Consider the following 57,359-nt stretch of genomic DNA (forward strand, 5'->3'; position numbering starts at 1 on the left):
CGGGCGGATCGAGACCTGGTGATCGGCTCTAACGCCACTCGGAACCCCGTTCGGCCGTTGGCCGTTCGTCCGCTGGACGTTCCGCCGGTGGCTGAAATCGACGTGAACGCAAGCTACTTGGTTCCGGTTTGTAATTTTCCACGTACGGATCGATATGAGTTTCCACGATGCAGGACTGTCGATCGCGATCGCGCTCACTATCGTCAAGACGCTCATCCTGCTCGTGGGCGGTGTCATCACCTTCTTCGCGTACAAGGCCTACAAGCGGACCCACCAGCGCGCGCTCGGATTACTCGCCGCTGGCTTCGGTCTCGTCACGCTGGGTCTCGTCCTCGCCGGATTACTCTATGAAATCCTCGGCGTCTCGTTGACCATGGGGATTCTCCTCGAGAGCACACTCATGCTCGTGGGCTTTCTCGTCATCGCGTACTCGCTGTACGCGTCGTAGCTGGCTCGAACTGAGAGAACTAAGGGGTTTGCGCACGCGAGTTGTCGGTTGTGAGCGACGACGAACAGCCGCGGACGAGGAGCACTGCCGAACCCGACCACCTTCGATCCGGTGACGGTCGGTTTTCGATTCGACGATCGATCCTCGAGGACGAGTCGCCGGGACGCGCACTCGACGTTGCGACCGGAACCGGACGAAACGCGCTGGCACTCGCAGCCGCCGGCTGGACCGTCGACGCACTCGATATCTCGCGAGCGCAACTGGATCGAGCGCGCACTAACGTGGCTGAGCGGTCGATGTCGGGTACCGTCCACTGGATTCTAGCCGACGTGGACAGCTACTGTTTCCGACCGCGTACGTACGATCTGATCACGATACGGTTTTTCGACGCTCGAGATCGACTTCCAGCGGTGCTCGAGGCGCTCGCCCCCGGCGGCGTCCTCTGGTACGAACACTATCTCACGGCACCCGACGTCGAGTCCGGACCGGGAGCGCAGTATCGGTTCGACTCGAACGAACTGCTGGCGGCATGTTCGTCGCTGTCGGTCGTGTACTACGCCGAGTATCGAGCGGACGGGCAACCCCGGGTGACGTTGATCGCGCGCAACGAGACGGACGCGCCCCGGCGTCGACCCTCGGCGAGGGCGGGCCAGATCCGGTGAGCCGGGTGGTCGAACGAGTTCGCTTCGGACGCCACCTGATCCCGGTTCACTCGGTGAGTGATCGGAGATTTGCCAGAAGCGCGCTCGTTGAGGGTGTTACGGCAGGTCGAGAGAGTAATGTATTTCCACACCTTGCCGAATGGTAGGAATACGCGTGGATAGACGAGTTCTGCTGGTAACTGCGCTTGCACTTTGTGGGATTATTGCCCTTTCTCTTGTGGCCCCGACACTTCCGACTGCGGAATCGGTCATCGAAGACGAAGAAATCGAACCGCCCGATTTGGACGAGGACGACGAAGAGCTGCTCGAGGAACACGGTGGCGACGAGCCCCCACAGGGTGAAAGCGTGTTCCCGGTCGAGTGGTTCCTCGTCGGTGCCGCCCTCGTGAGCCTGCTCGCGCTCGCGCGCTTGGGCATGCAGTATCCCGGGCAGACCGGTGCGATAGTGGTCGGCGGTATCGCGATCGTCGCAGTCCTCGGCGGGCTCCTCTGGCTGACGTCCCAGAGCGGTGCCCTCGAGTCGGACCCAATCGATGTCCCAGCATCGTTCCCGGTTCTCGTTGCGGCGGTTTCGATCGTTGCCGGGCTCCTCGGCGCGTTTTTCCTCACCGATCGATCCGGCGACGGCGGGGATCCAGCCGACCCCGTCACGCCGTCAGCCGAACCGGACGAACTCCCGTCAGTTGACGCGTCACCCTCCGATTCGAGGATGACCCACCCCAATACGGTCACGGCGTCCGAGAACGAAATCTACCGGGCGTGGCTGTCGGTGGTCGATTCGCTCGAGGCGAACGAAGACGCGAATACGGGTACGGATACGGATACGGATACGGATACGAACACGGACACGGACACGATGACGCCTGGCGAGATACGAGACGCTGCCCTCGAGTGCGGCTACGACCCCGAAACCGTCGACGAACTCACTCGCCTGTTCGAGGATACCCGCTACGGTGCTCGAGGGCCGACGGCGGAGCGAGAACAGACGGCGAGAACCCTTGCACGGCGACTCTCACTCGAAGACGACGGTGAGGGCGACATCGAGGTCGATGGCGAGGACAGTGGTAAGATCGACGAGGATAGCACGACCCAATCGACGAGCGACGACACGACGGCGGTGAATGCCGATGAGTAGGGACGTTCGCCTCGTCGTGTTGGCAGCCGCGTTCGTCACGCTCACGGTCGGCGGCGTCGTGTTCGTCGCGTCAGGCACCGTCGTCGCGTTGCTTCCGTTCGAGGCGATCGTCCTATTGGAAGCGTTTCAACTCGTACTCGGGCTCGCGCTCTTCGCGTTCGTGATCCAACTCTGCCGGATCGCGTACGCTCGTCTCGACACTCCGGTCACTGACACGCCCACACTCGATCGAGAACGCTCGTTCGAGCATACCGTCCCGGGCGACGACCTCTCCCGGTCGATCGACTCGATCGAGAGCCGCTCGGATCCGGCCTACGACGCACTGCGAACGCGCGTTCGCCGCCGTGCTGTCTCCCTCCTCAGTACCGGAGAGTACGACACCGAGGCGCAGGCCACTCGAGCGCTCGACGACGGATCGTGGACCGACGATACGGTCGCGGCGGACGTCCTCCGGCCTGGAACCGACCGGCCCGACCACCCGATCCGAACGCGACTCCTCGAGTTATTCGGGATGTCCGGCAGAGTCGTGCGATCCGAACTCCGCCGGACGATGGGTGCGATCGCACGCATCGACTCGGCGGGCGACTCCCGGCCCGTCGACCGAAGCGGACGACGCGTCGGCTCACCCGGTGACGAATCCGGCGATGGTCGCGATCCACTCGACTCCGAGGACGCCAGTTTCGTCCCGTCTCCCGACTCGAGCGTGATTCGACGCGAAACACGTCACTGGCACGGCGTGAGCGCCGTTGCCTTGCTCGGGATCGTCGTCGGTTTCGCCTACGAGCAGCCGTCGGTGTTGTTGCTGGCGGCTGTTGGGCTCGGCTTCGCGGCGTACGCCCACCTCGAGACGGAACCGAATCTCGAGGTGAGCGTCGAGCGATTCGTGAGCGAGCGTCGACCGGATCCCGGCGACACCGTCGAGGTGACGATCCGCGTCGAGAACGACGGAACGGACTCCCTTCGAGACGTGCGAATCGTCGACGGTGTCCCGCCCACGCTCGCGGTCGACTCCGGCACGCCTCGCCGGGCGACGTCGCTCTCACCGGGCGAGTCGGTGTCGTGGACCTACGACGTCACTGCCCGCCGGGGCTCTCACGAGTTCGAACCGACGCAGGTACTCGTCAGAAACGTCAACGGTTCCGTCGAATCCGAGGTGGCCGTCTCCGCGGAGACGACGCTTTCGTGTCTGCCGTCGATGACACCGATGACCGGCTCGTCGTTCGGTCACGTGCACACCGCACACCGCGCGGGCTCCGTGGCCACTGCCGACCCGGGCCCCGGCCTCGAGTTCCACTCCGTCAGGGAGTATCGAAGCGGTGATCCACCCTCGCGCGTCGACTGGAACCGATACGCCCGGACGCAGTCGCTCTCGACGGTCTCCTATCGGGCTGAGCGCTCGCAGACCGACGTGATCGCCATCGACGCCAGGCGGGACGCGTACGTTTCGCCAGACGCTTCGACGACAGACTCGGCCGTCGATCGCTCCGTCGAGGCGGCGGCGACGCTCTTCGCCACGCTCGAGGACGCGGGCCACGACGTCGGCCTCACGGCGATCGCACCCGACCCGTGCTGGCTCGCACCCGGAACCGGTGGCGACCACCTCGAGCGTGCGCGACTCGTGCTCGGAACGCACGATTCCCTCTCGCCGACGCCGCCGACGTCCGACGATCACTCACTCGAGCAGTTCGAACGACTCTCGCCTGGACGGACGCACGTGACGCTGTTCACGCCGCTCTGTGACGATGAGATCGTCTCGGCGCTCCGAACGCTTCGCTCGGGGGGCTTTTCGATTACGGTCCTCGCGATCGATCCCGCCGTCGCTGACGACCCGGAAGGCTCGTTCGCTCGTCTGGAGCGACTCGAGCGAATCCGCTCTCTCAGGGCGATCGGCGTTCGGGTCGTCGACTGGGTCTGGGACGACTCGTTCGAGCGCACGGTGGTGGGAGAGCGATGACTGGTGCAACCGAACTGGATCGGTCACCGGCGACGCTGAGTGCCTGGATCGCTGTCTGGTGTGGCGTCTTCGCCTGGAGCGTGACCGTCCCCTACACGATTCACGGTGGCGCTATCGGTGTACTCGGCCTCATCTTCGTGACGATCTCGCTCTGGCAGGGCGAGCGACTGCTCCTCTCGACTGGCTCGAGCGGTCTCCTCCTCGCAATCGTGCTCGCTGCCGGCGACGGGGCCCCGCCGCTCCTCGTGCTCGTCGGAACCACGGCGACGATACTCGCGTGGGACATCGGCCAGCACGCCATTAGTCTCGGAAACCAACTCGGTTCCGAGGCGGAAACGACGCGCGCAGAGGTAGCGCACATCGCCTCGAGCGTCCTCGTCGGTTCGGGTATCGTCACCGTCGCGTCCGTCGCCTCGACCCTGCCGACGCGGACGCAGCCGCTCATTTCGATCGTGTTCCTCCTGCTCGCCGCGGGACTGCTGGCGATCGCATTCGGGCCGCGGGACCTCCTGTCGATCGAGATTCCCGAGTGAGGACGTCGGCTATCGGTAGAAACGAACACAACTGATTTTTACACGGACTGTCCTCTCTACGTATGGACGTTACGCGAGCGAACGAGGAGTGTGCGGCCGCTTTCGAGACGATCGAGGATGCGATTATCTGTGATCGGTCCGTCCTCGAGACCATCCTCGTCGGCGTCCTCGGACGCGGACACGTCCTTCTGGAGGACGTGCCGGGGACCGGGAAAACGCTCACCGCACAGAGTCTCGCGACCGCACTCGGCCTCTCGTTTTCGCGAATTCAGTTCACCCCCGATTTGCTGCCGTCGGACGTCACCGGCACGCACGTCTACGACGAGCGCGAGCAGACGTTCGAGTTCCGCGAGGGCCCCATCTTCGCGAACATCGTCCTCGCGGACGAGATCAACCGCGCCCCGCCGAAGACCCAGTCGGCGCTGCTCGAGGCCATGGAGGAAGGACAGGTCACCGTCGACGGCGAGACGCGCCAGCTCCCGTCGCCGTTTTTCGTCATCGCGACGCAAAATCCGGTCGAGCAAGACGGGACGTTCCCGCTTCCGGAGGCTCAACTCGACCGATTCCTCGTCAAAACGTCGATCGGCTATCCGGACGAGGATGGCGAGGTCGAACTGCTTCGCCGACGCGGTGATCGTCTGGCGTCGACCCCCGACGTCGAATCCATCGTCGACGCCGAGGACGTCGACGCGCTCCGGCAGGTCGCCGAATCGGTTCGCGTCGACGACGACCTCCTCGAGTACATCGTGGCCGTCACTCGGGAGACGCGAACCCGACGCGACGTCGAGGTGGGGGTCTCCCCGCGTGGCACCCAGCGCCTCTACGAGGCGACTCGAGCCTACGCGGCCCTCTCCGGTCGGGAATATGTGACGCCCGACGACGTCAAGCGGATGGCTCGGCCGGTGTTGGCTCACCGCCTCGTGTTGACCCCCGAGGCGTCCATCGACGCCGTCGACAAGGCGGCCGTGATCGAGACGATTCTCGAGAACGTTCCCGTGCCGACCGTAGAGTAGTCACATCGGTTCTTACTGCTTTAGCGGCCAGTTTCGGTCACGTTCGTGAACTCACTCGAGAGTGCAAACACTACTTGAGGCAAGTGAAGACGCGAGAAGAGCCTAGGCCGGAATTTGAATCCGGGCTCTCGTCCTTACCAAGGACGCGCTTTACCGCTAAGCTACCCAGGCACGCATACGGTTGTTGTCTCGAGTCGTCTTTATGGGTTTCGATTCGCCACCGGGCGTGGGTCGGTCTGACTCGCCGACGGAGCCACAGACGCTTCAGGGATCGGTCGCCGAAGTCGCGCGGTGGTCCTCGGGTGAGCGCTCTGAGGGAGGCGTCTCGAGGTCGGCGAGGCAGACCGCGGCTGGTGGGAAGGGAATCTCGATACCGTCTGCGAGTGACTCGACGCTCGAGCGCAGTCGGGCGGTTGGCGTTTCCCCGACAGCACCGGCACCGGTGCGGACGGCGAGTTCGAGAATGTCGCGTTCGAGATTGGCGTCGACCGTGCTCGAGTCGACGGTTTTCGGTGCCTGCTCGCGACGCTGAGATTGGTCGCGACCGAACGCCTGTACCGTTTTGACGGCCGTTTCGGCGGCGTTCGTCCGTGCGAGCAGGTAGAATCCGCGGGCGACAAGGATGTCTGCGGCGAGAATCTCGAGATCGCCGCGGTGGGCGTCGTCGGTCCGAGCGTCGTCGTCGTCCTCGTGGTCGTTCCATGGCTCTTCGTGGGCGAGCGAGCGCGTGAGACGCAGCCCTTCGTAGATGAGTTGCACCCCCGCGGCGCGATTTCTGATACCGTCGGTGTCTACGATATCCTCGGCGAACTCGAGGGAGGAGTCGACGTCGCGATCGGTGGGTGGCATCGGCTGGCTGGTGGCGTCGAGGTGGCTGTGTCCGTCGGGTGCTGTCGCAGCGGCGCTCTCGATCGTGAGGACGCCGGGGACCATCGACGCCTCCTCGAGCGTGGTCTCGATGTACTCGCGTAACGCGGGTGGCTCCACGTCCGAGACGGCCTCGAAGGCACCACGCCGACAATTGTCGGCCGTTTCCATCAGCAGAAGGTAACGACGGCGGAGCCAAAGACCTTTGGAAACGTCCGGTAGACTTGGGACATGATCGAAGTCGAGGACGGCGCCACCCCGTCTATCCGAACGGTGACGATCGACCGTCCTGCCGCCCGAAACGCCCTGACCGTCGAGGCCCTCGAGGGGCTGGAGACGGCCATCGGGAACGCCGTCGAACCGGTCGTCTACCTCCGTGGTGCCGGTCCGGCGTTCTGTGCCGGCGCAGACCTCGCCACCGTCGGCGATCTCGAGGGGGATTCCGAACGCGCGGCCGAGTTCGCACGCCTGGGACAGCGCGTGGCGAGAGCGATCGAAGACTCGCCGGCCGTCGTCGTGGCTGGGATCGACGGCCCTGCACGCGGTGGCGGCCTCGAACTCGCGCTCGCGTGTGACGTCCGTGTCGGAACGCCCGAGTCGACCTACGGCGAACCCGGCGTCACGTTCGGGCTCTTCGGCGCGTGGGGCGGGACGGTCCGCCTTCCGCGCGTAATCGGGGAGGGCCACGCCCTCGAGTTCGCGCTTTCCGGACGCACGGTGGACGCCGAGGAAGCCCTGCGGATGGGTCTGATCTCGCGACTCGAGGACGACCCCCGTGCGGTCGCTGAGGAAATCGCCGTCAATGCGGACGACGCACTCACCGCGTTGAAGCGTCGCATTCGTGACGACCGCGAGCGCGCGACGCAGGAACGACTCGAGGCCGAGGCGTTTGGAACGCTCGTCGAGAACCACGCCGACGATATCGATTCGGTTCTCGAGTAACGTCCGCTGGGAGCGCATTTCCATCGCGTCCACACCTTTTTCGTCACCCCAACGAAACGACAGGGCATGCCAGACGCAGCGTTTCTGCCCGGCGACCGGGTCGACCTCCGACCGATTGAGGAGGACGACCTCGAGTTCCTCCACCAGATCAACGATCCCCGAATCTGGCGAGCGATCGGTGCCTCGAGACCGGTTAACCGCACACAGGAACAGGACTTCTTCGAGAACGTCGTCTGTGGTGACGACACGGTCAATCTCCTGGTCGTCGCCGAGTCGACGCCGGTGGGAACGATTAGCTTCAACTCGATCGAGTGGGAGGCCCAACGCGCTGAAATCGGCTACTGGATCGCACCCGACCACCACGAGCAGGGCTACGGTAGCGCCGCGACGGAGCGTCTCGTTGCCTACGGGTTCGACCAGCTCGGCTTACACAAAGTCGACGCCCGCGTCTTCGCCTTCAACGAGGCCTCGAAGCGACTCCTCGAGTCGGTCGGCTTCACAAAAGAGGGCGTCCACCGCGACGAAGTATTCGTCGACGGCGAGTACCACGACACCTACTGGTACGGCCTGCTCGAAGACGAGTGGCGTTCGCGAGACGAGTGAGCGAGGCCGATTCGGACTTCGGCAGAATTAGTTCAGCGGTTCCGGCCCGGGTGGAACTTGTCGTTTGTGCGCGCTTCGCTCGTACATCTCACGGACCTCCTCGACGGTCTCTTCCTCGACCTCGAGTTCGCGGCTGGTCGCGGCGACCGAGAGGGGGCCATCGATGTGCGTCGCGAGGATCGAATCGAGCGTGTCGTAGCTGATGCCCAGTTCGTCCTCGTCGGTCTGATCGGCCCACAACTCGGCCGTCGGTGTCTTCTCGGCGAGGTCATCGGGAACGCCGACGTAGCGTGCGAGCTGGCGAACCTGTGCCTTGTAGAGGTTCGCGATCGGGTGGCAGTCGACGGCACCGTCGCCGTATTTCGTGAAGTAGCCCACGGCGGCCTCGCTTCGGTTTCCGGTGCCCAACACCAGCCGTCCCTCGTGATTCGCGACGAGGTAGTTCAACACGGCGCGAACGCGCGCTCGAGCGTTGCCGACGGCCTCGTGGTCGCCCTCGGCTTCGGGGTAGGCCGCGAGCAGCGAGTCGACGATCGGCTCGATTTCGATCACGTCGTAACTCATCTCGAGGTCTTGTGCGACTCGTTCGGCGTCGCTCATGTTCTCGCCGCTGCTGACGGTCGCCGGGAGGACGAGTCCGTGGACGTTCTCTGCGCCGAGCGCATCGACGGCGAGGTACGCCGTGATGGTGCTATCAATTCCCCCCGACAACCCGAGAACCACTTCCTCGACACCGGCAGCGTCGACTTGCTCGCGAATGAACGCCGTAATGTGGTCGCGTCGTTGCGCCAGTTCCGCCTCCGAAAAGCGAAGGTCGATCATGGGCTTGGATACGAGTGGCTCGTCCTAATAGCCTCGCTTCACCGGCAAAAAGTGGACACGTGTCACATCGGAACACGTTCGAGTAGGCCAAAACGAGAGAAACGTGACTCTGCTAGCTACTCGTGGATTCCCATCGCTTCGATCTGCTCTTGATACCGGTTGCGAATCGTCACTTCGGTCACCTGCGAGACGGCCGCGACCTCGCGCTGGGTCTTCTTCTCGTTACAGAGCAACGACGACGCGTAGATGGCCGCGGCGGCGTAGCCCGTCGGCGACTTCCCCGAGAGCAGTCCCTTCTCGGTCGTCGTATCGATAATCTCGTTCGCTTTCGCCTGTACCTCCTCGGACAACTCGAGTTCGGAGCAAAAGCGCGGGACGTACTTTTTGGGGTTCACCGGTTCCATCTCGAGGCCGAGTTCCTGGGCGACGTAGCGATAGGTCCGGCCGATTTCCTTTCGGTCGACTCGGGAGACGGCGGACACTTCCTCGAGCGAGCGCGGGATGCCTTCCATGCGACAGGCGGCGTAGAGGGTGCTGGTCGCGACGCCTTCGATCGAGCGCCCGCGGATGAGGTCTTCGTCGAGCGCGCGTCGGTACATGACGCAGGCGACCTCGCGAACGGATCGTGGGATCGCCAGCGAGGACGCCATTCGGTCGGTTTCGGAGAGGGCGAACTGCAGATTTCGCTCGCCAGCGTCTTTGGTTCGGATGCGCTCTTGCCACTTGCGCAGCCGGCGCATCTGGCTGCGCTTGTCCGAACTGAGCGAGCGCCCGTAGGCGTCCTGGTTCTTCCAGTCGATCGAGGTCGTCAGGCCCTTGTCGTGCATCGTCTGCGTCGTCGGTGCGCCGACGCGGGACTTGTTCTGGCGCTCGGAGTGATTGAACGCACGCCACTCTGGCCCGCGGTCGATGTTCGCGCTCTCGACGATGAGGCCACACTGATCACACACCAGTTCGCCCTGATCCTCACTTTTGACGAGCGTCCCCTCAGAACACTCATCACATACCCGCCGCTGCTCTCCTTCCTGGGTCTGTTCGTTAGTCTCAGAATTACGTTGGCGCTGGCGGGTAGAACGTGCCATTTACTGTAGGTATCGTGGTGCAGGACCTTAAGGCCTCGCCGAAATCGCGTTTATACACAAATACTGATACTGTGTCAGGGACCACCGGCCGATCCCCCTCGTTCCACCGAAAATTGCAATTTCGACGCGTCTCGATGCACAATTCGCGATTCGACTCACTCAGATGTAGCCAAACAGCGTTCCGCCGAGTACGAGGACCCACATCACGCTGCCGGCGATTACCAGATCGTTGAACCTGGTTTCTCGAGTCGCGCGTTTGGCCGCACCGGCGGCGATCAAGCCGAGTGCGATCACGACGAGCACCCGCTGGAAGACGACGTCGATCGGAATAGAGTCGATACCGAGCAGGCCGTAATCGAGCCAGATCGCGACGACGAGCGATCCCGACGCGGCGATGGCGGCGTCTAACCGACGCGTCAGCGTCCCCGCGATCAGGTAGGTCGCGACGGGAATCCCGATGGCGATGAACGGGTACAACATCGCCGCGATCATGTGTGGCGTCAGGAACTCGAGGTTGCGCTCGAGTGCGATCCCACCCAGTCGAACCCCGAGGAACAGGGCGAGGATGGTGAACACCAAGATGAGGTGTCCGCCCTCGAGACGATCGTAGGCGGCGGCGATGCGACGCCGGTCGACGTCGGTCAACCGCTCGTCGATAGACTCCGGCGTGTGCTCGGAGACGCGTTCTGGGGACGTCTCGTTCTCGCGTTCGAGCCCGGTCGATCGGGTGCGCTTGGCTGCTGCGACGCCGAGTCCCGCGGGGGCGACGACCATTCCGGCGAGGTCGACGACGGTCGCCCAGCCATTCGAGTCCGAGGACTGGTTATTCCCGAGGTAAATTCGCTGGACGTCCTCTTCGGTGTTGATCTGGGGCAGATCCATGAAGTCCCGTTCGACCTTCGATTGGGCGGCTTCGACGCCGTCGACGCGGTGTCTGAGCGTGAACCAGTCGAAGTGCTCCGTGTGCGCCTGCATGGTGACCCACTCGTCGTCCTGGTTCGGACTCTCGTAGAGTCGGATGTGATAGCGCTGGCCGTAGTAATCGCCTTCCTCGAGTTGGCCGGACTCTTCGGTCCAGTAGCCCGACTCGTCGGGACCTGGGTCGACCCAGGCGTACCGAGTCGTTCCGTCGGCGTCGCCCCACTGAACGCCCGTCGCGTGGCGGTCGTGGTCCTCGATATAGGATTGCTCCTGTAGGCCCGTCTCGTTGTCCTCGTCTTGTTCCTCTAGTTCTTCGATCTCTTCCCACTCACCATCGCCCTGTTCTGTCATCGCGGTGATGATCTCTTCCGTCTCACCGCGGACGATTACGTTGAGCGGACTCCGCTCTTGAAACTCCTCTTCCGGACTGAGGTACTTCCAGAACTCGCTCTGGGAGTCTTCCATCGTCACCAGTTCGGGGGTCTCCTCCGTCTCGTCGGAATCGATGTCGTCGGTGGAGGGCGAAAACAAGAGTGAGGGGCCACCGACGAAGAGCACGGCGAAGACGAGTAACACGGCGGCGATGACCAGCGATCGACGCATTCTATAGAGTATATCGAGTGACTGTATATCAATCTACGGTGATGGTGAGAGAGTGGTTCTTGGCCCAACAGGTCGTTCCCATCGCGTGGGTTTTTGCCGACGGAGCGGGTACTCGCGGGCAATGGAGGTCGCCGTCGGTCTCGTCGCTCAACGCGACAACGAACGCGCACAAGCCCTCGCGAGGGAGATCAAAACGACGCTCGAGGAGGTCCAATCCGCGTCCGTCGACATCGTTGTCGACGAACTCACTGGTGAGGCAATCGACGCCGCCGGCGTCTCCGTCGACCGGATGCACGACCGAGACTTCGTCGTCAGTATCGGCGGCGACGGCACGTTGTTGTTCGTCGCCCGCGAAGTCGGCCCGACACCGATTCTGGGCGTCAATCTTGGCGAAGTCGGCTTCCTCAACGCCGTCTCACCGGCGGACGCCGTCGACGCCGTTACCGACCTCGTGACAGCGACCACAGAAGCCGACTCACTCGAGGGGCGGACGCTGTCTCGCCTCACTGCAACCGAGGCCAATGGCGACTGGGAACTCGAGCCGGCGCTCAACGAAATCGTCATCCACGGCCCCCGTCGAGGACACGGCGGCGGGGCGACGATCGACGTTCGCGTCGACGGCCGTCGCTACGTCGAGAGCCACGCCGACGGCGTGCTCGTAGCGACGCCGACGGGTTCGACCGCGTACAATTTGAGCGAGGGCGGCCCCATCGTCCAGCCCTCGACGGACGCGCTCGTCGTCACACAGATGGCCGCGGCGGACGCGATGCCGCCGCTGGTCGTCGATCCCGGAACACCCCTCGAGTTCACCGTCTCGGGGGCGGATACGGCCTCCGTGATCAGCGACGGACGGAATCGTCAGCGACTCGAGCCACCGGTGACCGTCACCGTCTCGCTCGCGGACGACCCGATCACGCTCGTCGGCCCGCAGGGATCGTTCGTCGACGGTCTCGAGAAACTCGAGTGATCGCTCACCGACTCGCGTCACCCGCTCCCGCGCCCGCGAACAGTTTCTCGAGGCGTGCCGGCGGAACCGCGCCGCGTGCGAGTCGGCCGTCGGCGACGAACGCCGGGACGCCGGAGATTCCCCGACGCCGCGACGCGTCGAACTCCTCCTCGAGTTCCGTTCGGAGTTCGTCGTCCGCGAGCGCGTCTCGAATATCGTCGGACGGCACGTCGACGCCCTCGGCGATATCGACCAGTACGTCCGGGTCGCCGATGTCGCGTTCGTCGATCCAGAGCGCCTCGTAGACGGCGTCGTCGAAGGCGGCCCACTGCGCGGGGTATTCTCGTTTTACGTACCACGACGCCTGTTGGGCTGGGAGCGAATCGACTTCGATTGCGAGTTCCTGTGTCATCTCGACGCCGTACTCCTCCTGAAGGCGACGCACGTTCCGTTTCGCCTGCTCGAAGTACTCCTCGTCTTTGCCGTCGTCGACGCCGTGGTCGATCGACCCGTCGGGAGTTCGTTTCCCGCGGCGAAGGTCGAACGGTCGCCAGTCGACCTCGAGTGGCTCCTCGCGGCTCTCTCGGTATCGCTCGAGTGAGCGCGTTCCCAGATAGCAAAACGGGCAGACGTAATCGGCGTAGAGGACGAGCCGATCGGCTGAGTCGGACATACCACACCGTAGGAACGTGCGCCTGAAAAGTCGATGGCAACCGGAGAGCGACTCACCAGGGGCGATTTCCAAGCCCGATTCGGACGCCGCCAGCGTCCGAATCACAACGTGCTAATGTCACCGCGTCCCACGACGACGCATGAAGTTCACGCCAGGGCCGACGACGATTCCGCCCGCAGTCAGAGACGCGATGGCCGAGCCACAACCGAACCCGAATATCGATCCGGCGTTCGCCGAGCGATACGACGCAGTCTGCCGAAAACTCGAGACCGTCTACGACACGTCCCACGACGTGGTCGTTCCCGGCGGCGAGGGGATCCTCGGCCTCGAGTCAGCAATCGCCTCGCTGATCGAACCCGGCGACCGCGTCCTCTGCATTTCGAACGGCCTCTACGGTGACGGTTTCGCGGACTTCGTCGACTCCTACGATGGCCAGGCTGAACTGGTCTCCGCACCGTACGACGAGGGCTACGATCTCGGGGCGATCGAGACGACGCTCGAGGACGCCGACGCTGCCGGCGAGCCGTTCACCGTCGCGACGATGGTCCACTGCGAGACGCCGACGGGAACGCTCAACGACATGGGACCCGTGCTGGATTTGCTCGAGGAACACGACGTGCTCAGCGTCGTCGACGCCGTCTCGTCGCTCGGCGGCACGCCGGTCCCGACCGATCGAATCGACGTCTGTCTCGGGGCCTCCCAGAAGTGTTTCAGCGCACCCTCGGGACTGACGACTGCAGCGGTCAGCGACCGGGCGTGGGAGCAGATGGCGGCCCGCGATCCCTCCTCGCGCTACACTAACCTCCTGCTCTGGCGGGACGTCTCCGACGGATTCCCCTACACGCACCTCACCGCGAACGTGAGCGCGCTCGACGCGGCCCTCGATCTGGTCCTCGAGGAGGGCCTCGAGGCCGTTTACGACCGTCACGAGGAGGCCGCCGCCCGGTGTCGAGCGCGCGGCGACGCGCTCGGCCTCGAGTTGTATCCCGACCCCGAGCGCGCATCGCCCACCGTGACGGCGTTTCACCTGCCGGGCGAAGCGACGCGCGTACAACAGCAGGTCGCCGACGAGGCCGGAATCGTGCTCGCGACGGGGCTCGGCGAGTTAGCCGACGACATCCTTCGACTTGGCCACATGGGATACAACGCCGACACGGAGAAAGTCGACCGCGCGATGGACGCCGTCGAAGCCGCGCTCGAGTAAGCTGCGAGAAGCGAGGGCACCAATCCGTCGTTTGCACACCGCTCGGGGGCCGCGTGAGCGACAGAACAGCCCGACTCCGCCTCGCCTATTCTGTCTCCGCGTCTCCGCCCGCAGTTGCGCTCGCGCCGTCGCTTCCTCCGTCGTTCGTCCCCGTGACGGCCGGTAGATTCGGATCTCGGTACGGGTTCCGACCGTAGGCTGGCAGCTCATCCTCGAGTTGGGACTTGAGGACGCGTCGGAGCCGATTCAGATTCGTCGTCTCGAGGCCGTACTCCGCGGCAAGCCGTTTGAACGTCTCTTCGTCAGTGATATCGTGTGCCCGGTACTGGCCGAACAGTTCGTCCATCCGATCGGCCGACAGCGACTGCGCGTCGATGTCGTCGAGGCCGAAGTACCGTTTTCGATCCTCGTCGACGACGTGACGGATCACGACGAGTGCGACCTTCGGAATCGCTCGTTGGCTCCCGAACTCGGTCAGATCGATCTCGTCCATGACGCCGAGTGCGAGGTCGCGTTGCCACGGCGTCACCTCGAGTGCGTTGCACAACGCCTGCGTCGTTCGCAGTCGATCGAGTCTGTGGGCGCGCTCGCTGTAGCCCGGGGTCGCCCCGTGTTGTTCGTCGTGGAGGCGACGGATGCGTTCGGAGAGGTCCGAGTCGGGGGTTTCCGCACGGCCGATGACCGTCGCACTCGGCGTGACGACGCCCCACTGGCGGACCGTCGAATCACGTTGGACGTCCGCGCGAGACAACGCGCCGGACCCGGGACGGGTCTCGAGGCGGCGCTTTTCGGCGAACTCACGCTGTGGGTCGTCACCGACGGCTCGTGGCTGATCGACGCCCGAACCGAGGTCGGCCCCGTCGTCTCTCATTACCTCTCGCTCGGACAGGCAGACAGAAAAAGGCTCGCTCGATGGTGCGAATCTCTCTCACAGAGCGACCCTCACTCGAGCGATACCGGTAGCTGCTCGAGTTCGATACCGTCGGCGAAAAGCTCCTCGTAGCTTCACCTTGTGACCAGAAGCACTTAAAGAACAGACGACTCGCCAGTCGTCTCGATGTAATCGTCGACGAATTCGTCCAGTCGCTCGCGTTCGGGGCCGTCTCGAGCGTGCACGGCCGGATCGATCTCTCCGGAGGGGTGTGCGAAGTTCCGTCCAACGGTGTCACCGATCGTCACGTCCCCGTCACCCGCTCGCTTTCGCTCGAGTAGCCCTCGGGCGCGTTCGATTCGCTCGTCGGTGAAGACGGTGGGTGCCTGCTCGGTGAGGAACGTCTCGAACTCGAGGGCGGGCAACTCGTGATCGCCTCGTTCGCCGGTTGCCTCGAGATACCGGGCGGCCATCGCGGCCCGGCAGATCAGTAGGTTTCGTTTGACCGTCGGTCTGGTCTGCGTTTCGCTGAATCGCTCGTCGTCGGCCGAAACGGTCGTCGTTCCGTCGTCGGTCTCGACGACGTACGCGTCGCCGTCCGCGTTCACTTCGACGATCGGAAAGAGGGTATCGTCGGACCGCACCAGGTGGTGTGAAATGTACTTGCGGTAGTTGTTGGTCGCAATTCCCCGCCACGCGTGATAGAGGGCCATCGGGTTGTACGTCCGTTCGACGTACGCGGCGAGGTCCGCCGGATCGTACTCCTCGCGGTAGCGAATCGGACTTCTGAGGAAGTCGATCGCGCCGTCGTTCGACTCGGCGAGCAACCGCGCGAACGTTCGGACGTCCCAGCCCTGGAGGTCGATCTCCGCATCCCGTTGTCCCTGCGGTTCGCTCTCTGCGTCCCGTCGACCGTTTCCGATTTCGTCCCCTCGCGCGTGGATCGTCGACGGGGGCTCCTCGAGGTGGGCGTACCGACGCAAATCTCTCGCCGCGTAGACGAAGCCCACGTCGTAGTCGCTCGCCGAACTCGCTCCGCCCCACGCGTGACTGCCGCGTGCGACCGCCAGCGAAATTTCGATGTCGTGCTTTCGCTCGAGCGTGCTCAACAGACTGTCGACGCCCTCAGAGACGTGGTCCGGAACGGTGGCCATAGCTGTCACTCGAGGACGTGAGTTCGCGGGACGGTCCGACCGGCCCAAAATGCCCTTCGTAGTTTCACCTTGTGACCAGAAGCACTTAAAGAATAGTCGGCTCCGACGCGAGTTTTCGGGGTCCGTTCTCGGGAACCCCGACTGGTCAGTTCGAAACCCTGGGGCTGATCAGCTCGAGACCCAGGACTGATCAACTCGAGTCACTACGTTTCGGACCGACCGACACCGCGAGGAGAACCGTTCGTCCGTCGTATCTACACCTTGTGACCAGAAGCACTTAAAGAAAATCGGGCCGTCGGACGACGCGGCGCTTGTCAACTCGCCCTTCCTCGAGCGATTCGGGGAACCCGCTTTCCATACCCACCCGTTCCGAAAGCTTGAATCGCATCCTCCCCCGAATGCGGACAATGAGTCACCAGCTTCCGGACGTACAGGCGACGTCGCCCGACGTGACCGTCGGCCTGAGTCAGGTGGGCGTCACCGGCGTTGACAAACTCGTCAAGATCGCCCGCGAGGGCAAACGACCGATCGTGCTGACTGCTGAATTCGAAGTCTTCGTCGACCTCCCGGCGTGGCGAAAGGGTGCGGACATGAGCCGCAACATGGAGGTCATCGACGAAATCCTCGAGGAAGCCACCCGCGAGGAGGCCTACCGCGTCGAAGAGGTCTGTGGCGACGCCGCAGAACGACTCCTCGAGAAACACGATTACACCTCCACGGCGAAGGTCTCGATGGAAGCGGAGTTCATGCGCCGTGAACAGACGCCCGCGAGCGACCGCGAGACCCAACACACGGTCGATATCATCGCCTCGGCGACGGCGACCGACGACGGCACCCGCGAAGAAATCGGTGCGGAAGTAACGGGGATGACCGTTTGTCCGTGCTCGCAGGGCATGTCTGCCGCGCGAGCGAAACAGACGCTCGAGAACCTCGGCGTCGAGGAGGAGACGATCACGGAATTCTTGGACGAGGTCCCACAGCCGGGTCACTCCCAGCGCGGACACGCGACGCTGACCGTCGAAGCGAACGGTGATCCGGAGGTCGACCTCAACGACGTTATCGACATCGCCCGCGACGCTATGAGTGCTCGCATCTACAATCTCGCGAAGCGACCCGACGAAGATCACATGACCTACGCGGCACACTCCGACGCGAAGTTCGTCGAAGACTGCGTTCGCGCACTCGCCGAGGGCGTCGTCGACGAGTTCGACCACCTCGCGGACGATGCCGTGATTACGATGAAGCAATCCAACGACGAGTCGATCCACCAGCACAACGCCCACGCCGAGCGAAAGGTCGAGATGGAGACGCTGCGCGAGGAAGTCGACGGCTCCTACTAACCCAACACCGAATTCACTGCGCTCGCTATTTCTCGCGTTCGAACCGATCCGGTTGCGAACTCGACGGACACAATCGGCAACGGCAGGAACGACAGTCGTCAGAACTCGAGTGGTTCGGCCTCGCTCCATCGAGGAACGAACTCTTCGTGAACGTTCGCGGCGAACTCGGGGTCCTTCAGGTCGATCATTCCGAACGCGTCGCTCGAGGAGAGGGGGTTCGGGACCTGTATACAGACTTCTACGCCGTCGATAATGTTGAACGAACCGGTGACGTCGTCGTTCGTCCGAACGTCGAAGTCGTCTCGGTGCTGGAGCGCCTCCCGATAGCGTCGACCGACCGCTTCGGAGAGTGACCCCACCATCTCGCGGGTCATCAGTACGTCTATCGACACGCCTCGGTCGAGGGCGTCCTCGAGTTGGGCGCTGACTTCCTCACTTACCGTCTCTAAATCCCACTGGGGGGCCGAATCCGCCGACACCATCACGATGTGGTCGTCCGCGGCTGCCAGTCGCTCGAGAAAGAGGTCGACCGTTTCGTCGGGACCGACGGCCGCCGTCCAGAACTGATCTTCGACCGGTTCGGCGGCATCGAGTTCGTCCTCGAGGTCGTCGACGATCGACTCGTACTGGTCTGCCTTCTCCTCGAGTTCGCGTTTCTTGTCGTCGAGAAGCCGATCTAACGCCGTCGACGGCTCGACGGCGACGTACTTCTTCGGGCGGCTCGCGGTCTGGCTGCGGACGAGATTGTACTGCTCGATGCTGTTGAGAACGTCGTAGATCCGCCCCATTGGGACGTCACTCGCCCGTGACAACTCCTTTGCTGTTGTGGGGCCGGTACTGAGAAGTGACCGATACGCCCGAGCCTCGTATTCCGAAAGTCCAAGATCCCTGAGACTGGCCATATGCTGACTGACCGACCGAAGGAGTATAAACGCTGTGGTGGTTTGCTCTCGGCCCCTGATCGCCCTCTTCTACCCGCTCACTCACTCGAGAAGGGACTGCACCCGTTCGCTCAACGCCTGGGGCGTTTGTGCGGCGTCCGAAACGTCGTCACCCAGTTCGACTCGGGCGCTCCCCGCCTCGAGGTCGTCGGCGTTCGGAACGACGATTTTCTCGTGGTCGGCGAGTCGAAGCGCGGCTCGATGGAGGTCGGTCCCGGGGTCGGTTCCGACGCGAATCACCAGCGGCCCATCGAGTAGACGCGCCGTGGTCGTCGCGTAGCGGGCGATCTGGACGCCGAATCGGTCGCTCGCACCGCCGAAGGCCTCGAGCGTCTCGCGAGCGTACTCGCGATACCGATCTTCGCCGGTCAGCACCGACAGTTCGAGGAGTGCGTCCGCGAACGTGACGTTCGCGTCGAGGGGCCGCAGCGGCCGATCGAGCAATCCGACGTCCGTCGTCGGGCCGTCGAGGAACGACTCCCCGTCGTGGAGTTCCTCGATCGTCACGTCCGCGACGCCCGTCGCCTCCTCGAGAACGGTGGTCTCGAGCGTGCTCGTGGCGGTCGTCAGCGCCGACAGCGTGCGGGCCTGATCGACGAGCAACGGTGCTGCGTCGGTTCCGTTGTCGCTGTCGGGGCGCTCGAGCGCGTGGGACACGACGCCGTCGTCGACGAGATCGGACCGCAGGGTCTCGAGGGCGCGCTCAGCGTACCGTCGCGCTCGTTCGTCGTCGGTGTAGGCGTAGTACGTCAGTAGTCCTTCGATAGCGAGCGCGTTCGACCCGGCGAAGACCCCGTCGTCGACCGGCGGTTCGTCCGCGTCGGCCCGGTCGGTCGCGTCGAGTCCGTGCGCATCGTCGTCACCGGGAGCCTGACTGTTCGCGAAGGCGTCGACGTCGTCGTTCCACAGCGTCGTCGTGAGGTACTCGATCGTCCGTTCAGCAGGCTGGTGATACTCGTCTTTCCCCGTGTGGAGGTAGGCGTTCGCGAACGCACGAACGAGCGCACCGTTCGAATCGAGCAGCTTCTCGTGTTGCAAGCCGGTCCAGTCTCGGTCGGTCGCGAACCGATAGAAGCCGCCGTCGTACTCGTCTAACAGATTCGCACTCACCGCGTCGAACGAACGCAGCGCCATCTGCTGGTCGCGTTTGAGGGCGAACTCGAGGGCGTCCGGAAGCGGGAACTTCGGCTGTTGGCCCCAGCCACCGGCAGTTTCGTCGTACGCCTCCGTGAGCTGGCCCAGCATCGCGGCCTCGACGTCGCCAGAAAGCTCACCCGCGGGCGGGTTGTCCTCGCGAAGCGGACGCGGGATCCGTCCAGCGCCGCTTCCCTTGGTGTCCCACATCGTCCGAACGCTGTCGAGCACCTGTCGCATGCCGTCGGGCCCGAGGTACCCCGCACCGGTTAGCACCGAGCCGTCGGGTGCGAGAAAAACCGTCGAGGGAAAACCGCCCATGTTGTACCGGTCGCGAACGCGTGGATACCGATCGACATCGACCCGAATCGGCACGAAACTGTCGTTGACGTGTGCCGCGATTCGCGGCTCCGCGTAGGTTTCTGCATCCATCTCGTGACAGTGGTCACACCACGTCGCCGTGAGCGAGAGCAAGAGCGGAACGTCGGCATCAGCCGCTTCGTCGAAGGCCTCCCGTCCCCACTCGCGCCACTCGACGCGTGTCGGATCGTCCATACGGGAGCCTCGAGTGTCGCACGCGTAAGCCCTTCGTTCGAACCGGCTGCGTCGCCCGGTTTTGAGAATGGATCGATGAGTTGCTGAACTACCAAGTCGCCGATAGCTGGGGTGGCGACGAGCCGAGTGGCCGCCTCGCCGAGTGAGACACGAGAGTAAAGCGTTTTCACCCTCCACCGGCTATATCGTGGCATGCTCCGGTGGCTCTTCGCGTTGATGCTCATCCCGTTTTTGGATGCGGTGATCCTGGCAGTCGTCGTTAGCCAGACGACGTACCTCGGCTGGGTTGGGATGGTGCTACTCGTCGTTTTGACCGGGCTCGTCGGCATGGTGTTCGTCCGTGCCGAGGGTCGTCGAACCATCCGGAAGATGCAGCGCTCGATGATTCAGGGAGAGCCGCCGACGAACCAACTCTTAGACGGCGGCCTCCTGATCGCAGCCGGTGCCTTCCTGCTCACCCCCGGATTAGTCACGGACCTCCTTGGCTTCTTGCTCGTCTTACCGCTAACCCGGATCCCGATTCGGGCCGGCCTCAAGCGCTTCGTGATCGTCCCCTACGCGGACAAGAAAACCGGCGGCTTCGCGAGTGGGAACGTCTGGACGTTTGGCTTCCCCGACGAAGAGATGGCTCAGGAGACCCAAACTGGCTCGAGTGGTGATGGAACGGTCGACCTCGGTGCCGACGACTACTCCGTCGACGCTGGTGGTCAGCAATCCTACACGGTCGATCTGGGTAACGAACGCACGTCGGACGCGTCGGGAGAATCGACCGACGACGACGGGGAAGAGCCAACTCGGTAGCAGTTCTCACAGTCTTCCAAGAAAGAAACGCTTAAACGTACCACCCGGCAACTACTGATTGCGACGCGGGCCAATAGCTCAATCAGGTTGAGCGCCACTCTGATAAGGTGGAGGCTCTCGGTTCAAATCCGAGTTGGCCCACTACTTTTCAGACGAACAATTTCGTGAGTCGGGAATCTGTGACGAATCTCGAATCATTGTGTTCGAACGTTTCGCTCTCCCCTCCGCATTCTCTCGCTCACTGACGGGTGAGCCACTTCTCGAACTCGAGTCGAAAGCTGTCGCGTATATCGTTGAACCGCACTTTGCACGAGACGAACCTCTGGCGGTCTCCGCGCTGTGTAGGTGGGTCAAGATGGAGCGTAACCGCCTTCTCAACTTGCGGGTAGGTGAGTAGAGTACCCAGAGAACGATTTGCACAGTTTGTCCACTACTATAATACACATCGAACTGACCAATCACTCATCACACGGATGCCAGCGGAGGTGCCGACTACAGTGGATACTAGAATTAATTACTCACACAAAATGGGGGTGGGACACGGACGCTGTCGTTCACTGTTATAAGTTCAGCAAGTGGCTTAGGGAATCGGTTGGTGGGTACCGTCTGTAGTAGTCTCCAGCACTCTGTAACCGAATTTAGTTCGGAATCGGCCACTGGTGACGTAACGAAGCCGAGGCTATTACAGGCTCAACGGCCTGTGACGGCCGACGCCTGAATGCGCGACCCCGTTTAGCACGACGATCGAACCCTTTCCAACGTCTTAATCTCGAGTTCGTTGGTTTCGTCGAGATATTGTTGGACGAGCGTCGGCGTCTATGTTGGCGGTTAATCTCGACTCTCTCTGGTGGTCCGTGGACCGTTTCTGCGAATTCGTTTTGCGCTTTCTCCCAGACTGGGTGTATATCAGAAACGGCCTGCTCGAGCGATTCCACACCGATGAGTCGCTTGCGCCGACTATCGACCGTTCGTTGTTGACCGTCGCACTATTTGGCTAACTCAGTCGACACAACGCCGTTCTTGTGCGTTATTGCAGCCAAGAGCCGTTGTATTGGCTCCTCTCACCACATTGTCGGAGGGCACTTTGCAATTTCCGACAAAGATTTGGTCGAGATGATCCATCATAACGAGGAATATATTGAGTAGAAACTTCTACTGTGAACTATCGGTAGTGACAATCTGAAATAAAGATATTATTCCTGTCATCTCTAATATGCGGTCTACAGCGCTCGGTATCTCTTCCGAATCTGCTCTATAGGGGTGTCACAAAGATATTCGTGGTGGACGGCCCCAGACGCCCGGGCATGTGCCGGCTCGTGTCTGAGGCCACAGTTACCGGCGAACACATTCTTACTGGCTCTACACTGCCGCCTCGAGGTCCGTAAACGACACTTCTTCCTCATTTGCGAGGTGGTGGTGCGGTCGCGTGCCTCTTCGAGAAGATCCGTACGACCACCAATAGCATTTGTAGCCACCGTGACTGCGTTCTTCGTGAAGTGTACACTACCCGACACCGGCATCGGCGGTTTCTCGTTGTCTCTTCCTCGTTCTATCGGTCGAAGTCGACGCGCTCTAATGACTCACCAGGGCCATTGATAGTAAACTCAAACTATTAGTGTGGTGATTTGAACCGACGTGCTTATCTAGAATGGGTGAAAAACACGAGTGATGAGTGGGTATGGGTGTAAAGTTTGTCGAATATTAGACGAATATGGTATGGAGCGATACGAAAAACAACTACTTCAGCAGTGGCAAGCCGATCAATCTCAGCGAAAAGGCTATAGGCAACTTGCGGACTGGTTCAACACGCTGATGTTACGTCGTGAAATGGACCGTGCAGGTCTTTCGACTCTCGGCGATGAAGCCGAATCGAAGTACGAGCGACTGCAGTCAGAGAAAGCGATTGCCGAGGAAGTTGCTACTGAGTTATCGAACGCAGGAGTTCCGACCGAGCAGTTGCGGAAGGACTTCGTTTCCTACGGTGTCATTCGGACCCATCTAAAGGATTGTCTTGATTCCGATGTCGAACTCTCGAGTGGCGAATGGGAACGGGAAGCGATTGAAATATCCCAAAATCACGCGACGACGAAAATCGAGGAAGCTGTTCGTTCGCTTCAAAATAAAGGGAAGCTGAGCACGGGTAGTGAGATTACGGTTTCTGTGAACGTCGAACTCGAATGCGAAAACTGTCACACGCGCGTTCCCGCGGATCGAGCGATCCGACGGGGCTACGTTTGTGATTGCGATGACTAACCATGTCTGATCACACACTTCAAATTGAACTAGAAAATATTGGGGGTATCGAACGAAAAGAAATCTCTATTACTGAGGGAGCAACCTTCATTCAGGGCCCGAACGCAGCGAACAAGAGTTCGTTCCTCAAGGGACTCCTCTTCGCACTCGGAGGGAGGTCGGTTCCGATCCGAAGCGGCGCGGATGAAGCCCGCGTGAAGTTATCAGTCGGTGATAGGCAAGTCGAGCGAGTTGCGAAGCGAACGACGGCCGGTATCGAGACGGATGGTGAGGCGTGGGTTACCGATTCCGACGACGCCACCCTTCTCAAGCGGTTTGCAGGATTACTCGAAACTAATTCGCTCAGGAGCGCTGTCACCCGTAACGACGACGTCGAGTCGCTGCTCAAAGAGCCGATAAACATCGAAGCACTCGAAGAGGAGCGGTCGTCGAAAATAAGCCGAAAGCGGGAGCTTACCAACGAAATTGAGTCGACTAGTGATATCGATACCCGTCTCGATAACAAAGAACAGGAACTCACGGACAAACGCGACCGACTCGACGAACTCGAATCGACGCTCGAAACGTTGTACGCGAAACAGGAAACGACTGATACCGACGACACCCTCCAGGAATTACGAGAGGAGCGTGCGGACTTACGGTCTGACGAAGCCGACTGTGACTCACAGATCGAACAGTTCGAGGCCGCTGCCGACCGCCTTGAACAGCGCACAAACGAAATCGAAGAAAATCTCGAAGACGCCCGCGAGGCTGTCGAAGAAACCGACGTCGAGACACTCAAAGTAGAACGCGAGAACGCCCGATCTGAACTCGACGAGGTCCGTGAGCGCCTCGACGTCCTCCAATCGGCGCTCACCACCAACCGAGAAATGCTCAACTCCGAGTTTACCGGCGTGCTCGGACGCGATTCGGGGCTAATGGGAGATGAAGTGACCTGTTGGACGTGTGGACGATCGTCACCCGTCGACGATATCGAGGAGACCGTTGCCGAGTTGACGGAACTCGTCGAAACAGATAAACGACGAAAACGAGACCGTGAACCGGAGATCGAAGAACTCACCGAGCAGATCGAGCAGGTCCAACGCTCCGAGTCGGAAATACAACGGCTCGAGACGGAAAAACGAGACGTCGAACAGAAACTCGAGAGTCGTCGTGATTCCCTCGAGGAGCAACGCGAGCGTCGCCAGTCGATCCGAGAACAACTCGAAGAACTCGACGACGAGATCGCTGAACAGGCTGCCGACCAGCGCTCTGAACGATCGGAACTGACCGACGAGATCGAGGAGACGAGGGTCGGAATCCAGACGCTTCGCCGAGAGATCGAGCGACTCGAAGAGACCTGTGAATCGCTCCGTGACAAACGTGTTGCGCTCCAACAAAAACGAGAGGCGGTCGACGAACTCTCTGAAGAAATCACGGCGCTAACTGATCGGATCGAAAACCTCGAGAACGAACTCAAAACGGTGTTCAACGACACGATGGACGATCTGCTCGATGTCCTCGAATTCGATCGAATCGAGCGCGTCTGGCTCGACGGTACATTCGAACTCGTCATTGCTCGAGAAGTCGACGGCCAGGTCCAATCGGACTCGATCGAGCACCTCGCAGAGAGCGAGCGTGAAATGATCGGTCTCGTTCTCGCGTTGGCTGGGTTTATCACGTACGATGTCGACGAGGTCACACCAGTACTGGTCCTCGATTCGCTCGGTGCGTTCGACGCCGAACGGACACGCCGTCTCGTGGATTACTTCGCCGACGAGACGGAGTATCTGCTAGCGACGGTACACCCGGAATCCACGGTCGATACCGCGTTCGAAACGATCACGTTCGAACCACCCGTCTAAATTCACCTCAGGGTTGTCGTTTCGCACCTCCCACCACCGACAGCACTCGCGCATTGGCCGGGGGCGATCCAATTGTTGTGTCGCTTATTAATAAACTGGAAGGTAGTTCCTAATATTCACGGCTCGATCCGTTTCGATGAAGTGATTGATCTCTCTCACCGAGTCGAGGGCCTCCAGACGAACGAGCAGGTCTCCAATTTCCGAATTCGATTTCGCGGTCATGATCCCGTAGAGGTCGATGGTTCCGAATCCTTCGGCGACGAACCAGAAATCCATGTCTGCCATCGCTTCGAACGCATCTCGCTTCGAGTTCTCACAGTTCTCGGTTTTGATCGTGACGAGAACGATTTCCCAACTGTTGCGTTCCGGACGAGGGAGAAAGAAACTCGTCATGTCGTCGAGTAACGTCGTCACGCGTCGGCGGACCCCTTCGCTACTGAGTTCGATTCCGTGCTGTGCCAGTTCGTCCGAAATATCTGCGTACGGGCTTCGAGGATCGTTCGCAAGGATCTCGAGGATTCGTCGGTCGATCTCGTCGATTTCGAGAACGGTATCGTCGGAGCGATCAGTCATGGTTGAATACTCTTGCTACCAAGCCTTAAAATCGCTAGACGATTGCCGTCGATACGTACTCCATCGATACACTAGAACAAACTCAATTACCGTTTTGATATTGAGGCGGTGTTGTAGTCTCCATGCATTCTCAGTTGCCTTCTGCGTGCAGTTAGCACGCGACAGCTGATCATGCATCGCACGCGGCAGGCGTAAATCACCTGGTAGTGAATACCGGTCAACAAATTTCGTCTCGTGACGTACCGGTAGATACTCTCCTGACCAGCTGTACCCCTACTCTACGGTATCGAGGCGCAACGGCGTCTCATATCAGTTCATCTTTGAGGATCTTCCCGGTCGGATTTCGCGGTAGTTCCTCGTGGAACTCGACCTCACGGGGCTTCTTAAAGTCGGCAATATGGCTCCCGACGTACTCGCTGACCTCCGCGTCGGTCAGCGACTCGCCATCGTGGAGTACGACGGCCGCTTTCACGCGCTCGGTCCACGCTTCGTCTGGAACGCCGACAACGGCGACCTCCGAAATTTGTGCGTGTTCGTGCAAGACTTCCTCGATTTCGGCGGGGTGAATGTTCTCTCCGCCAGAGATAATCATATCGTCGTATCGCCCGATGAAGTGGAGGAATCCGTCTTCGTCCCGCCGGACGAGGTCAGAAGAGACGAAGTACCCCTCGTCGTCGAACACCTCATCGGTCTTTTCGGGCATTCCGAGATACCCTTCGAACACGGTCGGCCCGCGGTACGCGATTCGACCAATATCGCCGCGATCCACTTCGTCCCCGTCGTCGTCGACGATCTTAACGGCGACGTTGACGATCTCCCTCCCGATGCTGTCTGGCTTCTCGAGTGCGTGTTCTGGCCCGAGCAGACAGGTGACAGGGGACGTTTCGGTCTGGCCGAACACCTCGTAGAGATTCGTGTCGAACGATTCGATAATCGCTGTTTTGAGTTCTTCGCCGGACGGTGCGCCACCGGTCATGTAGTGATCGAAGGCGGAGAGATCGTAGTCTTCGAACTCGTCGACAGTGAGTAGCGCTCGACTCATCGTCGGTACGAAAAACGAGCCGGTAATGCGTTCGGTTTCGATGACCTCCATCACACGAGCAGGATCGAATTCGTTCATCAGATACGTCGTCGATCCGCAGTAGAAGGTGTTATTGAACAGTGCGAACGCCGCGATGTGAAACAGCGGGGTAACGACGAGAAATCGATCTTCCTGCTCCTCGAAATGACAGCTGTAGACGGTGTTCACGGAGTTCTGGATGACGTTGTCGTGAGTGAGGACGCAGCCTTTCGGTTTCCCCGTTGTCCCGCTCGTGTACATGAGCGCGGCGGCGTCGAGTCGAGTCGGCACGACGTCGACGCGATCAATGGAAACACCATCGCGGGCGGCATCGAGGCCGTCGGCAAAGGCGGGAACGTCCGCTCCGAGGTACAGGTATTCACCGATCTGTACGTCGTCGTTCCTAGCGACCGTCGAAATCGTTTCCCTCGCCTCGGAGTCGAAGAGGCACACCGACGCGCCGCTATCCTCGAGAACGTAGCCCACTTCCTCGTCTTTGAACCGGTGGTTGATCGGTACCGGCAGGGCCCCGAGTTTCATCGCAGCGTAGTAGGAGTAGATCGTCTCCGGATGATTTTGCATGTAAACGGCGACTCGGTCGTCCTCGGTGACCCCGCGGTCAGCGAGCACTCGAGCGACCTGATTCACCCGGTCGTCGAACTCGCGGAACGTGATCGAGTCTCGAGTTCCATCGACGAGCGAAACGAGGCAGTCGTCGTCGGGATACTTGCGCGCATTCGTCTCTGCGAGGTCTCCAAGAGTCAGCCCGTCCATGTTCGTGTTCTCATTAGTAGCGTAATAGTAGTTGTGACGACGGTTCGAACAGGGGAGACGTCTAGGAGACAATCGGTACGACCTTGGTATCTACTGACCGAGTTCGCAGGAAATCCATGTCCCGGTTGGGTCGATACAATTTCTTCCGTACCAGAGAGAGGCGACACACGACTCACCCTCGCCGTTCTCACAGCGACGGAGACGACTCACAGAACCCGGTTTCTAACGCTGACTCGAGATGCGTATCGGGCTACGAACGTCCCACCGTGGTCATCGTGGCCAGCACCGCGACTCGTGAGCGAGAAGTCACACTCGAGACGACTCCTGACGAACCGTGATCCGATAGTAGTCGGTGAACTTGATGATATCGTCCGACTCGAACGTGTTGCAAATCTGTTTAGGAGTTGCCATATCTCGTTCGTCAGTTTCGATTAGACGGGGAAACCGTTCCTTCGCACGTTCCGGGAGTTCGTCGTAATGGTACACTCTCGAATCCGGCGGTATTCCGTCTACGAGCGTGAGTGTGATTTTCTCTACCATGGGTGCGTGGGTCAAGGTGTGCGGTCCGACCGTTTGTATGTTTCCCTAGCGGAATTGTCTGTTACTGCCGCACAAATGGTTAATCATTCTCTTTTTATATGCGGTATTTGAAGAAACTCTCCTCAATTATCACCGTGCTACCATCGTATGCCAACAGTTTTCGACCATTGTCTCACTGCCTCGAGTGGCAACACAGACGTGACCCCGGGACAATTCGAACGCTTCTTGCGATCAGTGTGTGGTTCCTGAGAAACTTGCGAGCGCAAACGCTGAATACGCCCCCTCGACACGGATTGCGACTCATTCACACAAGAATCTCGGTCGGTCCAACCGGTTCAATGCTCTCTGAACGGGCTATTCAGCGTGTGACCTGTCGCACGACGAATACAAACGAAACCTATTACTACCGCGGGTGGTATTGGCACACGCATCAATGAAAGAAGCAGTGATTGTCGACGCAGTACGGACCCCGTTCGGAAAGCGGGACGGATCGTTTCGAGATACACACCCACAAGACCTCGCGGCAGAGCCACTGAAGGCGCTTCGAGAACGTAACGGATTCGAACCCGAGACGATCGAAGACGTCATTTACGGCTGTGTCTCGCCGATCGACGAGCAGGGACTCAATATCGGCCGTCTCGCGCCGATGGTCGCCGGCTGGGGCGATATCGTTCCGGGTGTGCAACTCAATCGAATGTGTGGCTCGGGCCAGCAGGCGCTCAATTTCGCCGCGGCGAACGTCATGGCCGGTCAACACGACGTGCTGATCGCGGGCGGCGTCGAGCACATGACTCGGGTGCCGATGGGATCGGACGGCGGCGAGGGAAGTGGACTCACGGACACGTACTTCGACCATTTCGACGAACGAACCCATCAGGGCGAGGGTGCCGAACGGATCGCCGAGGAGTACGACCTCTCACGTGAGGAACTCGACGAGATCGCCGTCGATTCACAGCGCCGCTGGGGCGAGGCGTGGGAAGATGGCCGGTACGACGACCAGGTCGTTCCCGTCGAGACCGAACTCGAGGGAGAAGAGATCGTTATCGAACAGGACGAGCACCCGCGTCCCGGAACCGACCTCGAGACGCTCTCGAACCTGCCGCTGGCGTTCCGCGAGGAGGGGGATGGATTCCACCACCCCGGCAACTCCTCGGGAATCGTCGACGGCTCCTCGGCGCTGCTCGTCGCCAGTGCAGAGGCGGCCGAAGCACACGGCTGGGAACCCATGGCTCGAATCGTCCAGACGGAGGTCGTCGGTGTCGACCCCGTGACGATGTTGAAAGGCCCTATTCCGGCGACGAAGCAAGTCCTCGAGCAAGCCGACCTGGATATTTCGGACATCGACCTCTTCGAGGTCAACGAGGCGTTCGCCTCCGTCGTCGGTGCCTGGCTCGAGGAGACGGGCGCGTCCTGGGAACAGGTCAACGTCAACGGCGGCGCGATCGCTCACGGCCACCCACTCGGGGCGACCGGGGCGATGCTCACTACGAAACTCGCCCACGAACTCGAGCGCACCGGTCAGGATCGTGCGCTCTCGACGATGTGTATCGGCTTCGGGCAGGGTATCGCGACGATCATCGAGCGCGTCTAACGCGCCGATTCTCTTCTCGCCGTCTCGATCGGATCGGGTAGACGACGTCGAGACGAACGCCGCACTCGGACAATTCGATCGCCACGGATCGACCGAATCGGGACGGAGTCCGAGGCCCATACGTGTCGACAGAAGACGACTGAGGTGACACCATTGGTGGGGCGATGAGCGAGCGAACCGAGTCGGTCTGATGCGAGTCGAGAGACGGAAACTGCCGCGTTCGACGCCGGGTTAGGAGGGCGCGGAAAATTCGCCTCCGCTCGAGTCGAACGACGTGACAAAGAGTCAGGGCTCGACGACGAGTTTGCCGAGCGCGTTTCGATCGTCCATATCGGCGAACGCCTGATCGGTGTCGTCGAGCGAATAGCGTTCGTACACGACCGGATCGAGTCGGCCGTCGGCAACCAGATCGACGAGACGCTCGAGATCCGACTGTGTTCCCATCGTGCTCCCGATGATCCGCTTGTGATTCAAGAAGAGATCCCCCATCGTGAGCGTCGAGGTCGGCCCCGCCGTCTGTCCGCAGATCGCCATGCGTCCGCCGCGTCGCAGGACGTTTTGTCCGACCTCGGTGTACGGGCCACCGAGGTGGTTGATCGTCACGTCGACGCGGCCAATCTCGAGGACCGCATCGCGAATCTCGTCGGGATCGCCGGATTCGATGACGTAATCGGCGCCGAGCGTCTCGAGCCGATCGAGTTTCTCTCGAGAGGTCGACGTTCCGATCGTCCGAGCGCCGAGAACGTCGGCGAGTTGGACGGTGGCGACACCGACGCCACCGGTCGCACCCGGGACGAACACGAGGTCACCGGGGCCGACGTCGGCTTCCTCGAGCATACGGAACGCGGTCATGTACGCCACGGGGATCGCTGCCGCGTCCACGGAGTCGACGTTGTCCGGGAGCCGAATAAGTCGATCGGCGTCGACCGCCGCGTACTCCGCGAGGCCGCCGTGGTAGAGATTGAATCGTTCACAGTGGGTTTCCGGCCCGTCACGGCAGTACCGACAGGAGCCACAGGTCTGATTTGGACAGAGCAGAACGCGGTCGCCCGGTTCGACGCTCTCGACGTCGTCGCCGACCGCCGAAACGGTGCCGGCAACGTCCATCCCCGTGACGTACGGCAGCTGGTCTTCTTCAACCCGGAAGCCATCGCGGAGGATCCACAGGTCGTGGTGGTTGATCGAACAGGCCTCGACCTCGAGAACCGCCTCTCCGGGGTTCGCCTCGGGATCGGCGAACGATTCGACTTCGACGTGCTCCGGACTACCGATTCCGGTGAACGCTGCGGCGCGCATACACAGTGTCTGGCACAGCCGGCGATATATAGCTGCTGTTCGGCGAAGTGGTTCCGTGCGTTCAGCTTCAATTCGTGAAAGACAGGTCTCCTCGAGCGGGGTCTCCGAACCCACAGTACGACCGGAACCGCCGTAACGGATCAGTTTCCCGCGATCAGTTCTCGTTTCGGAGCTTGTACTTCTGAATTTTCCCGCTGGGGTTTCGCGGGAGTTCCTCGTGGAACTCGTAATGGCGCGGGCGCTTGAACTCGGCGAGGTCGTCGCTCTCGCGGCAAAATCTCTCGAGTTCGTTCGCGGTTAGCTCACCGTCTGGAACGACGTACGCGACGACACGTTCGCCCCAGTCGTCGTCCGCTTCGCCGATCACTGCGGCCTCGGCGACGCCGTCGTATTGGTAGAGGACGTTCTCGATTTCGGTCGGGTAAATATTCTCGCCGCCGCTGATGATCATGTCGTCGATCCGGTCGACTAAGAAGAGGTAGCCGTCCTCGTTGAGATACCCCGCGTCGCCCGTGAAGAACCAGCCGTCGCGAATCGCGTCCGCGGTCTTCTCCGGTTCGTTCCAGTACTCTTTCATCATCGGCGGCCCCCGGAGGATAATCTCACCCGTCTCACCCGTTTCAACGGTATCGTCGGGACCGACGGGGTCGTTCGGATCCTCGTCCTCGGTTGGCTCGACGATGCGAACCTCGTGGTTCGGCGCGGCGCGACCGACGCTTTCCAGATGCTCGCGGACCTCGAAGGGAAGGATGAACGTCGCGCACGGCCCCATCTCGGTCATTCCGTAGGCCGTGGCGTAGTCCTCCGTGAACGTCTCGATGCACTCCTCGAGCAGCGACGGCGGCATCGGTGCCGCGCCGTAGACGCCGAGAGAAAGCGACGACCCGTCGAACGAGTCGAGTTCGCGTGACGTCTCCAGGAGCTGTCGCCAGATCCGCGAGGCAACGAAGAGGTGGGTCGCGCGTTCCTCGTCGACGACCTCGAGGGCGCGTCGGGCGTCGAAGTCGTGGAGGATCACCGTCTTCGCGCCGAGGTTGATTCGCGCGAGGAGTCCGCAGTTGAGTTCCGCGTTGTGATACAACGGCATCGCCGAGATGCCGACGTCCGCGAAATGTAGCCCCATCTGGCCGGCGTAGAGCGTGTTGTGGTAGGTCGCATCCCGGTGGGAGTGGACGACGCCTTTTGGCCGACCGGTCGTCCCGCTCGTGTACATGATCGCGTACTGGTCCGTCGAATCGATCGAGACTGACGGCGCGGTAGTATCCGACTTCTCGAGGAGGTCGTGGAACCCGACCGCGTACGCCGGCGTTTCTTCGACGTCGTCGTCGATGTAGACGTACTCCTCGACCGTAGAGAACTCACCGCGGCCGTTCTCGACCGTCTCTTGCGTCGCCGCTTCGAAGATGAGAACTGTCGACTCGGAGTCCTCGAGGATGTACCCCACCTCGCTGGGCGCGAGTCGGTAGTTGATGGGGTTGAAGACGGCACCGGCGCGCAGGAGTCCGAACAGTGCAACCGCGAATTCGGCGGAGTTGTGGAGCAACAGCGAGACTCGATCACCCGTTTCGACGCCGCGATCTCGATGCGCGTTCGCGAACCGGTCGACTCGCTCGTCGAGTTCGGCGTAGGTGAGTCGGACGTCCTTCCGAGGGTAGCTGATCGCCTCTCGATCCGGGTACTTTCGCGTCGTCCGCGACAACGTCTCCGGCAGTGTGGGGAGATAATCCATACCACTACGTTTCTGTATCGACGTGTTAGCTTTTACGTCGGTAATCCCAATCGTCGGTCGATCGCATACTGCAGCCATCCCCCCGTCGAATGGAATCGGAGGACGACGGACGGGCAGACCCGTGAGCCTGTAAATTTATACTCGGTCGACTGGAACTACGGGTGATGTATCGGTTCGAAACGAATCTCACCGGTGGTGTCATCGAATGAACGAAGCTCTCGATCTGGTCGTCATGACGGGTGATCACGACACGCACGAGTCGATCGTCGATCGCGTTCGTCGAGCGGAGGAGCTCGGATACAGCCGCGTCTCGATGGGGGAAGCGACGGGGTGGAGTATCGTCCCAACGCTCTCACTGATCGCCGCTCAGACCGACGAGATCGGCATTTCGAACGACGTCTTCTCGCCGTACGGCCGGTCGCCGGCGGTGCTCGCTCAGACGGCCCTCGCCCTGCACGACCTCTCGGACGGTCGGTACCGACTGGGACTCGGACCGAGTTCGCCCGCGCTGACCGAACAGTGGCACGGAACGTCGTTCGACCGTCCGTTGAGACGACTTCGCGAAACGCTCGAGGTAATCCGGACGATCTGTACTGACGGAACCTCGGCCTCCGAGGGCCAGATATTCGATCAACGGGGGTTGTCCTACGACCGAGACGCTCCCGAGACGCCGCCGAAGATCGACCTCGCGACGCTCGGGCCGAAAGCCACGGAACTAACCGGCCGATTCGCGGACGGGTGGGTTCCACAGCTGTTCTCGACGGACGGACTCGAAGACCGATTAGCGGCTCTCGAGCGAGGAGTCGAACTCGGAGGGCGCGACGCGAGCGACGTCCGCGTTAGTCCGATCCTGCGATGTATTGCGAGTGAAGATCGCGAGCAGGCTCGCTCGAAGGCCCGGTCGATGCTCGCGTTCCTGATCGGTGCCTACGGACCGTACTACGGTGATTCGGTAGCTTCACAGGGGTACGAGGACGTCGTCAAAGCGATACGAACAGCGTGGAACGACGGCGACCGCGCGGGGATGTCCGCAGCGCTCTCCGACGAGGTCCTCGACGAGTTCGCGGCTGCGGGGACGCCCGAGGACGTTCGCTCGCGCGTCACTCGATACGCCGCCGTCGACGGTGTCGATGCGGTTCGCGTTGGGTTCGTCGGCGGGATGACCGATGCCGAAAAGAACGCGACGATGACGGCACTGGCCGACTTGTTGTAGCTTGCCTCGAGGCGAGAACAACCGGATTTCGATAGTGTGGGTCGGGAACAACATCCTCGAGAAGCCGCGACACGAACCGCTGTCGACGCTCGCGACAATCGCCGTCGATTCCCAGGATGTTATAGCATGACTGAAATTCACCGTTGACACACCAAGAACTATGCTAATACAGAGCGTGTGGGATGTTATAGCATGACCGAAACCGTGTCTACGCCGAAACATCGAGAGCTCAGCGACGGGCTCTACTGGACCCAGGAGTGTCTTCCACTGGGCACGCTCAGCGAATTGCAGCAGTTCAATCTCGAGGAATGGGTTGGAGCCGACGAGGACGTCCACGGCTGTCAGAACGCGTATCTCCTCTCCGACGAGCAAAACCTGCTGTTCGATACGCTCACCCAGCCGAACGGCGATCACGTCGTCGAACTGATCGACGACCTGCTCGAGGGGGAATCCCTCGACTATCTCGTCATCTCGCACCCGGAGGCCAATCACGCGGGCAACACCTTCACCATCCTCGAGGCGTACCCGGATGCGACGCTGCTGGTCCCCGGCGAAGCGGCTGGCTACGGAAGCGGACACGGAGCGGAACACGAACTCTATCACATCGCGTCCGACACGCCAGCAGACGTCGATCAGGTTCCAAACGAGATTCGGTACGTCGAACCCGGTGAGACGATCGATCTGGGGACGCACACGGTCGAGTTCGAAGCGCCGTTGTTCCCCGATCACTCGTTTACGCTGTGGATGAGCGAACGAACGACGAACACCCTGTTTACGGTCGACTGGATGGGATTTCTCCATCAGAGTTCGAACTGTGTGACGGTCGCGAGCGACCTCGACCGCGACGTCGCCGTCGAACAGGTGTTCCGATTTCACGCACTGGCGTTTCCCTGGATGCGCTTTGCCGACCTCGATGCGATCGAACGCGCCGTCGACGACGTCAGAGACAGACTCGACCCCGACATCATCGCACCAGCCCACGGGATGGTCCTGACCGAGGATCTGGACGCGTACCTGAAGCGCTTCCTCGAGGCCGTCGAGGCGCTGTCTCGAGAAGGTGAGCCGAGCAATATGGAGAGCAAACTCGAGTACATATTGCGCCCGCCGGAGGTGGATCGATGACGACGAAACTCACCGACGACGTCCACTGGATCTCGAGTTGCCACCCGGACGACGAGTATCACATGCACATGTCCGAGTACCTGATTCGAGGCGAGAACGGCACCGTGCTCGTCGATTCCGGCTCGAGCCACTATCGCGACGAGATTATTGCAGAAATCGATCAGCTCACCGACGGAAACGGCCCGGACGTCATACTGCTCACCCATTCGACGCTCCCCCACACCGAGAACGTTCCCGCGTTCGAATCGGAGTGGGGTGAGATCAAGACGGTCGCCGCTACAGGCCGTTTTCCCGAAATCGTCGGTCTGCCGGACGCGGAAGCCCGACAGCTCAACGCGCCGGTCGAGTTCGCCGGCCGACCGTTTACGTGCATTCATCCGTTGCTCACCGACGTAACGGTCTCTCAGTGGGTCTACGACCACGAATCGGGCGTCCTGTTCACGGCGGAGGCGTTCGGACACTACCACGACCCAGGGAACTGTGACCTGACGACGGCTGAAATCGACGGTGGCCTGTCAGCGGATCACGTCGACGCGTTCTACCTCGATAAGATTCCGTTCGTCGACTACCTCGACCGCGAGCGACTCGGTAACGCCTTCGAAACGCTCTTCGACACCCTCGACGTGACGTACGTCGCTCCCATTCACGGCAATCCCATACCCGGCGAGCGTCTCGATCGCTACGTCGACGACGTAATCGAAGCGCTCGAGCCCCCGACGACAGCGTAATCGAGGGTGAGCGTTCCGGAGTTACGGTTCGAACCCAGGATAGTCTCTCGTCGGAACAGGTAGACAATAGGGGATATATTATATGAACTGACGTGTTACCATCTGATCGGAGACGAAGAGTACCACCATGGACTTTAGCTATACGAACGAACAGGAGACGTTTCGCCACGAGTTGCGCGCGTGGCTCGAGGAGAACGCGCCGGAGGGTTGGCTCGAGGGCCCGGAACTACCCGACGACGACGCCGAACGCGTCGAATTCCTTCGAGACTGGCAACGAACGTTGGCCGACGATGGGTGGGCAGGCGTCCATTGGCCCGAGGAGTACGGCGGTCGAGGTGCGTCGTTGGTCGAGCAGACGATCTATCGCGAAGAGATGGCGCGGATCAACGCACCGCCACAGATTAACCTCATCGGGATCAACCTCATCGCGCCGACGCTGATCGAAGTCGGAACCGAAGCACAGAAACAACGATTCCTGCCGGAGATCCTCAGTGCAGAGGAGATCTGGTGTCAGGGGTACTCCGAGCCGGAAGCGGGGTCGGACGTCGCGAGCCTCACGACGAACGCCGAGGCGAACGGCGACGGCGAGTGGCTCGTCAACGGCCAGAAGATCTGGACCAGTTACGCGCACGTCGCCGATTGGTGTTTCCTCGTCACGCGGACCGACGACTCCGGAAAGAAACACGAGGGGCTCACCGTGTTCCTCGTCGAAATGGATCAGGACGGAATCAGCACGGAACCGATCCACCAGCCACACGACGATCGGACGTTCAATCAGGTCTACTTCGACGATGCGGTCGCATCTGAGGATCTCGTCGTCGGCGAGATCGATCGGGGCTGGGACGTCGTCATGACGCTTTCGGCGTTCGAACACGGTTCGACGTCGATCTATTCGATCGAACAACGGTATCTGGACCTTCTCGAGTACTGTCGGACCGAGACGCGAAACGGAATGCCGTTGGTCGAGCGGGACCGGATCCGTCAGCAACTGGCAGATTTCGACGCACGAATTCAGGCGGCAAAGGCCACCCACTACAGGAACGTCAGTAAACAGGCGGAGTCAGGAACTCCCGGGCCGGAGGGGTCGATGGACCTCCTCATCAGCGACGAACTCAGACACGATCTGCTCAACTTCGCGGTGAACGTCCAGGGGCCGGCCGCGGCCCTGTGGGAGAACGGCCACAATGCCTTCGACGAGACGTCCGGCTACATCCGATCGTACGGCGCGTGGATCGCCGCCGGAACGGGCGATATCCAGCGAAACATCATCGGCGAGCGGGTGCTCGGCTTGCCGAAGGACAACAAGAGCAAAACGAGCCACCGGAGTGAGTAACGATGGATGCGAGACTAACCGAGGAACACGAGCGCGTACAGGAGACCGCACGAAAATTCATCGAATCCGAGGGCGGAACCGACCTCGCGAGACGACAGGCGGACGGCGAGAACGTCGTCGACGACCTGTGGGACGAACTCGCCGATCTCGACTATACAGCGATCACCGTTCCGCTCGAGTACGGCGGATTCGGCGAGGGGATGGTGTACCTGGCGGCACTGCTCGAGGCGGCGGGTCGGTACGCGCTGCCCGGGCCGCTCCCCGAGACGGCGGCCGTCGCCGTGCCGTTGATCAGGGATCTCGGTACCGACGACCAACGGTCGACGTACCTCCCGGCGGTCGCTGATGGCGACCTACGTCTGAGCCTCGCCGTATACGACGACGAAACCGAACCTCTCCCGGGCAGTATTCAGATGGGAGCCGAGCGTCTCGGTGAAGCGGAGACGGCCGAGTTCCGGCTCGACGGGACGAAAACCCTGGTCCCGTACGCTGGGGAAACCGACGTGGTGATCGTCGCGACCCGAACCAGGGTGAGCCAGGGATACGACGGCGTCTCGCTGTTCGCGGTCGAAACCGATCACGATGCCGTCGAGACGACCCGGATGGACAGCCTCGATTGGGCCCGGCCGATGTACGAGCTTTCGATCGACGGACTCACCGTCGACGAGGAGGCGCTGATCGGCCCGCTCCACGGCGGCGGAAGCGCGCTCGTAACCGCGATGGATCGGTTTTCCGTCGCCGGCACCGCGATGCTCGTCGGAGCCGCTGACAGGGCAGTCGAGCTTTCCGCCGAATACGGCAACGAGCGCGAACAGTACGGGCAGCCGATCGGCCGGTTCCAGGCGGTTAAACACCGAACGGCCGATATGTGGGTTGACATGCAGGGTGCCCGCTCGCTGGTCTACTACGCCGCGTGGGCTCTCGACGGAGACAAACCGGACGCCGCACGCGCTGCCGCCGCAACGAAATCCTTCGCGGCTGACCGCTTGCACCGCGTCTTCGGCGACGATATCTGGAATCACGGCGGGATGGGGTTCACCTGGGACCACGACGCCCACATCTACCTGAAACAGGCCAAGAGCTGGCGAAACTTCCTCGGTTCCCCCGAAGCAAACCGAGACCGACTCATCGACGCACGACTCGCGACCGAACGAAACCGGTAAGCACGGCCCATCACTCGAGGGATTCGATCGGCGCTTTTGATTCGTCCAGTGGCTCTCTCCGGGCGGTCGGTACGTCCCGGTCTCGTTCTTCCGGATTTCCCACCGCTGAAACAGCAAGTCGTCAGTCCATAGCGTTATATGTGTGTTTGCTGTTACACAGTGTCATGATACGTTCCGAAACGCCGCTGTTGGATGGGTTCGGTGGTAATGCCGGTGACGGTGGTACGTTCTCTGGAACGTAGGCAACAGTCGAGGTTGGAAAGACGATTCATCCACGAATCTACTATTGGCACCGATGCGTCCGTCGCTTCCTTCAGCAGGGTGGTACTTCTCCACAGTATCGTGTCGACGGTCTCTCCAGTTCGAGACCACGGTTCCGCCCGGAATGGTGGTGGCACGACCGCACGTTCTCAGTCTATCGTAACAACTGAAACGGGTTACACACTGATCGCCGAACTGTTTGGTGATCAGGGGTGCACTGACGTGCAGTAGCTACGAGAGTGCGACCTGCTGACTCGATCGCCTTTTCGGTAACCGAATCGAACCATCACGTTTCGTTATACAATATGGCTACCTTCGCCTTTTCTCTCACACCTAACCCGACTAACTCTCTCCATTGATTAACACCCTAAGGGTGTTATTCGTGAGTCTGGCTCTGTTACTGTCCCATGTGAACACGACTCATTGACGTTGCGTTTCTCTCGGCCGGAGAACGTGTTTCGACGGCCGACAACGACACTGGTCGCGTTTGCGACACCGAAACGGTGAACGGCTCTCTCCGACTACCGAATCCGTCGACTCACTCCGACATCAACCGTCTCGGCGCGGGTTTTCGAACCGGAAGCGATCTATCGAGATACGACCACGAAGTCGATCTTTCGACCACCCGTACACTTATCATGTCGGTTGTCGACACACCACTTGCTAACTGTCCCATGCTCTCTCAACAGAGGTGTCGATCCGATGGTTGTAATTGACGGTACTGGCGGGTACGTTCCGCTGTACCGAATCGATCGTAGCGATATTGCCGACCAACACGGCGGTCGCGGTCGCGGCGAGAGTGCGGTTCCCGCTCGCGACGAAAACCACGTGACGATGGCGAGTGAGGCGATGACGACTGCGCTCGACCGATCGGCGGCGGCGGCCGACGACGTCACAGCTGTGTTCACGGCCAGTGTCAGCGACCGATTCGCCGAACACGGTATCGCTGCCCAGATCGCGTACAGGGCCGGTCTGTCGAGCGACGTACGAACCGGGGATTTCCAGGGTAGCGGCCGTGCAGCGGCCGACGCGCTGGCGACGGCAACCGAGTACGTTCGCGCGACCGACGCCCCCGTCGTCGTCGCGGCGGTCGACGTCATGCCAGTCGAACCCGGCGGCGACGATGAATCGATGATGGGCGCCGGCGCTGGCGCACTCGTTCTCCGACCAGATAGTGACGACCCGATGGCGACGATCGACGCGGTCGGCCAGGCGACGACGGGCTTTCTCGAGCGCCATCGTGAACACGGCGAGTCGGCCACTGCCGGCGATGCTCGATTCGAGCGCCGCAAGGGAGTCACGCCGGCGGTCTCGACGGCATTCGACCGAGTCGAAACCGACGGAGAACTCGAGTACGGCGTTGCCAGCGCACCCGGGTTTCGACTCGCTCGAGCGGCGCTCGAACCGATCGACACCGAACGCGTCTCGACGTGGAACGAAGTCGGCTACGCGGGAACGGCGACGCTGTTGCTCGATCTGTGTCACGCGATCGAGTCCGTCGACGCCGGTTCGACGATCGGTGCGGTCGCCTACGGGCAGGGCGGTGCCGACGCGTTCGTCGTCTCGGTTGCAGATGGCGCGAGCAACCTCGACGGGTTGACCGTCGCGAAGCAACTCGAGGCAAAGGAGTACGTCCCGTACGTCAAGCATCTTGAATACCGCGAGCGATACGACTACCAGGGAGTGCCAAACGCATGAGCGGACCACGATATCACCGAACCAGGAGACAAGATCAGCGGCTGGTGGCCTTCGAGTGCCAGTCGTGTGACTACGTATCGTTTCCCGACGAAAAACGGACGTGCAAACGCTGTGGCGACGCACCGGCGACCTTCGAGGAGGTACAGCTTGCCGAACGAGGCGAGATACAGACCTTCGTCGTCCAGGAGTACCTCCCCGACGACATCGAAGTGCCACAACCGCTGGCGATCGTCGACCTGCCACAGGCGGACGGGTCGGGCGAATCCGCTCGCGTCTACGGGCTGTTGACCGAAACGGAACTCGAGGAACTGTCGGTCGGGACCGAGGTCGTCGCCCGGTTCCGTGAACTGTTCGACGACGGCGAGCGGCCGATTAACTCCTTCAAGTTCTCGGTCCCCCGCGAGGTGAAACGATGACCGACGCACACGTCGTGGGATCGGGTATCATCGACTTCGGCGAGAAGTACGAGTGGTCGTTCGACGACCTCCTCGAGGGGGCGTACCTCGACCTCGTCGAAAGCGTCGATCACGGTATCAATCCGACGGCCGACATCGACGCGATCTGGTACGGCACCCTCGATATCGCGAACGAGGGATCCTCGGGCGCGGCCGTTGCCCACGCAACTGGCCTCTTCGAGAAGCCGGCGACCCAGATCGTCAATGCCTGTGCAACTGGCAGCGACGCGTTCCGAAACGCTGTCCAGGCCGTCAAGGCCGGCGACATCGAGGTTGCACTCGTCATCGGCGCGGAGAAGATGCTCGATTCGACGGAAGGACTCATCGGCGGCGCCGCCCTCGAGCGCCTCTGGCGCGGGCGAGGCGTGACGATGCCCGCGTTCTTCGGCATGCGAGCGACTCGGCACATGGAGCAGTACGACACCACCCGCGAGCAGATCGCGGAGGTATCCGTCAAGAACCACGAGAACGGGACGAAATACCCCCACGCCCACCAGCAGTTCGAGTGCTCGGTCGACGACGTTATGGAATCAGCGACCGTGTCGTACCCGCTCAACCTCTACGACTGCTGTCCCGTGACCGACGGCGCGTGTGCGGTGCTCGTGACCAACGACGAGCGTTCCCGCGAGTTTACCGACGCGCCGGTTCGCGTCGCCGGCTACGGCTTCTCGACGGACTCGTTCATGCGCGGCGACGACCTGGCGCTGACGAACTTCCCGGCCTCGAGGCAGGCCTCGAGTATGGCCTACGAGCGGTCGGGCTACGGCCCCGACGATATCGACGTCGCCGAGGTCCACGACTGCTTCTCGATCACCGAACTGATCACCTACGAGGACCTCGGGTTCTGCGAGCAAGGAGAGGCTGGTGCCTTCATCGACGAGGGCATTCCACATCTCGACGGCGAAAAGCCGGTGAACCCCTCCGGCGGCCTCCTCTCGAAGGGCCATCCGATCGGGGCCACCGGCGTCGCACAGATTGCCGAAATCTTCGAACAGCTTCGGGGCGAAGCTGGCGACGTGCAGGTTCCCGACGCCGAGGTCGGCCTCCAGCACAACATCGGGATCGGTCGCAATGCGACCGGAGCGGTGTCCTGTGTGAACGTTCTGGAGCGGTAGTCTGCGTAACTCCCCTTTCCGTGTCGTCTTTGCCCTGAACTATTTTGTCGCGGTCTCGAGAAACGACCCCACCCGTTCGACGAAGTACTCCGGGCGCTCCTCGGGAATCCAGTGACCGGCGTTCTCGAGGACCTCCCCCTCGACGTCGGTCGCGACCGCGTTCATGTCCTCGATTGGAAGGCTGCGAAACGACGCCTCACCGCCGAGTGCGAGCACGGGTATCTCGAGGGGCGTTTCGGCGTGAGCTGCGTTGTTCTCGGCGTCGTCGTCGTACGCACGGTAGTATTCGAAGCCCCCGCGAAGTCCGCCGGGTTGGGAGTAACAGCGAACGTACTCGTCTCGGGCGTCGGAATCGATCGCGGCGGGGTCGTACGCGCCCTTCTTGTAGAACCACTCGAGGTACAGCCGTTCCCGACCGGCGACGAGTCGCTCCGGCAAGTCCCGAACGCCGTGGAAACGCGTGTGCCAGAAGTGACGCTTTTCGTCTTCGCGGATGCCCGGCAGCCCCGCCTCGAGGACGCACAGCGCCGCGACTTCTTCTCTATACTGGGCCGCGTACGCGTAGGCCGTCGGCATCCCCCAGTCGTGCCCGACGAGCGCGATTCGTTCGTCACCGTGTCCGAGTGCGTGGACGAGTTCCCGAATATCCGTCGCGACGGTGTCCTTGTCGTACCCTGACAGTGGCGTCGTTGAATCACCCATCCCACGAAGATCGGGCGCGATCACGGTGTATTCGCTGGCGAACGCCGGAATGACCTCCCGCCACTCGTACCAGGTCTGTGGCCAGCCGTGGAGCAAGACCAGCGGCGGGCCCGACCCGGCGGTTACGTAGTGTATCGAAACGTCGTTGACACGCTCCGTCCCGTGCGCTCCCTCGTCGATTCCGTTCGACCTAGTCATATGACAACTGTTATCACGACAATAGTTCACCCTTTGCATTCTGGGGCCGGGTTCGCCCGATGGCTCACCGCGGCGATTCTGGCCAAGTCCGCGGCCTCGAACGAGGATTAGTCCGGTCGCTCCATCTCGAATCGATTGTCGATCCTGTCGTAGGATCCACCGGAGAGTCGACCGACGATGTCGAGTTTCGACGTGTCGACTTTTCCGTTTGTGGTGACGTCGTCGCGGACGTAGACCGAAACGACTTCTCCCAAGACGAGCGAACTCGAGCCGACGTCGAGAACGTCGTGTAGTTCACACTCGAAGGCGGCGGCCACCCCCGCGACTCGAGGCGGTTCGACGACCGCAGCGGCTTCTCGCTCGAGATCCGCGTCGTCGAACTCGCTCTCGGACGACGGCAGTTCGGCGCTCGTCTGATTCATCGCGTCGGCGAACTCGTTGGTGACGAGATTGACGACGAACTCTTCGGTTTCTCGGACGTTGAGCGTCGTATCCGTGAGGCCGTCAGGTCTATCGATCGGAGAGAACATGAGGATCGGCGGATCGACGCTGACGGCGTTGAAGAAGCTGTAGGGGGCGAGGTTGTCGACGCCTGCGCTGCTTCGGGTACTGATCCAGCCGATCGGACGTGGAACGACGAGCCCGGTCAGGGTTCGGTACATCGAGTGGGTGTCATCGCGTGGGTCAATCTGCATTGGTGATCGTCCGTTAATCCTCGAGAAAAGAAACCAAACGAGTTTCGGTTCGCGGGCCGATCAGTCCGAGAGTTCCGCGCGTTTGATCTTCCCGCTCGCTGTCTTCGGGAGTTCACCGATGAATTCGATTTCGCGTGGATACTCGTGTTTCGAGAGTTCTTCTCTGGCGAAGTCGCTGAGTTCGTCCTCGAGTTCCGGCGACGGCTCGTACTCGCCGACGAGGGTCACGTACGCTGCGACGAGTTTGCCGCGGGTTTCGTCGTCCTTGCCGACGACTGCAGCCTCCTCTACCGCAGGGTGGTTCAACAGCGTCTCCTCGACTTCTTCGGGACCGATGCGATAGCCCGAGGAGATAATGACGTTGTCAGCGCGACTCACGTACCAGAAGTAGTCGTCTTCGTCTCGTCTGGCGAGATCGCCGGTTCGCAGCCACTGGCCGGTAAACGTATCGAGGCTCTTCTCGGGACGCCCCCAGTACGACCCGGTCGGGGATTCGGTGCGTTTGATCGCGATCTCGCCGACTTCTCCCTGTTCGACTTCGTTCCCGTCTTCGTCCAGTAACGTAACCTCCGCGCCGGGAAGGACTCTCCCCATGCTGCCGGGTTTGACCTCCCAATCGTCGAACGCGTAGTTGCAGACGACCATCCCGCCTTCCGTGAGGCCGTAGGAGTCCTGTGGCGGCGCGCCGAGTCCCTCTTCACACCAGTCGACGGTGTCCTGATCGAGTGCCTCCCCCGCCGAGATCAACACCCGGAGATCGATGTCGTACTCGCTCAGATCGATCCCGGCGGCTCGAGACTGGCGGAGTGCCGTCGGGGGAATCATCGCGTTGTCGACGCCCCACTGCTCGAGGGTCTCGAAGAACGTGTGAGGGTTGAACTGTCCGCGATAGCAACCGATCGCTGTCCCACGGATTCCGGACATGATCGTGCCCATGTTGAGTCCGTACGACCACGAGGGCGATGCGGCAACGAGGTAGACGTCGTCGGGACGCAAGTTGACGACGTACTCGGTGTATGCATAGAGTTCGACGGGCGCTCGGTGTGGACTGAGCACGCCCTTCGGCGAACCCGTCGTTCCGGAGGTGTACGTGAGGGTGAACGGGTCGTCTGGATGTGTCTCGACGGCGTCGAAGTCGTCGTCGTGATCCCGAACGACGTCGTAGCTGTCGACGGCTACCGAACCGTCGACGGATCCACCGTCTACGGTGACGATCCGATCGAGTGCAGGCAAGTCAGCATCGACGATCTCACAGCCGCTCTCGGTCGTAAACAGGACCGACGCTCGCGAGTCCTCGAGTCGATAGTTCAGCGCGTCCGGTCCGAAGACGGGAGCCAACGGAAGATAGATTCTGCCGGCTTTGATCGTCCCGAAGACGACTGCGTACAGCTCGAACTGGGTGGGGAGTTTCGCGCCAATTCGGGCACCGCTGTCCGTGTGTTCGACCAAGTAGTTCGCAACCCGGTTTGCAGCGGCGTCGAGTTCGGCGAACGTGTACGTCTCCGTCTCGCCGCTCTCGAAGTCACGGATTCGGAGGCCGACCTCGTCCGACTCACCGTGGCGGCCGAGCGCTTCGGTCCCGATGTTGAACGACTGCCGGTCGCCAACGTGGGCGTGTTCCTCCCAACCGGCTTCGTCGTCGTACAGAGTGGCTGCCGCTTCGTATGCATCCTTGAATGGCATACGTTGACAATTACCTGTCTATCGGTATAGAGTTTTTGTTCGACACGATCATCGTCGGGATGATTCAGTAGAGTCATCGGATCTCAGTAATTCGCAGCCGCTTTGACGTCTTCGAACCGTCGCTCGAGTTCGTCCATCCCCCACTCGTAGACGTCCTCAGGATCCTCTTCTTCGACGATGAGTCGGTTGGTCATCTGGGCGTCGATGTCGAACGAGAGCAAACCGAGCGTCTCCGGCGTCGTCGGACTCTCCGAATCCGATACCTGCGGTGCAATCTCCTGGAGGAGGTACTCGTTTCGCTCGAGGAAGTAGCCATCGTCAATCTGGAACACGTCGGCGCTGCGGTACTCCTCGTGCTCGAGAATCGATTCGTACGGTGGCAGGAATCGCATCGGCTCCATCAAACTGACGTCGATGTGTCGGTCGGGACCGTACATGTACCGATTGAAGTCTTTCGCCCCGTCGGTGTGGGTCGCGCCCTCGAGTACCGGTGCACCGGTCATCGTTACGAAGCCGCGAACGTCCGGATCGACGCCCTCTCGGTGGGGCACGACTTCTTGTTTCGTGTTGAGCGCGACCTCCTCCGCACCGGCTTCGTAGGCTGCCGAACAGACCCACGCGTTGAGCATGATACACTGGCCGAGACGGCCGCTTGCCCAGTACTCGATCGTCGTGCCATAATCCAGACTCGCCGGGTCCGGCGAGTACTGTTCGAGTTCCTGGAGCAACTCGAAAACGGCCAGGACGTCGTCTTCCTCGTAGGCTAACTCGACTTCGTCGTCACTATTCCATCGAAACCGGTCGCCACCGGCGTTCACGAGCCAACACGAGAAGTCGGCGTCCGGTTTTCCTTCCGGACCGGCCGAGAGCCCGAACCCACGGACGTCGTTGTCCATCTCGTCTATCGCCTGCGCGTTCTCGAGGAGGTCGTCCCACGTTTCGGGAACCTCGAGATCGAGTTCGTCGTAAAGGTCTTCACGATACTGTAGACACCCGATGTACGGGCCGTGTGGAATATTTACGATCTGCTCGTCGATCGGCTCGAGGAGGTACTTGAACACCGGCTCACCCCACTCGTCTTCGAGGTCGTCGAGCACGTCGCCGACGTCGGCGAGTTGTCCCTGATTGACCAGGTCGCCGATTTCGGGGAGGCTCGCGTGGAATATTCCCGGTGGATCCTGTGCCTGCATCAACGTCGCGAGTCGCTGTCGCCCGACTTCGTCGAGACCGGTGTACTCGTGTTCGACGGGGAGCCCGTACTCCTCCTCGTAGCCGGGAATGAGGTCGTTCTCCCAGTACTCCTGCCATTCGTCGCTCGACAGATCGGTGAGTATGTGCAGTTCGTCGTCGTCTGAGCCGCCGATGCACCCGGCTACGAGACCTGCTCCAGCAACACCGATCCCTCCGAGTGCGTCTCGGCGTGTAATGTTACCGTTTGACATGCTCTAGCGGATAACACGACAGGAGATAAAACAGTTCTCCCGATTGATCTCGTCGGTCTAGTACGATCGAGGAAGTCCGAGATGATGCTCTGCGATGTAGTTTTTCGCCATCTCGTTCGACACTGGCACGGTCTGTGTGAGACGTGAATTTTGCCAGATTTTGTACACCTCGTACTCTTTCGTGAATCCGTTCCCGCCGTGGGTTTGAATCGCTCGCGACGCCGCTTCAGTGCTGAACTCACTCGTCAGGAGTTTCGCGGCGTTGGTCTCTACGCTGCAGTCCTCGCCGGAATCCCACTTCGAGGCGGCGCTATATGTGATTTCTCGAGCGGCCAGGAGTTTGGCGTAGGACTCGGCGAGTGGGTGTTGGATCGACTGGTGGGAACCGATGGGGTGTCCGAAGACGTCGCGGTCGTTCGCGTATTCGACTGCGAGGTCGACCGCGCGCAGTCCGCCCCCGAGCGCGCTTGCTGCGCCGGCGATGCGTTCGGTATTGAGGGTGTCGAACATGAGTTTGAACCCGTCGTCGACGGTTCCGAGAATGTCGTCTTCGTGTACGCGGAGGCCGTCGATAGAGACCTGATACTGGTGTTCGAACCACGGCACCGCCGTGTCGAGCGTCGACAGCGAAACCGCGTCACGTTCGGCGGGTTCGGAGATCAGAAACAGCGTACCGCCGTGAGCCGGGTTCGATGGATCGAACGGTGACGTCCGGGCGACCAACAACATCTCGTCCGCGGTTTCGACGCTACTGATGAACGTCTTTTCGCCGTGGATGACGAACTCGTCCCCATCGCGCTCGGCGGTCGTCTCGATCGAGAGGGTGTTCGTTCCCGCGTTCGCCTCGGTCAGCCCCATACAGAATTTCATCTCGCCGTCGACGATCTGGGGGAGGTACGTCGACTTCTGTTCGTCCGTACCGTGGCGTTGGATACTGATCCCGCCGAATACCGGCGTGAGGATGAAGATGATACCACCCTGCCCGCCGCCGCGCGCCAACTCCTCGATGACGATGGCCATCTCGTGCATCCCCATTCCCTCGCCGCCGTACTCCTCGTCGATCGCGACACCGAGCCATCCGTTGCCCGCGAGTTCCTCCCAGTACTCCTCGGGGAATCGTTTTTCTTCGACGTGTTCGCGCCAGTATGTCGGATCGAAATCAGCGGCGAGGTCTTGGACTGAGTTACGGATCAACTCGTGAATGTCAGTTTCGCGGGTCGGCATACACGGTATTCACCGCAACCATCAATAAATCAACCACATTTCGTCGCTGTTACGGTTCGCTCTGGGCAACTCGATCAGATGGATTTAATTTCCGCGTGTAGCGACTCGAGTTCTTCTTGCACTGGAACGATTTCGTCCCAGTCGAACCACAACACGTCGTCCGGGTGATCCGTATAATCGTGGCGCTCGGTAATCTCGTCGGGCGGATCCTCGAGTTGCACCGGATACCGGTGACCAAGCGTTAATTCGACGGCGTTCTCGCGTTCGTAGAGGAAGTTGAGAAGGTCGTAGACGTCCTCTTTCATTTCACTTTCATCGACGACAGTGAAGGCAGTCGAGTAGGTCAAACAACCCTCTTCGGGGATAACGTAATCGACGGGATGACCCTCCTCGACGAGGTTTTCGGTACGGCCACCCCAGCCTTCGACCAGATGCGCCTGCTCTTCGCGAAGCAGACGCATCCACTCGTCGCCCGCCACCCAGTAGTTGAAGGTGTTTTGATGGAACTCCTCCATCTCGCTTGCAACTTCGTCCCAGAGATCGTTGTCGTTGACCGCCTCGGCCGGATCGATATCGAGGAGTGCACTGGTATTCGCGAATCTGGTAACCGCGTTGTCGTGTAACGTCACCGTGCCCTCGTGTTCGGGTTCCATGATGTCTTCCCACGATGTCGGTTCAGCCTGCTCGGTACTGTACGCGATTCCCTGTGAGTTATTGTAGTAGAACGTTCCGAGGTCGTGTCCCTCGAGAAACGGTGCGTCTTGCCAGGAATCTTTGATATTGTCGTAGTTCGGAATCTCTCCGTAGTCGATTTCGGCGAACAGTTCACCGTCGTACTCGAGACGATGTTCGGAGAAGGCCGCGGGCACGAGATTGGTGAAGTCGAACTCCTCCGGACTCGCTGCGATGAGTTCGAGGATTTCACTATCGTCGCTCACCTCCTGGTGTGTCACGTCGACTCCGCTCTCTTCGGACCACTCCTCCATGACCTCGCGTTCTGACTCCTGGGTGATTCCACCGCGACTGATATACGAGAGCGTGTCTCCGCCACCGCCGATACACCCCGCGAGGATGGCCGTGCTCGCGATCGTTCCCGTTCGTAATACGTCTCGTCGTGACACTGTTTGTGAATAGCTACCGTCCGACATATGTTCGTAGCACATCACGTATCAGTACATAAATCCATTCGCCGTCATCACCCCTAATTGTGCATTTCTGGTGGTTATGGAGCGACTTGAATCCGCTTTTCTCGAGTTGGGGTGGCTTCGAAGGGAGGGACTGTACTGTTGATAGAACGCTCGTGAGTGAGCAGATCCGGTCCAATCGACAGCCCATTGGTAGTAGTTACAACTAGACAACAGATTTTTGACGGGCAACGTGGTGGATGATGTTGTATGGTAACTGGTAACAATGGGTCTGTTGGAGCACCGATCGAACGGAACGAACACAACGAATTGGCGGTGTGGCTATGCTAGACCTCGAGGAGACGTTCATCTACGACTCCATTACGCACGCGTACAACATGGCCCCCTCGAACTACCGGAACGAGCAACATGCCGAAGGCATCACGGAGATGCTCTACGGCACCGTCGACGGGATCATGACCGAGGAGTACCGTCTCGAGCCCGAGGCGTTCGTTCGGGACTGGGGCGTCGAGGAGACGGCGAACATGCTGTTCCGGGAGAGCTATACGGATATGTCGACGTTTCATCCCGTCCCGATGTACGCGTTTCACGACGGCCTCGTCGCCAACGAGAAAGCCGGTACCGTCGTCGACCGGTGGCCCGACCGATTCCGTTCGTACGCCGCCGTCGACCCGCTCCGAGACGAGTGGGAGGAGACGCTCGAGGAGCAAGTCGACGCCTTCGATCCGATCGGCGTCAAACTCTATCCCTCTCACTGGAGTGCGGACCATCACGAGGGGTGGAGCATGGGCGATCCCGACGTGGCGTTTCCGGTATTCGAAAAGGCGGCCGATCTCGGTATCGACCTCATCGACATCCACAAGGCGATTCCGTTCGGCCCGGTGCCTCGCGGACCGTACCATCCGCGGGACGTCGACGTCGCCGCCGAGAGTTTTCCGGACCTCACGTTCAGCATCGTCCACGGCGGGTTCGCGTTCACCGAGGAAACCGCCTGGCAACTGGCGCGATTCCCGAACGTCTACGTCAATCTGGAGGGAATACCGCCGATCTTGCTCGGCAACGAGCGCCGGTTCGCCGAGATACTTGCCGAACTGATCAGCATGCTCGGCGAGGACGGGATGGACCGACTGTTCTGGAGTTCTGGCGCGATGTCCGTTCACCCGAAACCGCAACTCGAGGCGTTTCGTGACTTCGAGTTCCCGGAGGACGTTCGGAAGAACACGAGTGCGATGGGCGACCTTCCACAGATTACCGACGAGCACAAACGGAAGATTCTGGGAGAGAACTACGCCGACCTCATCGGACTGGATATCGACGAGGCGAAGTCGCGAATCACGGACGACGAGTTTGCTCGGTATCGAGCCGACAATGGACTCGCCGAGCCGTACTCGACGACGGCCGTCCCCGAGGAGGTGGCCTGATGGACGACGATCGGATTCTCGAGCGACTCGACGAGATCGTCGACCCGTGTAGCGCGGCCAACGGAACCGATCTGAGCATCGTCTCGATGGGACTAATCGAGGAAATCGATATCGACGGTAGCCACGTCACCGTCTCGATGCACCTGACGACGCCGTTTTGCATGCAGATCCCGTTTTTCATCGACGAAGTCGAGGATCGAGTCGGGTCACTCGAGGGCGTCGAGTCCGTCACGCTCGAGACTGACTCGGGAATCGAGTGGAGCCAGGACATGATGTCCGAAGACGCCTGTCGGAAACGCGAGCAGCGAACGCAGGCCCGCGCGGACCGATATCGCGAAACCGCGAGTGATCGTTCGCTCGCTCGGACCGACGGATAGGACGGTTCCTGAACGCCTTCCGGCGGTCGACTCGATCGCGTTGTATTGACCGTAATGCCTATGATCAAACCCGTGTTTGGAAGTATCATGCAAGGGTTGACGCTGAGCTGGCTCGCGGAGCGAAACGCGTACAAGTTCCCCGAAAAGGAAGCGATCGTACTGACACCCGTCGAGGGGGGTCGAACTGCCATCACGAATGCCACGTTCGACAAACGGATCAATCAAGTCGCAAACGGGCTGCGACGACGCGGCATCGAGCGAGGCGACAACGTCGCCGTCTACACGGTGAACTCGATCCCGACGCTCGAGATGTACCTCGGTGCCATGCGAATTGGCGCGTTGCCAGTGCCCATCAACCACCGGTTTCAGGCCGACGAGGTGCGGTACGTCCTCGAAGACTCCAACGCGGAACTGCTCTTCTTCGACGATCACGCTGTGGATATCGTCGACGAAATTTCAGCCGACCCAGCGATGCCAGGTGAGACGCTGTTCTACGGGAAAGACCGACCCGACTACGCCGACGACTATATCGACTTCCGTGAACAGTCCGGCACCAACTCCATCGAAATCGTCTCCTCTCGAGTCGATGAGGCGATGTTGATGTACACCTCGGGGACGACCGGCGACCCGAAAGGCTGTCTGCTCACCCACGACAACATCATCCAGATGACGGTCAACGGAATCGTCGAGAAGGCCTTCGAGGGACGCAACGTCAACGTCGACGGACGCGGCCTGATCGTAACGCCGCTGTTTCACATCGCCGCGTTCGGAATGTTCGTCAACAACTACTACGCGGGTGCGACGACCGTCCTGATGGACGGGTTCGAACCGAACCGAGTCATGAACGTGATCGAGGAAGAGGCGGTGACCTCCGGGTTCTTCGTCCCGATGATGGCTCGGGCCCTGTTGGCAGTCGACGATTTCGAAGACTACGACCTTTCGGCGTTCGAGGAGTTTGGGATCGGTGCTGCACCGTCGGGGAAGGAACTCAAGGAGACGATATCGAAGGCCTTTGATGCCGACTTACAGGAGGCGTTCGGACAGACCGAGTTGTCACCGACGACGACGCTTCTCCAGCCGAGTCAGGCGCTCGACCATCCGGACAGCGTCGGCAAACCGGTCCTCAACGTCCTCTTCAAGGTAATCGATCCGAAAACTCGCGAAGAAGTCGACCCCGGTGAGATCGGGCAGGTCTGCTATCGCGGCCCGACGATGTTCAACGGCTACTACGGAATGCCCGAGCGGACCGAGGAAACCTTCGACGACGAGGGCTTTTTCGTCTCGGGCGACCTGGTTCGCCAGGACGAAGACGGGTTCGTCGAGTTCGTCGGCCGTGCCGATAACATGATCATTACCGGCGGCGAGAACGTCTACCCGGCCGAAATCGAAGAGACGCTTCACGAACATCCGGCCGTCGACGAGGTCGCGATCGTCGGTACACCGGACGATACGTGGGGGGAACGCATCAAGGCCGCAATCGTCCCCATCGACGGAGGGGAGCCCTCGGCCGACGAACTACAGCGCTACGTTGGCGAGCGACTCGCGGATTACAAAAAACCGAGAGAGTTCGTGTTTCTCGAGTCGTTACCGCGAAATCCAACCGGAAAAGTTCTCAAAGCGCCTCTCGAGGACGAAGCGGGCGAGATGGTTGGCTGGGAGTCCTGATTACGTTTCTACGCCGTATTGCTTTGCAATCGTGTTGAGCTGAATTTCGTCGGTCCCCTCGACGATCCGTTGGATGCGGGCACGATGGAGGTGGTGCATGTACGGGTTCTCCTCGGCCAGTCCGTTGGCTCCGTGAATCTGAACCACGTCGTCGGCGATGTCCCAGACGGTGTTGGTCGCGAACCACTTGAGGATCGACGACTCGGAAATCGCCTGCTCACCCTGATCGAGCATCCACGCGCACTTGAGGCCGACAGTATCGGCTGCGAACGCGTTTGCTCGTCCGCGGGCGATCTTGTGTGAGACGGCTTGGTACTTGCCGATGTTTTCGTCGAAGGCCTCCCGACTGTTGGCGTACTCCGTTGCCTTGTCGAGCAGCCACTCGGCGTGGCCGACCGCCGTTGCGCCGATCTCCACCCGACCGAGGCCCAGAAACGACATGGCGTCGTAGAAGGCAGAATCGACGTTGCCGAGCACGCGGTCTTCGGAGAGTCGAACGTCGTCAAAGTGAACTTCGGCCTGCACTCCTTCCGCCCCGACGGCGTTGTTTAGCGATCCGATGTCGTACTCGTCAGGTTCGACGATAAAGCACGTGATGCCTCCGTGTCTGCCGGCTTCCTCCTGTGGGGAGGTCCGTGCGAACACTTGGATAAAGTCGGCGTAGGGCGCGTTCGTGATCCATTGTTTCGTCCCGTTGAGTACCCACTCGTCGCCGTCTTTCTCGGCGCGAGTTTCCATGTTCGGCGAGTCAGATCCCACGCCCGGTTCGGTCTGTCCAAACGCCGTCGACTTCTCGCCGCGCATTGCCGGCTTGAGGTACTTCTCGACCTGTTCGCCCTCGGCCTGAGCCAGCAGTGGCTTCGGCCCTTCCGGCCCGGCGAGTACGTTCGTCGATAGCGGGACGTCGGATTTCGCGACGTGTTTGTTCGCTCGATACCAGGTAATCGCAGAGACATCCTCTCCGCCGACGTCCGTGGGCATATTCATCGCGTAGAACCCAGCCTCCGCGCTCTTGCGCCGTACTTCCTGGTGAGCTTCGACGACCTCGTCGGTTAAGCGACCGTTCGGTTCGTGGCCGAGACGTGGGTTGGTCACCGTTTCGCCCAAGTCGTCGGCGATCGGCTGCACTTCCTGTTCGATGAAGTCATCGATACTCTGCAAGATGAGTTCCGTTTCCTGGGCCACTCCGAAGGAGACACCCGGATTACTATCTACTGATTTCGCCATTACCAGCTACACTATTGTCGAAATACCCATATAAAGATCACTGCTAGCTATAGCACTGTTGGCATGACACCACGAGTCATGTCCCTCTACGGTGCGAGTGCTGTCATCGTCTCGTGAATTTCGTCCGTCGTCGCTCCACGCGGGAACGAAACGTAAACCGCGTCGACGCCGTCGATCGACTCGAACTTCTCGAGTTGGTCTCGAGCGTCCGCCGGCGTGCCGGCAGCGCCCATCTGCTCGCGAAGTTCGGACTGGACGAGGTCGACCGCGTGGTCGCGTTCGTCTTCTTGCCAGGCGTCGTGGATTTCGTGAGCAAGGTCCTCGTAGCCTTGTCGAGCGAGGTTGTCCCGGTAGAACGTCCCCATGCCGCCGATGTAGAAGGCGATATGCTGTGAGACGAGTTCGTTCGCTCGCTCTGCGTCCTCGAGTGCACAGCACCCGACCGACAGCGTAACACGAATGTCATCCGGATCGCGATCACCCAATTCGGCACCGCGTTCGAGGTCCTCGAGTCGCTCTTCGATGCCGCCGCTGGTGTAGTTGACCGCGTGCCAGCCGTCGGCGAAGCGTCCGACCAGTTCGACCGCTTTCGGGCCGAGCGCCGCTGCGTCGATCGGTGGGGCCGGGTCGGGCGCGTCACACCGCAGTCTAAACCCGTTCAGATCGAAGTACTCGCCGTCGTACTGCACGGGTTCGCCGGTCAGAACCTGCTTGACGATGTCGATCGTCTCCCGTGTTCGCCTGAGCGGGTTCCCGAACTCCTGTCCATGCCAGTTCTCGATGACGATCGGTCCGCTCGGACCGACGCCGAGGCGGAATCGACCGTCAGTTGCCTCCTGCAACGTCGCTGCAGTCTGGCCCAGCAGTGCCGGCGAGCGCGAGTAGACGTTGACGATACTCGTTCCGAGGCCGATCTCGTCGGTTCGTTCTGCGGTCGTGGCGATCGCCGTCACGGCGTCTCGACCCCACGATTCCGGAAACCACGCTCGGTCGTATCCAAGCTCTTCCGCGGTGATCGCCTGATCGACGAGCGCATCGAGCGTCGGCTGTGCGCCGACTGGCAGAAAGACGTCTCGTTCTGTCATACGACAGTATGGTCGTAGACGAGTCGTATAAAGTTATACGTGTGTCACCCACCGCCATAGTTATGTATTCTCATGTGAACCTGAGCGTGTATGCAGGAATCATTTGAAACCACGACAGTGGAATTCGACGAAGACACCGGCGTTGGACGAGTAACGTTGAACCGACCCGACGCACTCAACGCACTGAGCGGACAACTCCGCGAGGACATCGTCGAAAGCCTTCGACTGCTAAATGAGCAAAACGACGACGAGATCGCGCTCCGAGTGGTCGTCATCAGCGGTGCGGCGGGGAACTTCTGTGCCGGCGCCGACATCACCGAGTTCGAGGATGCCTCCCCCGGTGGCAGCCCCGAACGCACCCACTACCAGTTCATTATGGACTTCCCGGTGCCAGTGATCGCAAAGATCGACGGCTACTGTCTCGGCGGCGGACTCGAGACGGCGATGGCCTGTGACTTCCGGTTCGCGGCCGAGGATGCACGCCTCGGGCTTCCAGAAGTCGACCTGGGTATCATCCCCGGAGCCGGTGGCGTCCAGTATATTTCCGAACTGGCCGGTCCCGCCGCGGCCAAAGAGATCGCGATGACCGGAGATCACATCAGTGCGACCCGTGCGGACGAACTCGGCATCGTCAACCGCGTTCCAGACGATCTGGACGAGGCGACACAGAAATTCGCGGAGAAGATCGCCTCGAAACCACCGCTCGCGATCCAGACGATCAAAAATTCCGCTCGCATTTCCACTCAGACGTCGCTCAAGGAGGGGATCGATTACGACAATAAGGTGTTCGAGCCGCTACTGGCAACTGAAGATCACAAAGAAGGCGCTCGAGCGTTCGCCGAAGACGACTACGAGCCGGAGTTCACGGGCCGCTAAGCCGTTTCGGTACTTCGGGATCCGCCCCGTCCCGAACCCTATTATTGAAGTGAGTCAACGTGTATCGTACACTATGCAACTCAACGGAGTACGTATACTCGACCTCACACGCTTGCTTCCGGGCCCGTACGCGACCCAACTGCTCGCCGATTCCGGTGCTGAAGTAATCAAAGTCGAAGACACTGGTGCCGGTGACTACGCTCGACACGGCCAGCCTCGCTCCGAGCGAGACGTCGGCGCCATCTTCGAGATGGTCAACCGAGGGAAGAAGAGCGTCTCGATCGATCTCAAGTCCGACGAGGGAACGGAGGCCTTCTACCGACTCGTGGAATCGGCTGACGTCGTCTTCGAGCAGTTTCGTCCCGGCGTCGTCGACCGACTCGGCATCGATTACGAGACGCTGTGTTCGTACAACGAGGACCTGATCTACTGCTCGCTGACCGGGTACGGACAGGAAGGGCCGTGGTCGGACCGAGCGGGCCACGATCTGAACTACGTCGGGTTAGCCGGACTGCTCGATATGACTCGAGAATCTCCCTCGGATAAACCCCAGATGCCTGGATACCCGATCGGAGATATGAGCGGCGGACTGTTCTCCGCGTTCGCGATCACCGAAGCGTTGCTATCGCGCGAACTCGGTAACACCAACGGTGAGTACATTGATGTCGCGATGAGCGACGTCGTCGCCTCGTTTTCGCAGTCGGTCACGTATCAGGCGCTGACTGGTGATCCGGCCGAACCGCGCCCCGGTGAAACCGCGCTTTCGGGGAAGTTCCCGTGGTACGACAGCTATGCGACGGCAGACGGCAAATGGGTCACGCTCGCCGCGCTCGAGCCGAAGTTCTGGCGGGCCTTCTGTGAAGCTGTCGGGGCGGAACACCTCATCGACGCTCACGACGACCACGATACGGAGACGTTCGCGACGGTGCGCGCGGAACTCGAGGACCTGTTCGCCGAACGGACTCGTGAGGAGTGGGAGGACGCGCTCGGCGACGTCGATGCGGCTTTCGGCGGCGTCTACACACCCGCAGAGATGGTCGAACACCCACAACTCGAGGCACGAGAGATGATCGAGCGACCCGAGAACGCCCCGTCGCGGATCGGCTTCCCCGCACGCTCGAGCGAAGCGCCAGCGGGGGCGGGCGAAACCCTCCCGGCCCAGGGCGAGCACACCGATTCCGTGCTCTCAGCGGTGGGATACTCGGACGCGGAACTCGAGGAACTTCGGGACGCGGACGCGATACGGTAACGACAGTACGGCTGTGCCGGCCCATTGGTATTCTCGTAGTGTGACTTACTCTCAGCTAAAAACGGTATCGTCGCGGTCGACGGCCTAGCCGCTACGGATTTCGTCGAAAGCCTGTGTCATTTCTTCTTGCATTGGTAACACGACATCCCAGTCGATCCACGTCAGGTCGTCCGGGTGTTCCGTGTAGTCCGGCAATTCAGTGATTTCCTCCGGCGGATCTTCGATCGGAATTGGGTAGTCGATGTTCGTCGATAGCTCTACGAGGTTGTCCCGTTCGTAGAGCCAATTGAGGAGTTCGTGTACCGTTTCCTCGTTCTCACTCTCTTCGGGGATCGCGTATCCTTCGCTGTGCGTGACGGCTCCTTCCTCGGGGATGAAGTACTCGATCGGATAGTCGTCAGCCTGTAACGAGAGGACC

At 61.0% G+C, this 57,359-nt stretch carries 51 protein-coding genes and 2 tRNA genes (2 of these 53 only partly in view); 30 read left to right on the forward strand and 23 right to left on the reverse strand.

Annotated elements, in window-relative coordinates:
• The 7 genes from BLW62_RS14710 to BLW62_RS14740 all read left to right on the forward strand — a co-directional run.
• A protein-coding gene (locus BLW62_RS14710; protein WP_090507786.1) for a DUF7091 family protein crosses the window boundary here: on the forward strand, positions 1–22 show its 3' portion. 290 nt of this gene lie to the left of the window's left edge; the window shows 22 of its 312 coding nt (coding positions 291–312); its start codon lies off the left edge, out of view; it ends in the stop codon at positions 20–22.
• 132 nt (positions 23–154) lie between these two features.
• Entirely contained in the window at positions 155–448 is a 294-nt protein-coding gene (locus tag BLW62_RS14715; protein ID WP_090507787.1) for a DUF7521 family protein, read from the forward strand.
• A 50-nt stretch (positions 449–498) separates the two neighbouring features.
• Positions 499–1,110 (forward strand): class I SAM-dependent methyltransferase, encoded by a 612-nt coding sequence (locus tag BLW62_RS14720; RefSeq protein WP_090507788.1) that lies wholly within the window; start codon positions 499–501, stop codon positions 1,108–1,110.
• Between the two features lie 217 nt (positions 1,111–1,327).
• A complete protein-coding gene (locus tag BLW62_RS18795) occupies positions 1,328–2,245 on the forward strand; it encodes a DUF4129 domain-containing protein (protein WP_090507789.1) in 918 nt (305 codons plus the stop codon).
• Entirely contained in the window at positions 2,238–4,199 is a 1,962-nt protein-coding gene (locus BLW62_RS14730) for a DUF58 domain-containing protein (RefSeq protein WP_175459765.1), read from the forward strand. Before BLW62_RS18795 ends, BLW62_RS14730 begins: the two co-directional genes overlap by 8 nt.
• A complete protein-coding gene (locus BLW62_RS14735) occupies positions 4,196–4,732 on the forward strand; it encodes a DUF7519 family protein (RefSeq protein WP_090507791.1) in 537 nt (178 codons plus the stop codon). Before BLW62_RS14730 ends, BLW62_RS14735 begins: the two co-directional genes overlap by 4 nt.
• Positions 4,733–4,794: 62 nt before the next feature.
• On the forward strand, positions 4,795–5,745 hold the full coding sequence (locus BLW62_RS14740) for an AAA family ATPase (RefSeq protein WP_090507792.1): 951 nt from the start codon (positions 4,795–4,797) through the stop codon (positions 5,743–5,745).
• 99 nt (positions 5,746–5,844) lie between these two features.
• On the opposite strand, the gene BLW62_RS14745 is transcribed toward BLW62_RS14740, so the two are convergent.
• Both BLW62_RS14745 and BLW62_RS14750 read right to left on the reverse strand, forming a co-directional pair.
• A tRNA-Thr gene (locus BLW62_RS14745) sits at positions 5,845–5,916 on the reverse strand.
• A gap of 93 nt (positions 5,917–6,009) precedes the next feature.
• Complete coding sequence (locus BLW62_RS14750) at positions 6,010–6,783, reverse strand: DUF7114 family protein (RefSeq protein WP_090507793.1); 774 nt, start codon at positions 6,781–6,783, stop codon at positions 6,010–6,012.
• Between the two features lie 60 nt (positions 6,784–6,843).
• Between BLW62_RS14750 and BLW62_RS14755 the strand changes: the two genes are divergently transcribed.
• Both BLW62_RS14755 and BLW62_RS14760 read left to right on the forward strand, forming a co-directional pair.
• Positions 6,844–7,554, forward strand: coding sequence for an enoyl-CoA hydratase/isomerase family protein (locus BLW62_RS14755; protein WP_090507794.1), 711 nt, complete (start codon positions 6,844–6,846; stop codon positions 7,552–7,554).
• A 66-nt stretch (positions 7,555–7,620) separates the two neighbouring features.
• Entirely contained in the window at positions 7,621–8,157 is a 537-nt protein-coding gene (locus BLW62_RS14760; protein WP_090507795.1) for a GNAT family N-acetyltransferase, read from the forward strand.
• Positions 8,158–8,184: 27 nt separating this feature from the next.
• Here the strand turns inward: BLW62_RS14760 and BLW62_RS14765 are convergent, their stop codons facing one another.
• From BLW62_RS14765 to BLW62_RS14775, 3 genes are all read right to left on the reverse strand, one after another.
• On the reverse strand, positions 8,185–8,979 hold the full coding sequence (locus tag BLW62_RS14765; protein ID WP_090507796.1) for an NAD+ synthase: 795 nt from the start codon (positions 8,977–8,979) through the stop codon (positions 8,185–8,187).
• A 116-nt stretch (positions 8,980–9,095) separates the two neighbouring features.
• Entirely contained in the window at positions 9,096–10,061 is a 966-nt protein-coding gene (locus tag BLW62_RS14770) for a transcription initiation factor IIB (protein ID WP_090507797.1), read from the reverse strand.
• Positions 10,062–10,220: 159 nt separating this feature from the next.
• Positions 10,221–11,585 (reverse strand): hypothetical protein, encoded by a 1,365-nt coding sequence (locus tag BLW62_RS14775; protein WP_090507798.1) that lies wholly within the window; start codon positions 11,583–11,585, stop codon positions 10,221–10,223.
• A gap of 121 nt (positions 11,586–11,706) precedes the next feature.
• Between BLW62_RS14775 and BLW62_RS14780 the strand changes: the two genes are divergently transcribed.
• Positions 11,707–12,552: an NAD(+)/NADH kinase gene (locus tag BLW62_RS14780; RefSeq protein WP_090507799.1), complete on the forward strand. Its 846-nt coding sequence runs from the start codon at positions 11,707–11,709 to the stop codon at positions 12,550–12,552.
• A 4-nt stretch (positions 12,553–12,556) separates the two neighbouring features.
• On the opposite strand, the gene BLW62_RS14785 is transcribed toward BLW62_RS14780, so the two are convergent.
• Positions 12,557–13,204: a DsbA family oxidoreductase gene (locus tag BLW62_RS14785; protein WP_090507800.1), complete on the reverse strand. Its 648-nt coding sequence runs from the start codon at positions 13,202–13,204 to the stop codon at positions 12,557–12,559.
• A gap of 139 nt (positions 13,205–13,343) precedes the next feature.
• Here BLW62_RS14785 and BLW62_RS14790 point away from each other — a divergent pair, with 139 nt between their 5' ends.
• Entirely contained in the window at positions 13,344–14,408 is a 1,065-nt protein-coding gene (locus BLW62_RS14790) for a pyridoxal-phosphate-dependent aminotransferase family protein (RefSeq protein ID WP_090507801.1), read from the forward strand.
• Positions 14,409–14,493: 85 nt separating this feature from the next.
• Here the strand turns inward: BLW62_RS14790 and BLW62_RS14795 are convergent, their stop codons facing one another.
• Positions 14,494–15,279: a DNA-directed RNA polymerase subunit epsilon gene (locus BLW62_RS14795; protein WP_090507802.1), complete on the reverse strand. Its 786-nt coding sequence runs from the start codon at positions 15,277–15,279 to the stop codon at positions 14,494–14,496.
• A gap of 155 nt (positions 15,280–15,434) precedes the next feature.
• Positions 15,435–16,433 carry a nucleotidyltransferase domain-containing protein gene (locus BLW62_RS14800; RefSeq protein WP_090507803.1) on the reverse strand — a complete coding sequence of 333 codons (999 nt, stop codon included), beginning with the start codon at positions 16,431–16,433 and terminating at the stop codon, positions 15,435–15,437.
• Positions 16,434–16,840: 407 nt separating this feature from the next.
• Here BLW62_RS14800 and mptA point away from each other — a divergent pair, with 407 nt between their 5' ends.
• Entirely contained in the window at positions 16,841–17,773 is a 933-nt protein-coding gene (gene mptA / locus BLW62_RS14805; RefSeq protein WP_090507804.1) for a GTP cyclohydrolase MptA, read from the forward strand.
• A 98-nt stretch (positions 17,774–17,871) separates the two neighbouring features.
• Here the strand turns inward: mptA and BLW62_RS14810 are convergent, their stop codons facing one another.
• A complete protein-coding gene (locus BLW62_RS14810; RefSeq protein ID WP_090507805.1) occupies positions 17,872–18,675 on the reverse strand; it encodes a TrmB family transcriptional regulator in 804 nt (267 codons plus the stop codon).
• 81 nt (positions 18,676–18,756) lie between these two features.
• Positions 18,757–20,403: a DUF255 domain-containing protein gene (locus BLW62_RS14815; RefSeq protein ID WP_090507806.1), complete on the reverse strand. Its 1,647-nt coding sequence runs from the start codon at positions 20,401–20,403 to the stop codon at positions 18,757–18,759.
• Between the two features lie 192 nt (positions 20,404–20,595).
• Here BLW62_RS14815 and BLW62_RS14820 point away from each other — a divergent pair, with 192 nt between their 5' ends.
• The 4 genes from BLW62_RS14820 (at position 20,596) to BLW62_RS14840 (ending at position 25,301) form a co-directional block, all read left to right on the forward strand.
• Complete coding sequence (locus BLW62_RS14820; protein WP_090507807.1) at positions 20,596–21,204, forward strand: FxsA family protein; 609 nt, start codon at positions 20,596–20,598, stop codon at positions 21,202–21,204.
• A gap of 67 nt (positions 21,205–21,271) precedes the next feature.
• Positions 21,272–21,345 (forward strand) — tRNA-Ile (locus tag BLW62_RS14825).
• Between the two features lie 1,527 nt (positions 21,346–22,872).
• Positions 22,873–23,457 carry a rod-determining factor RdfA gene (gene rdfA / locus BLW62_RS14835; RefSeq protein ID WP_342706890.1) on the forward strand — a complete coding sequence of 195 codons (585 nt, stop codon included), beginning with the start codon at positions 22,873–22,875 and terminating at the stop codon, positions 23,455–23,457.
• Positions 23,458–23,459: 2 nt separating this feature from the next.
• Positions 23,460–25,301, forward strand: coding sequence for an archaea-specific SMC-related protein (locus BLW62_RS14840; RefSeq protein ID WP_090507810.1), 1,842 nt, complete (start codon positions 23,460–23,462; stop codon positions 25,299–25,301).
• 87 nt (positions 25,302–25,388) lie between these two features.
• On the opposite strand, the gene BLW62_RS14845 is transcribed toward BLW62_RS14840, so the two are convergent.
• Together BLW62_RS14845 and BLW62_RS14850 are read right to left on the reverse strand one after the other, a co-directional pair.
• On the reverse strand, positions 25,389–25,874 hold the full coding sequence (locus BLW62_RS14845; RefSeq protein ID WP_090507811.1) for an Lrp/AsnC family transcriptional regulator: 486 nt from the start codon (positions 25,872–25,874) through the stop codon (positions 25,389–25,391).
• A 304-nt stretch (positions 25,875–26,178) separates the two neighbouring features.
• Entirely contained in the window at positions 26,179–27,708 is a 1,530-nt protein-coding gene (locus BLW62_RS14850; RefSeq protein ID WP_090507812.1) for a class I adenylate-forming enzyme family protein, read from the reverse strand.
• A 973-nt stretch (positions 27,709–28,681) separates the two neighbouring features.
• On the opposite strand from BLW62_RS14850, the gene BLW62_RS14860 reads away from it, so the two are divergent.
• Positions 28,682–29,839: a thiolase family protein gene (locus tag BLW62_RS14860; RefSeq protein ID WP_090507814.1), complete on the forward strand. Its 1,158-nt coding sequence runs from the start codon at positions 28,682–28,684 to the stop codon at positions 29,837–29,839.
• A 285-nt stretch (positions 29,840–30,124) separates the two neighbouring features.
• On the opposite strand, the gene BLW62_RS14865 is transcribed toward BLW62_RS14860, so the two are convergent.
• Together BLW62_RS14865 and BLW62_RS14870 are read right to left on the reverse strand one after the other, a co-directional pair.
• Positions 30,125–31,135, reverse strand: coding sequence for an alcohol dehydrogenase catalytic domain-containing protein (locus BLW62_RS14865; protein ID WP_090507815.1), 1,011 nt, complete (start codon positions 31,133–31,135; stop codon positions 30,125–30,127).
• Between the two features lie 154 nt (positions 31,136–31,289).
• A complete protein-coding gene (locus BLW62_RS14870) occupies positions 31,290–32,864 on the reverse strand; it encodes a long-chain-fatty-acid--CoA ligase (RefSeq protein ID WP_090507816.1) in 1,575 nt (524 codons plus the stop codon).
• Between the two features lie 205 nt (positions 32,865–33,069).
• On the opposite strand from BLW62_RS14870, the gene BLW62_RS14875 reads away from it, so the two are divergent.
• The 8 genes from BLW62_RS14875 to BLW62_RS14910 all read left to right on the forward strand — a co-directional run bounded on the left by BLW62_RS14875 (position 33,070) and on the right by BLW62_RS14910 (position 41,952).
• Entirely contained in the window at positions 33,070–34,077 is a 1,008-nt protein-coding gene (locus BLW62_RS14875; RefSeq protein ID WP_090507817.1) for a TIGR04024 family LLM class F420-dependent oxidoreductase, read from the forward strand.
• Positions 34,078–34,269: 192 nt separating this feature from the next.
• Positions 34,270–35,199, forward strand: coding sequence for an MBL fold metallo-hydrolase (locus tag BLW62_RS14880; protein WP_090507818.1), 930 nt, complete (start codon positions 34,270–34,272; stop codon positions 35,197–35,199).
• Complete coding sequence (locus BLW62_RS14885) at positions 35,196–35,927, forward strand: MBL fold metallo-hydrolase (protein ID WP_090507819.1); 732 nt, start codon at positions 35,196–35,198, stop codon at positions 35,925–35,927. The genes BLW62_RS14880 and BLW62_RS14885 overlap by 4 nt, the downstream gene beginning before the upstream one ends.
• Before the next feature lie 127 nt (positions 35,928–36,054).
• The gene (locus BLW62_RS14890) at positions 36,055–37,260 is read left to right on the forward strand and encodes an acyl-CoA dehydrogenase family protein (protein ID WP_090507820.1); all 1,206 of its coding nucleotides are present in this window, start codon (positions 36,055–36,057) and stop codon (positions 37,258–37,260) included.
• Between the two features lie 2 nt (positions 37,261–37,262).
• Positions 37,263–38,423, forward strand: a complete 1,161-nt coding sequence (locus tag BLW62_RS14895) for an acyl-CoA dehydrogenase family protein (protein ID WP_090507821.1) — start codon at positions 37,263–37,265, stop codon at positions 38,421–38,423.
• Positions 38,424–39,386: 963 nt separating this feature from the next.
• Complete coding sequence (locus BLW62_RS14900; RefSeq protein ID WP_090507822.1) at positions 39,387–40,382, forward strand: hypothetical protein; 996 nt, start codon at positions 39,387–39,389, stop codon at positions 40,380–40,382.
• Positions 40,379–40,798, forward strand: coding sequence for an OB-fold domain-containing protein (locus BLW62_RS14905; RefSeq protein ID WP_090507823.1), 420 nt, complete (start codon positions 40,379–40,381; stop codon positions 40,796–40,798). The genes BLW62_RS14900 and BLW62_RS14905 overlap by 4 nt, the downstream gene beginning before the upstream one ends.
• Complete coding sequence (locus BLW62_RS14910; RefSeq protein ID WP_090507824.1) at positions 40,795–41,952, forward strand: thiolase family protein; 1,158 nt, start codon at positions 40,795–40,797, stop codon at positions 41,950–41,952. Before BLW62_RS14905 ends, BLW62_RS14910 begins: the two co-directional genes overlap by 4 nt.
• A gap of 39 nt (positions 41,953–41,991) precedes the next feature.
• Here the strand turns inward: BLW62_RS14910 and BLW62_RS14915 are convergent, their stop codons facing one another.
• The 6 genes from BLW62_RS14915 to BLW62_RS14940 all read right to left on the reverse strand — a co-directional run bounded on the left by BLW62_RS14915 (position 41,992) and on the right by BLW62_RS14940 (position 49,017).
• Positions 41,992–42,852 carry an alpha/beta fold hydrolase gene (locus tag BLW62_RS14915; protein WP_090507825.1) on the reverse strand — a complete coding sequence of 287 codons (861 nt, stop codon included), beginning with the start codon at positions 42,850–42,852 and terminating at the stop codon, positions 41,992–41,994.
• 107 nt (positions 42,853–42,959) lie between these two features.
• The gene (locus BLW62_RS14920) at positions 42,960–43,547 is read right to left on the reverse strand and encodes a flavin reductase family protein (protein ID WP_090507826.1); all 588 of its coding nucleotides are present in this window, start codon (positions 43,545–43,547) and stop codon (positions 42,960–42,962) included.
• Positions 43,548–43,607: 60 nt separating this feature from the next.
• Positions 43,608–45,230 carry an acetate--CoA ligase gene (locus tag BLW62_RS14925; protein WP_090507827.1) on the reverse strand — a complete coding sequence of 541 codons (1,623 nt, stop codon included), beginning with the start codon at positions 45,228–45,230 and terminating at the stop codon, positions 43,608–43,610.
• Between the two features lie 83 nt (positions 45,231–45,313).
• Entirely contained in the window at positions 45,314–46,672 is a 1,359-nt protein-coding gene (locus BLW62_RS14930) for an ABC transporter substrate-binding protein (RefSeq protein WP_090507828.1), read from the reverse strand.
• 57 nt (positions 46,673–46,729) lie between these two features.
• Positions 46,730–47,896 carry an acyl-CoA dehydrogenase family protein gene (locus BLW62_RS14935; protein WP_090507829.1) on the reverse strand — a complete coding sequence of 389 codons (1,167 nt, stop codon included), beginning with the start codon at positions 47,894–47,896 and terminating at the stop codon, positions 46,730–46,732.
• A 74-nt stretch (positions 47,897–47,970) separates the two neighbouring features.
• Complete coding sequence (locus tag BLW62_RS14940; protein ID WP_245726731.1) at positions 47,971–49,017, reverse strand: ABC transporter substrate-binding protein; 1,047 nt, start codon at positions 49,015–49,017, stop codon at positions 47,971–47,973.
• A gap of 347 nt (positions 49,018–49,364) precedes the next feature.
• On the opposite strand from BLW62_RS14940, the gene BLW62_RS14945 reads away from it, so the two are divergent.
• The 3 genes from BLW62_RS14945 (at position 49,365) to BLW62_RS14955 (ending at position 52,504) form a co-directional block, all read left to right on the forward strand.
• Positions 49,365–50,462: an amidohydrolase family protein gene (locus BLW62_RS14945; protein ID WP_090507831.1), complete on the forward strand. Its 1,098-nt coding sequence runs from the start codon at positions 49,365–49,367 to the stop codon at positions 50,460–50,462.
• Entirely contained in the window at positions 50,462–50,839 is a 378-nt protein-coding gene (locus BLW62_RS14950; RefSeq protein WP_090507832.1) for a metal-sulfur cluster assembly factor, read from the forward strand. The genes BLW62_RS14945 and BLW62_RS14950 overlap by 1 nt, the downstream gene beginning before the upstream one ends.
• Before the next feature lie 87 nt (positions 50,840–50,926).
• Positions 50,927–52,504 (forward strand): class I adenylate-forming enzyme family protein, encoded by a 1,578-nt coding sequence (locus BLW62_RS14955; protein WP_090507885.1) that lies wholly within the window; start codon positions 50,927–50,929, stop codon positions 52,502–52,504.
• On the opposite strand, the gene BLW62_RS14960 is transcribed toward BLW62_RS14955, so the two are convergent.
• On the reverse strand, positions 52,505–53,731 hold the full coding sequence (locus tag BLW62_RS14960) for an acyl-CoA dehydrogenase family protein (protein ID WP_090507833.1): 1,227 nt from the start codon (positions 53,729–53,731) through the stop codon (positions 52,505–52,507).
• An 86-nt stretch (positions 53,732–53,817) separates the two neighbouring features.
• Entirely contained in the window at positions 53,818–54,816 is a 999-nt protein-coding gene (locus BLW62_RS14965; RefSeq protein WP_090507834.1) for a TIGR04024 family LLM class F420-dependent oxidoreductase, read from the reverse strand.
• Positions 54,817–54,906: 90 nt separating this feature from the next.
• On the opposite strand from BLW62_RS14965, the gene BLW62_RS14970 reads away from it, so the two are divergent.
• Both BLW62_RS14970 and BLW62_RS14975 read left to right on the forward strand, forming a co-directional pair.
• Complete coding sequence (locus tag BLW62_RS14970) at positions 54,907–55,692, forward strand: enoyl-CoA hydratase/isomerase family protein (protein ID WP_090507835.1); 786 nt, start codon at positions 54,907–54,909, stop codon at positions 55,690–55,692.
• 73 nt (positions 55,693–55,765) lie between these two features.
• Positions 55,766–56,941 carry a CaiB/BaiF CoA transferase family protein gene (locus BLW62_RS14975; protein WP_090507836.1) on the forward strand — a complete coding sequence of 392 codons (1,176 nt, stop codon included), beginning with the start codon at positions 55,766–55,768 and terminating at the stop codon, positions 56,939–56,941.
• An 84-nt stretch (positions 56,942–57,025) separates the two neighbouring features.
• On the opposite strand, the gene BLW62_RS14980 is transcribed toward BLW62_RS14975, so the two are convergent.
• Positions 57,026–57,359: the 3' end of an ABC transporter substrate-binding protein gene (locus BLW62_RS14980; RefSeq protein ID WP_245726732.1), read on the reverse strand. The gene runs 728 nt beyond the window's last position; 334 of the gene's 1,062 nt are visible here — the last part of the coding sequence; its start codon lies off the right edge, out of view; its stop codon occupies positions 57,026–57,028.

Source organism: Natronorubrum sediminis (genome assembly GCF_900108095.1).
In the GTDB taxonomy this organism is placed as follows: Archaea; Halobacteriota; Halobacteria; order Halobacteriales; family Natrialbaceae; genus Natronorubrum; species Natronorubrum sediminis.

What these genes read in the sequence shown, in the direction of transcription:
- BLW62_RS14715 (WP_090507787.1), top strand. Translation starts at nt 155, where the DNA reads ATGAGTTTCCACGATGCAGGACTGTCGATCGCGATCGCGCTCACTATC.
- BLW62_RS14730 (WP_175459765.1), top strand. Translation starts at nt 2,238, where the DNA reads ATGAGTAGGGACGTTCGCCTCGTCGTGTTGGCAGCCGCGTTCGTCACG.
- BLW62_RS14735 (WP_090507791.1), top strand. Translation starts at nt 4,196, where the DNA reads ATGACTGGTGCAACCGAACTGGATCGGTCACCGGCGACGCTGAGTGCC.
- BLW62_RS14740 (WP_090507792.1), top strand. Translation starts at nt 4,795, where the DNA reads ATGGACGTTACGCGAGCGAACGAGGAGTGTGCGGCCGCTTTCGAGACG.
- BLW62_RS14750 (WP_090507793.1), bottom strand. Translation starts at nt 6,783, where the DNA reads ATGGAAACGGCCGACAATTGTCGGCGTGGTGCCTTCGAGGCCGTCTCG.
- BLW62_RS14755 (WP_090507794.1), top strand. Translation starts at nt 6,844, where the DNA reads ATGATCGAAGTCGAGGACGGCGCCACCCCGTCTATCCGAACGGTGACG.
- BLW62_RS14760 (WP_090507795.1), top strand. Translation starts at nt 7,621, where the DNA reads ATGCCAGACGCAGCGTTTCTGCCCGGCGACCGGGTCGACCTCCGACCG.
- BLW62_RS14765 (WP_090507796.1), bottom strand. Translation starts at nt 8,979, where the DNA reads ATGATCGACCTTCGCTTTTCGGAGGCGGAACTGGCGCAACGACGCGAC.
- BLW62_RS14770 (WP_090507797.1), bottom strand. Translation starts at nt 10,061, where the DNA reads ATGGCACGTTCTACCCGCCAGCGCCAACGTAATTCTGAGACTAACGAA.
- BLW62_RS14775 (WP_090507798.1), bottom strand. Translation starts at nt 11,585, where the DNA reads ATGCGTCGATCGCTGGTCATCGCCGCCGTGTTACTCGTCTTCGCCGTG.
- BLW62_RS14780 (WP_090507799.1), top strand. Translation starts at nt 11,707, where the DNA reads ATGGAGGTCGCCGTCGGTCTCGTCGCTCAACGCGACAACGAACGCGCA.
- BLW62_RS14785 (WP_090507800.1), bottom strand. Translation starts at nt 13,204, where the DNA reads ATGTCCGACTCAGCCGATCGGCTCGTCCTCTACGCCGATTACGTCTGC.
- BLW62_RS14790 (WP_090507801.1), top strand. Translation starts at nt 13,344, where the DNA reads ATGAAGTTCACGCCAGGGCCGACGACGATTCCGCCCGCAGTCAGAGAC.
- BLW62_RS14795 (WP_090507802.1), bottom strand. Translation starts at nt 15,279, where the DNA reads ATGAGAGACGACGGGGCCGACCTCGGTTCGGGCGTCGATCAGCCACGA.
- BLW62_RS14800 (WP_090507803.1), bottom strand. Translation starts at nt 16,433, where the DNA reads ATGGCCACCGTTCCGGACCACGTCTCTGAGGGCGTCGACAGTCTGTTG.
- mptA (WP_090507804.1), top strand. Translation starts at nt 16,841, where the DNA reads ATGAGTCACCAGCTTCCGGACGTACAGGCGACGTCGCCCGACGTGACC.
- BLW62_RS14810 (WP_090507805.1), bottom strand. Translation starts at nt 18,675, where the DNA reads ATGGCCAGTCTCAGGGATCTTGGACTTTCGGAATACGAGGCTCGGGCG.
- BLW62_RS14815 (WP_090507806.1), bottom strand. Translation starts at nt 20,403, where the DNA reads ATGGACGATCCGACACGCGTCGAGTGGCGCGAGTGGGGACGGGAGGCC.
- BLW62_RS14820 (WP_090507807.1), top strand. Translation starts at nt 20,596, where the DNA reads ATGCTCCGGTGGCTCTTCGCGTTGATGCTCATCCCGTTTTTGGATGCG.
- rdfA (WP_342706890.1), top strand. Translation starts at nt 22,873, where the DNA reads ATGAGTGGGTATGGGTGTAAAGTTTGTCGAATATTAGACGAATATGGT.
- BLW62_RS14840 (WP_090507810.1), top strand. Translation starts at nt 23,460, where the DNA reads ATGTCTGATCACACACTTCAAATTGAACTAGAAAATATTGGGGGTATC.
- BLW62_RS14845 (WP_090507811.1), bottom strand. Translation starts at nt 25,874, where the DNA reads ATGACTGATCGCTCCGACGATACCGTTCTCGAAATCGACGAGATCGAC.
- BLW62_RS14850 (WP_090507812.1), bottom strand. Translation starts at nt 27,708, where the DNA reads ATGGACGGGCTGACTCTTGGAGACCTCGCAGAGACGAATGCGCGCAAG.
- BLW62_RS14860 (WP_090507814.1), top strand. Translation starts at nt 28,682, where the DNA reads ATGAAAGAAGCAGTGATTGTCGACGCAGTACGGACCCCGTTCGGAAAG.
- BLW62_RS14865 (WP_090507815.1), bottom strand. Translation starts at nt 31,135, where the DNA reads ATGCGCGCCGCAGCGTTCACCGGAATCGGTAGTCCGGAGCACGTCGAA.
- BLW62_RS14870 (WP_090507816.1), bottom strand. Translation starts at nt 32,864, where the DNA reads ATGGATTATCTCCCCACACTGCCGGAGACGTTGTCGCGGACGACGCGA.
- BLW62_RS14875 (WP_090507817.1), top strand. Translation starts at nt 33,070, where the DNA reads ATGAACGAAGCTCTCGATCTGGTCGTCATGACGGGTGATCACGACACG.
- BLW62_RS14880 (WP_090507818.1), top strand. Translation starts at nt 34,270, where the DNA reads ATGACCGAAACCGTGTCTACGCCGAAACATCGAGAGCTCAGCGACGGG.
- BLW62_RS14885 (WP_090507819.1), top strand. Translation starts at nt 35,196, where the DNA reads ATGACGACGAAACTCACCGACGACGTCCACTGGATCTCGAGTTGCCAC.
- BLW62_RS14890 (WP_090507820.1), top strand. Translation starts at nt 36,055, where the DNA reads ATGGACTTTAGCTATACGAACGAACAGGAGACGTTTCGCCACGAGTTG.
- BLW62_RS14895 (WP_090507821.1), top strand. Translation starts at nt 37,263, where the DNA reads ATGGATGCGAGACTAACCGAGGAACACGAGCGCGTACAGGAGACCGCA.
- BLW62_RS14900 (WP_090507822.1), top strand. Translation starts at nt 39,387, where the DNA reads ATGGTTGTAATTGACGGTACTGGCGGGTACGTTCCGCTGTACCGAATC.
- BLW62_RS14905 (WP_090507823.1), top strand. Translation starts at nt 40,379, where the DNA reads ATGAGCGGACCACGATATCACCGAACCAGGAGACAAGATCAGCGGCTG.
- BLW62_RS14910 (WP_090507824.1), top strand. Translation starts at nt 40,795, where the DNA reads ATGACCGACGCACACGTCGTGGGATCGGGTATCATCGACTTCGGCGAG.
- BLW62_RS14915 (WP_090507825.1), bottom strand. Translation starts at nt 42,852, where the DNA reads ATGACTAGGTCGAACGGAATCGACGAGGGAGCGCACGGGACGGAGCGT.
- BLW62_RS14920 (WP_090507826.1), bottom strand. Translation starts at nt 43,547, where the DNA reads ATGCAGATTGACCCACGCGATGACACCCACTCGATGTACCGAACCCTG.
- BLW62_RS14925 (WP_090507827.1), bottom strand. Translation starts at nt 45,230, where the DNA reads ATGCCATTCAAGGATGCATACGAAGCGGCAGCCACTCTGTACGACGAC.
- BLW62_RS14930 (WP_090507828.1), bottom strand. Translation starts at nt 46,672, where the DNA reads ATGTCAAACGGTAACATTACACGCCGAGACGCACTCGGAGGGATCGGT.
- BLW62_RS14935 (WP_090507829.1), bottom strand. Translation starts at nt 47,896, where the DNA reads ATGCCGACCCGCGAAACTGACATTCACGAGTTGATCCGTAACTCAGTC.
- BLW62_RS14945 (WP_090507831.1), top strand. Translation starts at nt 49,365, where the DNA reads ATGCTAGACCTCGAGGAGACGTTCATCTACGACTCCATTACGCACGCG.
- BLW62_RS14950 (WP_090507832.1), top strand. Translation starts at nt 50,462, where the DNA reads ATGGACGACGATCGGATTCTCGAGCGACTCGACGAGATCGTCGACCCG.
- BLW62_RS14955 (WP_090507885.1), top strand. Translation starts at nt 50,927, where the DNA reads ATGCAAGGGTTGACGCTGAGCTGGCTCGCGGAGCGAAACGCGTACAAG.
- BLW62_RS14960 (WP_090507833.1), bottom strand. Translation starts at nt 53,731, where the DNA reads ATGGCGAAATCAGTAGATAGTAATCCGGGTGTCTCCTTCGGAGTGGCC.
- BLW62_RS14965 (WP_090507834.1), bottom strand. Translation starts at nt 54,816, where the DNA reads ATGACAGAACGAGACGTCTTTCTGCCAGTCGGCGCACAGCCGACGCTC.
- BLW62_RS14970 (WP_090507835.1), top strand. Translation starts at nt 54,907, where the DNA reads ATGCAGGAATCATTTGAAACCACGACAGTGGAATTCGACGAAGACACC.
- BLW62_RS14975 (WP_090507836.1), top strand. Translation starts at nt 55,766, where the DNA reads ATGCAACTCAACGGAGTACGTATACTCGACCTCACACGCTTGCTTCCG.